This is a genomic window from Psychrobacter cibarius, assembly GCF_016107535.1.
Taxonomy (GTDB): domain Bacteria; phylum Pseudomonadota; class Gammaproteobacteria; order Pseudomonadales; family Moraxellaceae; genus Psychrobacter; species Psychrobacter cibarius.
In genome coordinates this window covers 1-57,671 of sequence record NZ_JABASQ010000017.1, presented here as the reverse complement: position 1 = coordinate 57,671, position 57,671 = coordinate 1, and the positions used below count along the sequence as shown (strand labels likewise).

The 57,671-nt window shown below is 42.5% G+C and carries 47 protein-coding genes and 1 tRNA gene (1 of these 48 running past the window's edge); 24 read left to right on the top strand and 24 right to left on the bottom strand.

The window, feature by feature from the left end:
- The 3 genes in view from JFC08_RS10175 to JFC08_RS10165 are tightly spaced (each overlapping or abutting the next) and all read right to left on the bottom strand, a layout consistent with a single transcriptional unit that may run on beyond the window.
- A protein-coding gene (locus JFC08_RS10175) for a TRAP transporter permease (protein WP_198330606.1) crosses the window boundary here: on the bottom strand, nt 1-1,929 show its 5' portion. It extends 162 nt beyond the left edge of the window; the window shows 1,929 of its 2,091 coding nt (coding positions 1-1,929); it begins with the start codon at nt 1,927-1,929; its stop codon lies beyond the left edge, outside the window.
- The gene (locus JFC08_RS10170) at nt 1,901-2,461 is read right to left on the bottom strand and encodes a DUF1850 domain-containing protein (RefSeq protein ID WP_227697727.1); all 561 of its coding nucleotides are present in this window, start codon (nt 2,459-2,461) and stop codon (nt 1,901-1,903) included. The genes JFC08_RS10175 and JFC08_RS10170 overlap by 29 nt, the downstream gene beginning before the upstream one ends.
- Nucleotides 2,442-3,461 carry a TAXI family TRAP transporter solute-binding subunit gene (locus JFC08_RS10165; RefSeq protein WP_045445337.1) on the bottom strand — a complete coding sequence of 340 codons (1,020 nt, stop codon included), beginning with the start codon at nt 3,459-3,461 and terminating at the stop codon, nt 2,442-2,444. Before JFC08_RS10165 ends, JFC08_RS10170 begins: the two co-directional genes overlap by 20 nt.
- A 505-nt stretch (nt 3,462-3,966) precedes the next feature.
- On the opposite strand from JFC08_RS10165, the gene mtnP reads away from it, so the two are divergent.
- Complete coding sequence (mtnP, locus tag JFC08_RS10160) at nt 3,967-4,872, top strand: S-methyl-5'-thioadenosine phosphorylase (RefSeq protein ID WP_198330604.1); 906 nt, start codon at nt 3,967-3,969, stop codon at nt 4,870-4,872.
- A 120-nt stretch (nt 4,873-4,992) separates the two neighbouring features.
- Here the strand turns inward: mtnP and JFC08_RS10155 are convergent, their stop codons facing one another.
- From JFC08_RS10155 to arsS, 4 genes are read right to left on the bottom strand one after another with little or no spacing between them, the layout of a single operon-like run.
- Nucleotides 4,993-5,631 carry a TIGR04282 family arsenosugar biosynthesis glycosyltransferase gene (locus tag JFC08_RS10155; protein ID WP_198330603.1) on the bottom strand — a complete coding sequence of 213 codons (639 nt, stop codon included), beginning with the start codon at nt 5,629-5,631 and terminating at the stop codon, nt 4,993-4,995.
- A gap of 17 nt (nt 5,632-5,648) precedes the next feature.
- Nucleotides 5,649-6,359 carry a TIGR04283 family arsenosugar biosynthesis glycosyltransferase gene (locus JFC08_RS10150; protein WP_244656504.1) on the bottom strand — a complete coding sequence of 237 codons (711 nt, stop codon included), beginning with the start codon at nt 6,357-6,359 and terminating at the stop codon, nt 5,649-5,651.
- A 39-nt stretch (nt 6,360-6,398) separates the two neighbouring features.
- Nucleotides 6,399-7,247, bottom strand: a complete 849-nt coding sequence (locus JFC08_RS10145; RefSeq protein ID WP_198330601.1) for a DUF547 domain-containing protein — start codon at nt 7,245-7,247, stop codon at nt 6,399-6,401.
- Between the two features lie 12 nt (nt 7,248-7,259).
- Entirely contained in the window at nt 7,260-8,258 is a 999-nt protein-coding gene (gene arsS, locus JFC08_RS10140) for an arsenosugar biosynthesis radical SAM (seleno)protein ArsS (protein ID WP_198330600.1), read from the bottom strand.
- A 535-nt stretch (nt 8,259-8,793) separates the two neighbouring features.
- On the opposite strand from arsS, the gene JFC08_RS10135 reads away from it, so the two are divergent.
- The 7 genes from JFC08_RS10135 to JFC08_RS10105 all read left to right on the top strand — a co-directional run bounded on the left by JFC08_RS10135 (nt 8,794) and on the right by JFC08_RS10105 (nt 16,476).
- The gene (locus tag JFC08_RS10135; protein WP_198330599.1) at nt 8,794-10,527 is read left to right on the top strand and encodes an amidohydrolase; all 1,734 of its coding nucleotides are present in this window, start codon (nt 8,794-8,796) and stop codon (nt 10,525-10,527) included.
- Nucleotides 10,528-10,662: 135 nt separating this feature from the next.
- Nucleotides 10,663-11,619 carry an alpha/beta fold hydrolase gene (locus tag JFC08_RS10130; RefSeq protein WP_198330598.1) on the top strand — a complete coding sequence of 319 codons (957 nt, stop codon included), beginning with the start codon at nt 10,663-10,665 and terminating at the stop codon, nt 11,617-11,619.
- Nucleotides 11,620-11,762: 143 nt separating this feature from the next.
- Nucleotides 11,763-12,584 (top strand): 2,3,4,5-tetrahydropyridine-2,6-dicarboxylate N-succinyltransferase, encoded by an 822-nt coding sequence (gene dapD, locus JFC08_RS10125; protein ID WP_193007586.1) that lies wholly within the window; start codon nt 11,763-11,765, stop codon nt 12,582-12,584.
- A 241-nt stretch (nt 12,585-12,825) separates the two neighbouring features.
- Nucleotides 12,826-13,557 (top strand): 7-carboxy-7-deazaguanine synthase QueE, encoded by a 732-nt coding sequence (gene queE, locus JFC08_RS10120; RefSeq protein ID WP_109589178.1) that lies wholly within the window; start codon nt 12,826-12,828, stop codon nt 13,555-13,557.
- A gap of 61 nt (nt 13,558-13,618) precedes the next feature.
- On the top strand, nt 13,619-14,773 hold the full coding sequence (locus tag JFC08_RS10115) for a multidrug resistance efflux transporter family protein (protein WP_198330597.1): 1,155 nt from the start codon (nt 13,619-13,621) through the stop codon (nt 14,771-14,773).
- A 141-nt stretch (nt 14,774-14,914) separates the two neighbouring features.
- Nucleotides 14,915-15,550, top strand: coding sequence for a trimeric intracellular cation channel family protein (locus JFC08_RS10110; protein WP_193007591.1), 636 nt, complete (start codon nt 14,915-14,917; stop codon nt 15,548-15,550).
- A gap of 260 nt (nt 15,551-15,810) precedes the next feature.
- The gene (locus JFC08_RS10105; RefSeq protein ID WP_198330596.1) at nt 15,811-16,476 is read left to right on the top strand and encodes a trimeric intracellular cation channel family protein; all 666 of its coding nucleotides are present in this window, start codon (nt 15,811-15,813) and stop codon (nt 16,474-16,476) included.
- Between the two features lie 73 nt (nt 16,477-16,549).
- Here the strand turns inward: JFC08_RS10105 and recJ are convergent, their stop codons facing one another.
- A complete protein-coding gene (recJ, locus tag JFC08_RS10100; RefSeq protein ID WP_198330595.1) occupies nt 16,550-18,379 on the bottom strand; it encodes a single-stranded-DNA-specific exonuclease RecJ in 1,830 nt (609 codons plus the stop codon).
- A 313-nt stretch (nt 18,380-18,692) separates the two neighbouring features.
- Here recJ and JFC08_RS10095 point away from each other — a divergent pair, with 313 nt between their 5' ends.
- The 3 genes from JFC08_RS10095 (at nt 18,693) to JFC08_RS10085 (ending at nt 20,285) form a co-directional block, all read left to right on the top strand.
- Nucleotides 18,693-19,208, top strand: coding sequence for a hypothetical protein (locus JFC08_RS10095; protein WP_055123847.1), 516 nt, complete (start codon nt 18,693-18,695; stop codon nt 19,206-19,208).
- Nucleotides 19,209-19,465: 257 nt separating this feature from the next.
- Complete coding sequence (locus tag JFC08_RS10090) at nt 19,466-19,699, top strand: hypothetical protein (RefSeq protein WP_198330594.1); 234 nt, start codon at nt 19,466-19,468, stop codon at nt 19,697-19,699.
- Between the two features lie 196 nt (nt 19,700-19,895).
- A complete protein-coding gene (locus tag JFC08_RS10085) occupies nt 19,896-20,285 on the top strand; it encodes a hypothetical protein (RefSeq protein ID WP_045451282.1) in 390 nt (129 codons plus the stop codon).
- A gap of 152 nt (nt 20,286-20,437) precedes the next feature.
- Here the strand turns inward: JFC08_RS10085 and JFC08_RS10080 are convergent, their stop codons facing one another.
- From JFC08_RS10080 to JFC08_RS10070, 3 genes are all read right to left on the bottom strand, one after another.
- On the bottom strand, nt 20,438-20,815 hold the full coding sequence (locus JFC08_RS10080; protein ID WP_055123844.1) for a hypothetical protein: 378 nt from the start codon (nt 20,813-20,815) through the stop codon (nt 20,438-20,440).
- Nucleotides 20,816-21,093: 278 nt separating this feature from the next.
- Nucleotides 21,094-22,146: a pyridoxal phosphate-dependent aminotransferase gene (locus JFC08_RS10075; RefSeq protein ID WP_244656503.1), complete on the bottom strand. Its 1,053-nt coding sequence runs from the start codon at nt 22,144-22,146 to the stop codon at nt 21,094-21,096.
- A gap of 547 nt (nt 22,147-22,693) precedes the next feature.
- Nucleotides 22,694-23,746: a pyridoxal phosphate-dependent aminotransferase gene (locus JFC08_RS10070; RefSeq protein WP_198330593.1), complete on the bottom strand. Its 1,053-nt coding sequence runs from the start codon at nt 23,744-23,746 to the stop codon at nt 22,694-22,696.
- A 406-nt stretch (nt 23,747-24,152) separates the two neighbouring features.
- Here JFC08_RS10070 and JFC08_RS10065 point away from each other — a divergent pair, with 406 nt between their 5' ends.
- The gene (locus tag JFC08_RS10065) at nt 24,153-24,707 is read left to right on the top strand and encodes a hypothetical protein (RefSeq protein WP_227697726.1); all 555 of its coding nucleotides are present in this window, start codon (nt 24,153-24,155) and stop codon (nt 24,705-24,707) included.
- Between the two features lie 76 nt (nt 24,708-24,783).
- Here the strand turns inward: JFC08_RS10065 and uvrB are convergent, their stop codons facing one another.
- Entirely contained in the window at nt 24,784-26,895 is a 2,112-nt protein-coding gene (gene uvrB / locus JFC08_RS10060) for an excinuclease ABC subunit UvrB (protein WP_198330592.1), read from the bottom strand.
- A 371-nt stretch (nt 26,896-27,266) separates the two neighbouring features.
- Between uvrB and dps the strand changes: the two genes are divergently transcribed.
- Nucleotides 27,267-27,749, top strand: a complete 483-nt coding sequence (gene dps, locus JFC08_RS10055) for a DNA starvation/stationary phase protection protein Dps (RefSeq protein ID WP_198330591.1) — start codon at nt 27,267-27,269, stop codon at nt 27,747-27,749.
- A 160-nt stretch (nt 27,750-27,909) separates the two neighbouring features.
- Here dps and JFC08_RS10050 read toward each other — a convergent pair whose 3' ends face one another.
- From JFC08_RS10050 to JFC08_RS10015, 8 genes are all read right to left on the bottom strand, one after another.
- Entirely contained in the window at nt 27,910-28,617 is a 708-nt protein-coding gene (locus JFC08_RS10050; RefSeq protein ID WP_198330590.1) for a DUF2059 domain-containing protein, read from the bottom strand.
- A gap of 15 nt (nt 28,618-28,632) precedes the next feature.
- Nucleotides 28,633-29,754 carry a cation diffusion facilitator family transporter gene (locus JFC08_RS10045; protein WP_198330589.1) on the bottom strand — a complete coding sequence of 374 codons (1,122 nt, stop codon included), beginning with the start codon at nt 29,752-29,754 and terminating at the stop codon, nt 28,633-28,635.
- A 106-nt stretch (nt 29,755-29,860) separates the two neighbouring features.
- Entirely contained in the window at nt 29,861-30,406 is a 546-nt protein-coding gene (locus JFC08_RS10040) for an acyl-CoA thioesterase (protein ID WP_198330588.1), read from the bottom strand.
- 126 nt (nt 30,407-30,532) lie between these two features.
- Nucleotides 30,533-30,943 (bottom strand): DUF2177 family protein, encoded by a 411-nt coding sequence (locus JFC08_RS10035; RefSeq protein WP_060491490.1) that lies wholly within the window; start codon nt 30,941-30,943, stop codon nt 30,533-30,535.
- Between the two features lie 102 nt (nt 30,944-31,045).
- On the bottom strand, nt 31,046-32,542 hold the full coding sequence (locus JFC08_RS10030; protein WP_198330587.1) for an SAM-dependent methyltransferase: 1,497 nt from the start codon (nt 32,540-32,542) through the stop codon (nt 31,046-31,048).
- Nucleotides 32,543-32,625: 83 nt separating this feature from the next.
- Nucleotides 32,626-33,606, bottom strand: coding sequence for a DUF1365 domain-containing protein (locus JFC08_RS10025; RefSeq protein WP_198330586.1), 981 nt, complete (start codon nt 33,604-33,606; stop codon nt 32,626-32,628).
- Nucleotides 33,607-33,647: 41 nt separating this feature from the next.
- Nucleotides 33,648-35,408: an NAD(P)/FAD-dependent oxidoreductase gene (locus JFC08_RS10020; protein WP_198330585.1), complete on the bottom strand. Its 1,761-nt coding sequence runs from the start codon at nt 35,406-35,408 to the stop codon at nt 33,648-33,650.
- A gap of 57 nt (nt 35,409-35,465) precedes the next feature.
- A complete protein-coding gene (locus JFC08_RS10015) occupies nt 35,466-36,203 on the bottom strand; it encodes an SDR family NAD(P)-dependent oxidoreductase (RefSeq protein ID WP_198330584.1) in 738 nt (245 codons plus the stop codon).
- Nucleotides 36,204-36,744: 541 nt separating this feature from the next.
- Here JFC08_RS10015 and JFC08_RS10010 point away from each other — a divergent pair.
- Together JFC08_RS10010 and JFC08_RS10005 are read left to right on the top strand one after the other, a co-directional pair.
- Complete coding sequence (locus JFC08_RS10010; RefSeq protein ID WP_198330583.1) at nt 36,745-37,947, top strand: pyridoxal phosphate-dependent aminotransferase; 1,203 nt, start codon at nt 36,745-36,747, stop codon at nt 37,945-37,947.
- 300 nt (nt 37,948-38,247) lie between these two features.
- Nucleotides 38,248-38,323: transfer RNA gene (locus JFC08_RS10005), tRNA-Asn, on the top strand.
- Between the two features lie 254 nt (nt 38,324-38,577).
- Here the strand turns inward: JFC08_RS10005 and icmH are convergent.
- From icmH to JFC08_RS09985, 4 genes are all read right to left on the bottom strand, one after another.
- Complete coding sequence (icmH, locus tag JFC08_RS10000; protein ID WP_060491495.1) at nt 38,578-39,390, bottom strand: type IVB secretion system protein IcmH/DotU; 813 nt, start codon at nt 39,388-39,390, stop codon at nt 38,578-38,580.
- A gap of 127 nt (nt 39,391-39,517) precedes the next feature.
- Nucleotides 39,518-40,864, bottom strand: coding sequence for a type VI secretion system baseplate subunit TssK (gene tssK, locus JFC08_RS09995; protein WP_198330582.1), 1,347 nt, complete (start codon nt 40,862-40,864; stop codon nt 39,518-39,520).
- Between the two features lie 9 nt (nt 40,865-40,873).
- Nucleotides 40,874-41,560: a hypothetical protein gene (locus JFC08_RS09990; RefSeq protein ID WP_198330581.1), complete on the bottom strand. Its 687-nt coding sequence runs from the start codon at nt 41,558-41,560 to the stop codon at nt 40,874-40,876.
- A gap of 31 nt (nt 41,561-41,591) precedes the next feature.
- Entirely contained in the window at nt 41,592-42,641 is a 1,050-nt protein-coding gene (locus JFC08_RS09985) for a M15 family metallopeptidase (protein ID WP_227697725.1), read from the bottom strand.
- A 417-nt stretch (nt 42,642-43,058) separates the two neighbouring features.
- Here JFC08_RS09985 and JFC08_RS09980 point away from each other — a divergent pair, with 417 nt between their 5' ends.
- The 9 genes from JFC08_RS09980 (at nt 43,059) to JFC08_RS09940 (ending at nt 57,387) form a co-directional block, all read left to right on the top strand.
- A complete protein-coding gene (locus tag JFC08_RS09980; protein WP_198330580.1) occupies nt 43,059-44,843 on the top strand; it encodes a hypothetical protein in 1,785 nt (594 codons plus the stop codon).
- Nucleotides 44,844-44,909: 66 nt separating this feature from the next.
- Entirely contained in the window at nt 44,910-48,956 is a 4,047-nt protein-coding gene (gene tssM / locus JFC08_RS09975; protein WP_198330579.1) for a type VI secretion system membrane subunit TssM, read from the top strand.
- On the top strand, nt 48,953-49,933 hold the full coding sequence (gene tagF, locus JFC08_RS09970; RefSeq protein WP_198330578.1) for a type VI secretion system-associated protein TagF: 981 nt from the start codon (nt 48,953-48,955) through the stop codon (nt 49,931-49,933). The genes tssM and tagF overlap by 4 nt, the downstream gene beginning before the upstream one ends.
- Before the next feature lie 233 nt (nt 49,934-50,166).
- Entirely contained in the window at nt 50,167-50,880 is a 714-nt protein-coding gene (locus JFC08_RS09965; RefSeq protein WP_198330577.1) for an OmpA family protein, read from the top strand.
- 172 nt (nt 50,881-51,052) lie between these two features.
- Entirely contained in the window at nt 51,053-53,908 is a 2,856-nt protein-coding gene (locus JFC08_RS09960; RefSeq protein WP_198330576.1) for a DUF2345 domain-containing protein, read from the top strand.
- 2 nt (nt 53,909-53,910) lie between these two features.
- Nucleotides 53,911-54,342, top strand: coding sequence for a hypothetical protein (locus JFC08_RS09955; protein WP_045451239.1), 432 nt, complete (start codon nt 53,911-53,913; stop codon nt 54,340-54,342).
- Nucleotides 54,339-54,863, top strand: coding sequence for a hypothetical protein (locus JFC08_RS09950; protein ID WP_198330575.1), 525 nt, complete (start codon nt 54,339-54,341; stop codon nt 54,861-54,863). Before JFC08_RS09955 ends, JFC08_RS09950 begins: the two co-directional genes overlap by 4 nt.
- A 76-nt stretch (nt 54,864-54,939) precedes the next feature.
- Nucleotides 54,940-56,127 carry a hypothetical protein gene (locus JFC08_RS09945; protein WP_198330574.1) on the top strand — a complete coding sequence of 396 codons (1,188 nt, stop codon included), beginning with the start codon at nt 54,940-54,942 and terminating at the stop codon, nt 56,125-56,127.
- Nucleotides 56,128-56,595: 468 nt separating this feature from the next.
- Nucleotides 56,596-57,387, top strand: coding sequence for a hypothetical protein (locus JFC08_RS09940; RefSeq protein WP_198330573.1), 792 nt, complete (start codon nt 56,596-56,598; stop codon nt 57,385-57,387).
- The last annotated feature ends 284 nt before the right edge of the window (nt 57,388-57,671 follow it).

The window sequence follows — 57,671 nt, the reverse complement described above, 5'->3', positions numbered from 1 at the left end:
TTTAAAATAACCCTCTAATGCCGCACTAAGTGCGAGAACACCCGTAATTGACGTCAATACTACCGTGACAATATCGATAATAGGTGGTAGCGGGAAGTCCTTAGTAGTTACCGCAAGCCCAGTAGGATCAATCATTAACATCGCTGGACTATAGATAAACATAAACGGTACGATAAATCCAGCGAGTGCCAGTTTGAGCGATAAGAACCCTGTCTTCATCGGATCGCCACCAGATATACCCGCACCAGCAAAGGCGGCTAGACACACGGGCGGTGTAATATTGGCAAAAATACCAAAGTAGAAAACAAACATGTGCGCCGACAAAATTGGAATATCAAAACCAGCTAAGGCTGGTGCTGCCATCGTTGCCGTAATAATATAGGCAGGAATAGACGGTAGTCCCATGCCCAATACCATCGAGGCAAGCATGGTCAAAATGAGTGTGAAAAATAACGACCCTGCACCAAGTGTGACAATTGATGAGGTCATCACCGTTCCAAAGCTGGTTAGACTCACGACTCCGATAATAATACCGACGACTGCACAAGCAGCCATTACCGCGAGCGACTGGCGTGCACCATCTTCTAATGCCCCCAAAATGTCAGAGAAACCCATTCTAGTTTCTTTACGCAGCATACTAACTACGACAGTAAAACCAATGGTATAAGCCGCTGCATAACCAACGGGCACGTTTCTGATTAATAAGAAAATCAAAAATACAATCGGTAGCAGCATATGACCGCGGGCTTTTAACACTTCTTTCACGGCTGGCAAGCTTTCTTTAGCGATACCTTTTAGATCGCGACGACCAGCGCGAAAATGCACCTGCGCAATGACGCCCAGATAATACAATATCGCTGGCAATAAGGCCGCCAACGCAATTGTGCTATACGGCAAGCCTGTTGTCTCCGCCATGATAAAGGCACTCGCGCCCATAATCGGCGGTAATATTTGCCCGCCAACAGAGGCACTTGCCTCAACGGCACCCGCAAAATCTTTGTGGTAACCAACCTTTTTCATGAGCGGAATGGTAAAGGCACCAGTACTGACTACGTTTGACAAAGCAGAGCCATTAATACTGCCCATAAAACCACTAGAAATCACCGCTACTTTTGCAGGCCCGCCTTTTTTATGACCCGCAATTGCCAATGCCAAATCATTAAACAGCTGCCCCATTCCCGAGCGCGCTAAGAATGCACCAAAAAGAATGAATAAGAAGATAAAAGTGACCGATGCACCAATCGCAACAGAATATAAACCTTCGGTTTTTAGGAATAATTGACCAAAAATGTCACCCATGTCATAAGGACGAGTCAGTAACCGGTCTGGCATAAAATCCAAATGGCTGACAAACGGATAGGCCAAGAATATGCCTGCCAATATCGGTAGAATCCAACCTGTGATACGGCGACTACCTTCTAATACGCAGACCACTGTAATCAGCGAAAATATTACATCCATCTGATTGGCCATACCGCCACGTGAGGTCACGATATCTTGATATTCATATATCAGATAAGCCATGCCAGACAATGACAGGGCAAACCATATCCAGTCATACCATGCGACGCGCTGACGGCTGCTTTTTTTACTTGCTGGAAAAATTAAGAAAATTAAGGCAAAACCAATGCCCACGTGTACAGAGCGCTGTAGCAGCGCTGGCATGGGATTAAAGGTGATATATAAATGAAACAGTGAATATAAAATGCAAAGTCCAGCGATAAAATACTTCACTGGTCCTTGAGTGATGTGCCTTGTGATGGATTCTCTATCATACTTTTCTAATATGGCTTTATTGTGGGCTTGCGCCTCAAGTTCAGCGTCGACCTGAGTATCAGCATCCGTGTTGGAATGTATAGGCAAGTCGTTATTGATATGGTTATCTGACATCGTTGTCACATTATTGTGATCCATCACTTGGGAGTTCATGACACAAATCCTTGTTAAATCTATCAATGAAACCATACGTTGTCGGCATGATCGTTACTTCAGAATAGTCTGGCACCCAGCGATGAATGAGCATCTGGTAGTTACCATAGTCAATCTCACCTTTGGTAAGCCGTGAGACCACCCAATTGAGATTAGGCAATTTCTCATTGATTTGATAACCCAGATAGCCAGGTTTTTGTATGGGAGCAAGTGCTTCGGTTGAGGGTGTACCTGCCCCAAAAGCTTCAAAATAAGTGGTTGTCAGCAGCAATTCAGCGTCTTCTGTACTGCTGCCGTCTATACGTTGGTATTGCTCTTCCCACCATTGTTTTTCTACAGAGTGTATCCAGCGCAGTTGAAAATTTGGCTCGACAAAGTAGCAAACCTTGTCGTTAGCACCATCAACGCCTGCGACACGCACTTCCACCACAGGCTGACGGACAAAGAGATGCCATAGCATAAAAAAAACCAGCGCGGCAATGCCTGCCACGCCAATCAATAACCCTAAACGCTTATTTAGCTGCTTGCTCATCATAGTACTTTTTAGCGCCAGGATGGATAGGTGCGACCATACCTTCACGAGCGGTTGCTAAGCTAATATCATTGGCCGCTTGGTGCGCTGTTTTTAGACCGTCTAAATTGTCAAATAACGCTTTGGTCAGCTTGTAACCATCTGCTTCAGACAACTCAGAGCTAACCAATAGAGCATTCATGATTGCTGCGGTTGGAATCGCGGCGTCATTGCCATAAGTGCCAGCAGGAATCTCAAAGGTCTTAAAGTAAGGCTTAGTCGCAATGATTTCTTTTAGCTTGTCTTGATTGATGGTGATCAATTGTAAGTCTAGACCCTGCTCTAGCTCCATCAATGAAGAGTTTGGCAGACCACTACTAAAGAAAGCCGCTTCAATTTTACCCGCTTTCATACCGTCCGCTGCTTCCGCAAAGCCTAAATAATCAACGGTAACGTCATCATATGTGATACCAAACCCTTCTAATAGCGTCCGAGCATTTACTTCTGTGCCAGAGCCTTGATCGCCCACAGCGATGCGCTTACCACGTAGGTCTTCAATATTTTTGATGCCAGATTTTTTGGTGGTGACGACTTGCACCACATTAGGGTACAAGACTGCAATCTGTTGGATGTTGGTTATCGGCTTATCAAAGTTGTTTTTGCCTTCGATCGCGTCGGTGACCACATCACTGAGCGCCAATACCATGTCGACTTTACCTTGGGTCAATAGATTGACGTTTTCGACTGAAGCCCCAGTAGTTTGTGTTTTTGAGTTGACCCCAAAGGTTTTGACATAGACCTCTGATAATGAAGTGCCGATGATGTTATAAGGGCCAGATGCTCCGCCAGTGGCGATGGTAAGAAACTTGGTGTCCAGCTTGTCGGCGGCAGTGTCAGTAGCAGCGCTATCTGTTGCCGTACTGTCTGTACTTTCTGAACTTGGTGATGAGCATGCTGTCAGACCTAAAGTGGCGCTTAACATTGCTGATAAAAGTAACGGGGATTTTAGAGAGTTGAGCATTGAATTCATCCTTGAAATAATCGAGTTAATACACTTAACGGCACCAATATATCAATAGTGATGCGTTACAGACCTGTAATAATATAGCAATTCTTGCTATAAATAAACTGCCATCCAGATTCCCTCTACACTCACACTTTGTATGCGAAGCTATTTAAGTAAGGGCGCAGCAGTTCTTGTAATGAATCAATAGCCAAATATAGTTTTGCTATGCGGAACAATGTTTCATTAGAAAATTCATTTAAACAAAGTCTGTGTCTATTGTAAACCTTTATAATCATCTAAATATAAACGAGGTTATTTGACCAAAAAATACTGATATAAAATGACTAGATGGTAGCTCTTAATGCATTTTTATCATACTGTAGGATTTATTTTATATATAAAACCTAAGCGGTTATCTCGTAAGGCAGCTAACTTAAAGTAGATCCCGTCTAAATTTATAAATTCGTCACCACATATATTGGCAACGTTATCTGTTACTCTAAAAATATGGAAAACCTTTATGGCAGTATTTAGTGTAGAAAAGTCAGCGGAAGTATCGGTATCAGTATCTGCTGATATCGCCATCATTGGCGGTAGTGGTCTTTATCAGATGCAAGATTTAACCAATAAACGTAGTGTCAGCATATCGACACCTTACGGCAAACCCTCTGATGATATTGTCTTAGGTGAATTAAATGGCGTGACGGTCGCCTTTCTAACTCGTCATGGTCAAGGTCACAAATTCACCCCTTCCGAAGTGCCTTATCGTGCCAATATTTATGCCCTCAAAACTTTGGGGGTACGCTACGTCATTTCGGTATCGGCAGTGGGCTCATTAAGAGAAGCGCTTAAACCCTTAGATATGGTCATTCCCGATCAAATGATCGATATGACTAAGCATAGAAACAGCAGTTTTTTTGGGGAAGGTGCAGTGGCACACGTCGCGATGGCTGATCCTTTATGTCCTAAAGTCGCGGATATTCTAACGCGTGCTTATGCTCAGGCGCAGATAGCTCAAGGTCAATGTCATGCAAAAGCCACTTATATCTGTATCGAAGGGCCACAGTTCTCCACTCGTGCAGAATCACACTGGTATCGACAGATGCAAGCGGATATCATCGGTATGACCAATATGCCAGAGGCTAAGCTTGCTCGTGAAGCAAGTATGGCTTACGCAACGCTCGCATTGGTCACAGACTTTGATAGTTGGCACCCTACCGAAGAAGCCGTTAGTGCAGACTATGCCATAAGAAACCTAATGAAAAATGCTGAAAACGCTCAAGCAGTGATTAAGCAGGCGGTCGCCCTACTCGCTGTAGAACAGCCTAAATCAATTGCTCATAATGCTTTAGCACAAGCGTTAGTCACGCCTATTGAGGCGATGAGCGAAGAGACTAAAACCAGACTTTCAGCATTACTGCCTTAACGATACCAATTTGTGATTATCGAAAAGCCATCGAACTATAATCAACCTAATAGGGTCAACAAAATAGCTCGATGGCTTTTTCATACCTAAAAACCCTAAATGATAAGGCGTTCTCAGTTATTAGTTCTCAATAAACTTGCAATCATCAAGCCAACCTTCAGGTAAATACGGTAAATCTTCAGGCTCATCAATATCAGGCAAAGGCGCTAACAACGCTACAGACCAGCTCAATTCTGCCAAGCGCTGTTGAGTAATCTTTGCTACGCTCGCCGTACTCCATTCGATAGTGCTAAATAAACGAGCAGCAACTTGCTTAAAACCAAACAGCACATAACCACCATCAAAAGCGGGAATCATGACGCTATCTTGTGTTTCTAACTGCTGGGCAGCCTGTCGAATACGAATGGTTGTAAGATTAGGACAGTCCGTACCTATCAAAATAACGTGCTCGAAACGTGTTAATGCTTGCTGACTGGCGGTTAACATACGCAAACCCAAATCACCATCTGCTTGTGCTGACCATTGCAGCGAGTCAAGTAAATTAAGCGCTTGCCAGCATGGATCTGTCGGCGCAGGACTGACACATAACTCAACCGTGAAGCCAGTGGCGACGGCTTGTTCTATACTATGCAATAGCAGTCTACGTGCCATTTGCGCAGCACCTTCAATGCCAAGCGCGGGTTGCAAGCGCGTTTTTGCCATGCCCTGTGCGGGGAATTTGGCGAAAAGGATAACACAAGTTTGTGGTTTTTGATTCATGGTAAGAGTTTGTACTTTTATTTATAATAACGCGCTTTGATATTATCGGCCGAAACGCCACGCCAATAATCAAAGCGTAGATGCCACATCAAAAGAATCGTCCGCCAAGTGCCATGCTGTTGCCAGCGTCTTGCTGATGTGATGACTTTACTTTTTAAACAAGCAGGTTTAGCAATACCTTTTAACTGTTTGCAAAGCTCAACATCTTCCATTAAGGCTTGGTTAGGATAATTACCGATTCGCTCAAATAAAGACTGGCTAATAAAAATGGCTTGGTCGCCTGTCGCGATTCCGCTCAACCGTGAGCGCCAATTGATCATCTGACTGACCAATTTTAGCATGAGCTGGCGACTGGCTATTTGCACATCAAAACGTCCCCACTCTGCCCGTTTCATCGCTTCAGAAACGCTCTCTATAGCATCCATTGGCAATTGCATATCGGCGTGCAAAAATAGCAATACATCGCTAGTTGCTAACGCTGCGCCTGTATTCATTTGCAGCGCGCGCCCTGCTTTAGACTCAGTCATTTGCCAATCAATTTTACAATCATTATCAGGTATTAATTTATTAATAAAACTTTGGATTATGTCAATAGAATCATCGTTTGAACCACCATCGACCACTATCACTTGCTGTGGGTTTGGATTTAGCCTATTGATATTATCAAACAATAAAGGCAAATTATCTGCCTCATTGAGTACTGGAATAATGATAGAAACCGTCGCCATAGCCGTCATAGTTAGCAGTACTCTTACTTGTTGTTACCATTATTTCTTATTAAGGCTCCAATTATAATCGGTATAACCAATCTTCATTTTTCCTGCTTTTAGCTCAGTGGTTTGCGATTTATTAAGCCCTAAAGATGAGCTGTAACGAGCCAAAAACCCTTCTAAATCATTAGTAACGCGCCAGTTAGTCTCAAAGTCTTCTTTATACCATTTAAAAATTGGTGATATCTCTAACGTATTACCTTTGAGACGGTTGCGACTGCTATCCGCGAGGAATTTACTCGTCACTTGCTCTAATTGTTTATCTAATTTACTCCCTGTAAAAGCATCATTTAATAGCGCAGGACAGCCGATACTCGCACAGTTCACCGCAAAGTGAATACGTGGTTCGTTGTAGCGTTTTGAGCCACGGATTAGATTGTGCTCGATGTCATCAAGCGAGCGCTTCTTGCCTAATAGCGTGACGAAATCCTGTTTCCATGGCGAACCAAATATTCCACCAATATCTTTAATCGACTTGATGTTAGGATATTTGGTCAAAACCAGCTCTACCGTTCCAGCATTATAGACATTGATCAAAAATGCTAATTGCTCATCTTTACTCCAAGCGTTAAATTCCGATTGGCTGATTTTACCAGTCGCCGCCATGTAGCTATCAAGTTTGCTTTGATCTGCTTTCATACCGTTGTAATTAACGACTGAGGCTTTGCCACCATTGGTCATGGTGACGTTTTTATTCAGTAAACTATCCCAAGTGCTGTGATTAAAATCCGCATAACTTGCCATACTGGCTAACATGATAGAAGTGGTCACTGCCGTTTTGATTAATAAACCACTGCTTAAAAAAAGGCTTTTACTATTAAGTCTTGTACTATTAAATACTGACATGATTGACTCCGGTTAAATCGAGGATATTTCTTCTATCGTCCGATCTGTTGTCTCTTCTTCTAGCGCACCACCGCAGCTACTTCCTTGCCCTGCCGTACAGCCATAGCAATGATCTGCAATGGCAATGTCATCGCCAGCAGAATTTTGCGTTAACAAATCGCTTAGATGCCGACGGGACTTGTTGGGCACTGGAATCTTTAATTGCTGGTTAAAGTCACAATCAAACAATTCTCCTAACCAATTAACACTGATGGTCGATCGGCACATGACTTCGGTTAAATTGGCAGCCATGTAATTGGCTTTGAGCAAATCCATATAGGGATGGAATTGGTTTTTAGCCAATAGCACCGCACCAAAACGCTGAATAGGCATATTGGTCAAGGCAAATAACTGATGGAATTCGATATCGAAATGTTCTTTTAACTCGTGCTTATAATCTGCTTCTAGTTGCTGCTGATTGGGCGGTAGCGTAGCACCTTGCGGGTTATAAACGAGGTTCAGCGTGAGCTCCGACCCTTTCTTGCCGTAGCCAAGCGCATTGAGTTTATGCAGTCCCAATATACTGTCATCAAATGCGCCCTTGCCGCGCTGCTTATCGACATTTTCTAATGAATAACATGGCAGAGAAGCCACCACTTCGACCGCATTGTCTGCCAAAAACTGTGCTATGTCCTCAAAGCCTTCTTCCATCAGGATAGTTAGATTACAGCGATCAATCACTTTTACACCCAAGGCGCGCGCGGCTGTGACCAAATACTTAAAGTCTTCGTGCATCTCAGGCGCACCGCCCGTTAAATCAAGCGTCTCTATATTTTTTGCTTGCAAGACTTCTAGAATCAACTCAACCAACTCACGCGACATCATCTCTGTGCGGTAAGGACTGGCAGCCACATGACAATGCACACAAGACATATTGCATAAGTAACCCATATTGACCTGTAGCGTGGTTAACTCACGACGTTTGATCGCTGGGAAATCCGTGTGCTCGAGTAATTCGATAGTTGATTTCATAATGGTATAAAAACCTGTTAGTAGCACCTCTAAAGCAAGAATAATAACGCAAAAATAAAAGGTTAAAAAAGACAAATTCACACGCAAGCAATTGCTTTTTATGACTATTTCATAAAACAATCATCTTATTATTAGCCTTATCACTTTACGTTTTATCTAATTAATCATACCTGATTGTGAAACAATATTGACAACTAATATCGTAATTTTCATCTTTTATGCCAAATGAGCATGACGTCTCGTAGGATGTCATACAGCACTTGTTAATTTGGCTTTTAAGATATTATATTCAGCAGATTTATAGATCGACCTTCTCATTCAATTGGCAATGCCACAGTTGTCAGTACAAAACTCTTAAATAGCATTGACCGCACAAGGCTTTATCGCTAAATTGGTTGCAACATTCATATCTTTTAAAACAACAGTCACTGATAAAATATAAATACTTTTAGAATATAGAAAACTCACCACGTACCAATGCTTATGACACACGGATGTAAGCATCAAATCACCTTTTAAGGATAACGTAATGAATATGAGCACATTACTAAAACCAACTGTACTGAGCATTGGATTAATGAGTGTCATAGGTTGCACTACCATGCAGACCGCGCCCAAGGATATGAGCAACTCAGCAACTGTCTATTACAATGGCAACATCATCACGATGGAGGACGATCAGCCACAAATGGCCGAAGCCTTAGTCACCCAAGCGGGCAAGATTGCCTATGTGGGCAATTTACAAGAGGCGCAATCGAAATATAAAAATGCCGCACAGATTAATCTACAAGATAAAACCTTATTACCCAGCTTTATCGATCCGCACAGTCATTTTGATATGGTGTCGAACACCATGGGTCAGGTCAATCTCAACCCGCCGCCCATCGGTCAAGTCGATAGTATTCCTAAAATGATGCAAACGCTAAAAGATTATAAAGTGGACAATAACATTGCTGATGGCGACTGGATCTTTGGTTGGGGTTATGATGAAACTCAGCTCGCTGAGGGGCATCATCCGACCAAAAGCGAAATTGATAAAGTATTGCCAAACAATCCAGTTTATTTACAACACACGAGTGGTCACATGGGCGTCGCAAACAGCAAGGCGCTGGCCATGATGAATATCACTGCTGACAGTAAAAATCCAGCGGGCGGTAATATTGCTCGAATTAAAGGCTCTAGTGAACCAAACGGTCTCGTACAAGAAACGGCGATGTATCCGTTCGTGCGCAATATGCTAGAAGTGTTAGCGCCGAATCAAGGCAAATTCTTTGAGCAGACGCAAGAATATTATGCAAAGAATGGCATAACGACGGCGCATAACGGTTCGACAGCTCGTAATACCATTCAGTTTTTTCAAAAACAAGCCGATGCAGGCAAACTTAAAATTGACTTGGTCGCACTAGCAGGAGTGAGTGACCTAGATGAGAATTTGGCTGATAAAAAATTCGTATGGAAAACCTATAAAAACGGTTTTAAAGTACAGGGTACCAAAATCGTTGCAGATGGCTCGCCACAAGGCAAGACCGCCTATTTTAGCCAACCTTATCTCACGCCAGTTCCAGATTGTGAAAAGGACTGCCGTGGTTTACCAAGTGTCAGCCAAGATCAGCTGAACGAGATGTTTGTCAAAGCCTATGCTCGTGACAATCAACTCTTTATCCATAATAATGGTGATGGCGCAACCGATATGCTCATCAAGGCACACGAGTATGCGGTCAAAAAGACTGGTCAAGCAGCTGATAAAGATCGCCGTACTGTGCCCATTCATGCTCAATTTGCCCGACCTGATCAGCTAGCCGCATTCAAAAAATACAATATGCTGCCGTCCTTCTTTACCAACCATACTTACTTTTGGGGAGACGTACACGTTAAAAACTTAGGTAAAAAACGTGCCGACTTTTCAAGCCCGATTGCCACTGCTGATAGAATGGGACTTAGATACTCCAATCACTCTGATGACACAGTGACACCTGTTGACCCGCTATTTACAGTCTGGTCAGCAGTCAATCGCACTTCGCGCTCAGGTAAAATCATCGGTAAAAATGAGCGAGCGACGCCGTATCAAGCGTTAAAAGCCATTACCAGCAATGCCGCTTATGAGTATTTTGAAGAAGACAGCAAAGGCACCTTGACGCCCGGAAAACTGGCTGATTTGGTTATCTTAGATGCCAACCCATTAACCATAGAGGCAAGCAAGCTAAAAGACATTAAAGTCATCACAACCATTAAAGAAGGTCAAACGATTTACCAACGTCCAGTACAATAGTTCATGGTAAGCGCCGTATAATAAGCCAAATTTTAGCAGGCGATTTCAAATCATCATGCCTGCTATTCATTAAGATGATGAACCGTTAAAGCTATTTATTAAAAACATTCATTAAAACTGTTTAAGGAACCCTATATGAGTATCAACACCGATACAGGTAACGACCACATTCTCTCCTCAGATAATATTCATTACTTGCATCATAATTTTTTTGTACCAAGCCATGAAAACACAGCGGTAAAAGCCACGTTACTAATTGTCCACGGTATGGCAGAGCATAGCGGACGTTACGCAGACTTCGCTCAGTTTTTAGCGGATAATGGTATCGCAGTGGCAACTTATGACCATTTGGGACATGGAAAGACCGTCAAAACATCAGCAGATTTAGGTTTTTTTGGTGAAGAGCATCCAGTACAGTCCCTGCTAAAAGACGTCATTGTCATGGCAGATAGCTTAAAAAACCGCCATCCTGACGTGCCACACTTTGTAATGGGTCACTCTATGGGCTCGTTTATTGTGCGTAATGTCCTAAAGCACCATGCACACAATTTTACAGGTGCTATTTTGATGGGTACAGCAGATGCCAACCCCTTGACTAAAGTACTACTCCCAGTCAATAAAGTACTGGCAAAAGTAGCACCCAAAAAACCAAATGCAATGTTTGCCAAGGTGATGAATAAAGTCTTGAATAGTAAGCTTGAAGATCGCATCTCTTCATCAGAATTTGCGTGGTTAACTGAAAATCCTGCCGCCATTGAAGCCTATGAAGCAGATCCATTGACGGGCTTTGATTTCACCAATAATGGCTTTATGACATTATTCTTTCTGATGGAAACTGGCTTAAACAAAGGCTGGGCAATGACTATTCCAAAAAACTTCCCGATGCTATTTATCAGCGGCGAAGATGATCCTATCGGAGATATGGGCAACGGCATTCGCAAAATTGTTACGCGCTTAAACAAGCAAAATTTCAGTCAAGTAGATATCCAACTCTACCCAAATATGCGTCATGAGCCTTTGCATGAAAAAGACCACCAAACAGTCTATGAAGATATCTTAGAATGGATAGAAAGCCATAGCTCAGACAATTAACAGCAGCGCTCATCTTGGCGGTTAACTCGTTTGCTAAAAGTCGCCAAATTAGCGACAATACGGTAAGCAAGTTTTTACGCCAAGTCATGCGAGTTATTTAACGATAATATATGCTTTACCTTCCACTAACTTTAGGAACCTTTATGTCATTACAACAAACCATCGAACAAGCCTTTGAAAAACGCAACGAATACAGCCCAAGCACGATGCCACAAGACGTGCGTGATGCTATTAATCAAGTGCTTGAGCAACTAGATAACGGTACATTGCGCGTTGCAGAAAAAAAGGATGGCGAATGGGTCGTCAATCAGTGGGCAAAAAAAGCCGTTTTGCTCTCTTTTCGCTTAAACGACAACTATGTTCAGGCAGCGGGCGAACATGTGCAATTCTATGACAAAGTTCCGACTAAGTTTGCCAACTGGACCGAAGCACAGTTCAAAGAAGCTGGCGTACGCGTTGTACCACCAGCCGTTGCTCGTAAAGGCTCTTTCATCGCAGCAGGCGCGGTATTGATGCCGTCGTATGTCAACATCGGCGCGTATGTCGATCAAGGCGCGATGGTAGATACGTGGGCGACCGTGGGTTCATGTGCCCAAATTGGTAAAAATGTTCATTTATCAGGTGGCGTTGGTATCGGCGGCGTATTAGAGCCATTACAAGCGAATCCAACTATCATCGAAGACAACTGCTTCATCGGTGCGCGTTCTGAAATCGTTGAAGGCGTAATCGTCGAAGAAGGCGCTGTTATTTCGATGGGTGTATTTATTGGTCAATCAACGCGCATTTATGATCGCGAAACGGGTGAGATTCATCGTGGCCGTGTACCAGCAGGCTCTGTTGTCGTACCGGGTAGCTTGCCATCAGAAGATGGTACGCATAGCTTATATGCTGCTATCATCGTCAAAAAAGTCGATGCACAAACCCGCGCTAAAACATCAGTCAATGAGCTATTGCGTTTAGCTTAGTATTTTTAATACTTAGAGTCTCGTACCCAAACCGTACGGACAGCGACAGATCCTCCTTATTAAAGACGCTGAAGAAAACTTCAGCGTCTTTTTTGCAGCTTAATAGAGGGTGGTGCGTTATAATCCCTTTTTTTGGTTTGGCTTTATCCAAACGCAAAACGCCCATACCTGAACCTGCCTTTTTATTACGATTGATAAATGCCTCATCCCATTAGCAATCTTTAACTGTATTTGACATATTATGAGTGAATCACTATTACGCACCGCCGCCATTCCTGTCACTGACCCTGAAGCGGGTCTACGTTTGACAGAAATCTTTTATTCTTTACAAGGTGAAGCGCTGACCTCAGGCTTGCCAACGATATTTGTACGCTTGACCGGCTGTCCACTTCGCTGTGTCTATTGCGATACTGAATACGCCTTTACTGGCGGCGAGCGGCAGTCGCTAGAAACCATTATAGAGACCATCAAAAGCTATCCTTGCAAGCGTATTTGTCTGACTGGCGGCGAGCCTTTAGCTCAGCCGAACGCCATTGAGCTAATGAAGCGCTTACTGAGCGACGGTTATGAAATCTCGCTTGAAACCGCAGGCGCGCTCACGGTAGCAAACGTGCCAAAAGCGGTCAGTAAAGTCATGGATCTCAAAACGCCAAGCTCAGGCGAAGTCGATAAGAATCTATGGTCAAATCTCGACCACCTCACTCAGCATGACCAAATTAAATTTGTCATTATGAATCGTGAAGATTACGACTGGGCGAAAACCAAGCTGTCTGAGCATAAATTAAATGAATTGGTCGATACGGTTTGGTTTTCGCCGATGTTTAATGTCGCAGAGGATATCGACGAGGAAGTCAGCCCCGATGTACCTGTGTTGGCGCGCGAACTTGCAGAATGGATGTTGGCTGACGCGCTGCCCGTACGCTTCCAATTGCAACTGCATAAAATCATCTGGGCAGATGCTAAAGGCAAATAATAGTCCAATCATCTAAATGGATATTCAACATAAATAGCGACCCAAGGATAGGAATATAGGTATGGTCAAACTCATTTTATTGGGCTTACTATCGGGGGCATTTTTTAGCTCGACGTTTGTGTTGAACGAAGTTATGAGTGCGGCTGGTGGGCATTGGTTTTGGTCAGCTAGCCTTCGCTATGCATTTATGTGGCTAATACTCACGGCTATTATAATTATGCAGCATGGTTTTGGGCGTATTACAGAGCTGATGACTATATTCCGTCAACATTGGGGCTTTTGGTGTATTACGGGCAGTATTGGTTTTGGAATTTTTTATACAGGAATATGCTACGCGGCTGATCATGTCGCAGGCTGGGTAGTCGCCGCGACTTTTATGTTTACAGTGGTTGCAAGCCTACTCGTTTTGCTAGCATTCGGACAACGTTTTGATAAAAAATTCATTGCATATGCGTTATTAGTATTTGCTGGCGTGGTACTAGTCAATATCAGTGAAGGACTGGATGCCGCTTCTTTGCTAGATGCTGATGCAGTGCCTATGAAAGATATGCTGCTTTATGGTGCCGTGCCTGCCCTAATAGCCGCCTTTAGCTATCCCATTGGTAACCAGTTGGTTTGGCAGGTATCTTACAATGCACGCAAGCGTAATGCCGAGCCTACTAGCACTCAAAAAAGCGTTATCCAAGCCAACGAGATTAGTAAAAAAACCACCTCACTTATTACAGAAGCACCTGCATTGTCTGCCGATATGAATCGCACGGCAGATGTGGTCAATTCCTTAAACCTTAACCACTCTGCTCAAACCTTGCCGAGCTCTGTGCTGCAAACTTTAATCGCACGTATACCTGCTATCAAAACCACCCTCCTACAAAATGCCTTTAACAAAGTATGGTTAATGACCTTGGGCAGTCTGCCATTTTGGTTGGTTTTGGGTCTTGTCGTTCATCCGGATTTTCCTGATACTAAGCAGGTATTCAATACCTTACTTGTGGCTCTATTGGCAGGCGTGGCGGCAACCAGTATCTTTTTATATGCCCGTGAAAAAGCGGAAACTTCAAGCGAAGTGGCTGGGGTTGATGCCACTCAGGCAAGTGAAGTGATATTTGCCTTAATTGGCGGTATGCTATTGCTCAATAATACCCTGCCATCAGCGATGGGTTTAATAGGTATTGCTCTGATTATCATTGGGCTTATTCTATTTGCAAAAGATGGCTAAACTACTACCTAAAGTTAGGTTAACTCTATTTAAATTATTGATATAAGCAACTTCAAAACTAACCTAATCTAACCCAGCCCAGCCCAGCCCAGCCCAGCCCAGCCAATCTATTTTGATGGCCATTATATTGGTAATATAATCATGGTTAATGATTTAATTTTTCCTGATATTTTATTATATTTATTAGATATGGTTGGTGTGATTGCTTGTGCGATCGCAGGTACACTGCTGGCACAGCACAAAGGCTTTGATATTGCTGGCTGTATCTTGGTTGCGATGGTCAATGCTATCGGCGGCGGTACACTACGTGATATGGCGCTAGACCGTCATCCATTATTTTGGATGACTGACCTCAATTATGTGATCGTCATCACAGTGACATCGCTTATTTTACAAATATTCTTTCATCTGTATCATAAGATTGATAAGGCATTGAAGCTGTTTGATGCCATTGGGTTGGCGGCTTTTAGCGTGATTGGTTTTAAGATAGCATTGACACAAGATATGTCAGCTATTATCGCTATTATGATGGGGGTTTGGACGGCTATTATTGGTGGTCTGCTACGCGATATCATCTGTAATGAGATACCACTGTTACTTCAACGCGAGATTTATATCTCTGCTAGTATTGTAGGTTCGATCACTTATCTGCTGCTTGATCGTTTGGGTGTAAATGCTGGATTGAATGAATTTGTTATGCTGGGCGTTATCTTTGCTGTACGGATGCTAGCATTACGTTTTGATTGGCACCTGCCTTCTATACGTTTGGTGAAATAAGACCGATATATATGGTTTAAACACTAGGGCGTGTCCTCAATTCAATCGTTTACTTTCTAAATGGGCTAAAAATGGCTAAATTTTGCCAAACATCGTCAAATAGCTTCTTAATATCTCGATATTATGTGCGCTACTTTCCTTGTTTGACGGTAATTTATCTCATTTTTATCACCATTTTTAAAATGAGGACACGCCATAACTCTACTGCATTGGCTTATAATAATCAGACAATCATCATACAAACTTAGTGAGACTTGCTCATGCTGGCTATCGCATTGAACCCTTCAGCACTAATCACTACGTTTGACCCACGCTCTCTCATTTACCTTTTTGATATGATTGGTATTATCGCTTGTAGCATTTCAGGCACGATACTGGCAAAACACAAAAATTTCGATGTTTTTGGTTGTTTACTGGTGTCTATTGTCACCGCTATCGGTGGCGGCACTGTGCGTGATGTCATTTTAGATCGCCATCCACTATTTTGGATGGTGGATATGAGCTACCTGACTGTTATCACCATCTCTTCATTAGTGATGCAAATATTCTTTCATCCCAACTCTAAACGCGTTAATAAGTTCCTCAAACTCTCAGATACTATTGGACTGTCAGTTTTTACCTTAATCGGTATCAAGGTTGCCGATAGTATGGGTGCAAATGTGCCCGTGGCGTTATTACTTGGGGTAATCACCATTATTGTCGGCGGTATCATCCGCGATATGATCTGCAATGAGATTCCGCTGGTGTTGCAGCAAGAGATTTATATTTCGGCAGCCTTGGCTGGCGGCATTCTCTATTTCGCCCTACACAATCTGGGTGTGACATCTTGGATTGCTGACATCGCTACTATGGGTACGATTTTTACCTTACGCATGCTCGCCATTCGTTATGACTGGCAGTTTCCAACCATCGAATGGAAATACTAAAAAAGCGTCAACCTTAAACAAAGTCGACGCTATATTTGCTACTTATTAAGTATCTTATAATAAGATAATGCCATCATTCCTGTATGACTGCTAAATCCCTTACCATCAACTGTAGACTTTGTTTGCCGTTCCACTCGTTGATGTCTAGCTGAAATAATACATGCACTTTTTCTGCACGATAATCCCATATCTCGCTATCAAAGTTAAAATGAATTGCTTCAATCGGATATTGCACATCAGGGTAACGCAGCGACAGTTTAAGGTGCTTGTCTTTTAATATCTTAAAGCTTAACACTTCAAAAACACCATCAAATATTGGCGGTGCAAAGCCATGACCCCAAATATTGGCATCGGCTAAATGTTCAGCAAACCACAAGCTAAAGTCACTCGGCTGCAACGCGCCATCAGTGAATTTTTGCTCAGCAAACACCTCATTATTCATCTGTGCCATGACGTCATTAAAAGCCATAACAAACCCATCAAAGTTACGACGTTTGATCGTTAAGCCTGCTGCCATCGCATGACCACCAAAATGACTGATTAAATCAGGATGGCGCTCGGCAACCTGCTCAATCGCATCACGAATGTGCACGCCAGCGATAGAACGCGCCGATCCTTTGATAGGGTCATCGTCACCGGTACGCTCTGTATCCGCGGGCGCAAAGACGATACTTGGCAAATAATGACTTTCTTTTAACCGTCCAGCGACAATGCCGATGACGCCTTGATGCCAATCATCTTGATATAAAACGATACTGCGTTTATGATTATTATTCGTCTTTTTCTCAGATCTATTTTGAACAATAACATCGCCGCTTTCACGGTTATCCGCCGTAGCCTCATCGTCCATGTCTGTATCCGCAGCGGCTAATGTCTGTACGATGTTATCCGCTTGCGCGCGCATCTCACCTTCTACCTGTCGACGCGCCCGGTTTAACTGCTCAAGCTCTTGCGCCAAACGCTGCGCCGTACTCCAGTCATCCGTCAACAAACACTCAATACCGATGCGCATATTGTCCATACGACCAGCGGCATTGATACGAGGTCCTAAGACAAACCCAAAATCTTGTGCCTGCAACTGTTTAGGATCTCGCCCTGCTTGTTCAAGGAGTGCCAAGATACCGAGCGAGCAGCGCCCTTGGCGGATAGCCGCCAGTCCATGATGCACTAAAATGCGATTGTTTTTATCAAGCACCCCAACGTCGGCAATCGTTCCTAATGCCACCAAATCCAAATATTGACTCACTTGCACGGTAGATTTACCAGCTTCGCGGCGCAGCTTAGCCAAGCGTCCAAGCACATAAAATGCCACACCCACTCCTACGAGCGCTTTACTGCTGAAGTGGCAATCGAGCTGATTGGGATTAACCACAGCCTCCGCAGGCGGTGTTTCTTTAGTCGTCAAATGATGATCAGTAATAATCACGGTGATACCATCGGCTTGCGCACGAGCCACGCCTTCATGGCTTGAGATACCATTATCGACGGTCACTATCACCTCAGGATGATACTTCTCAATACCCAATTCGACAATTTCTGGTGTCAAACCATAGCCGTACTTAAAACGGTCGGGCACTAAAAAGTCAACGAATGCCCCCATTTTTGTAAGCGCACGCATCATTAATGCGGTACTGGTCGCACCATCACAGTCAAAATCGCCCACGATAAGGATACGCTGACCGTCATCGATGGCGACGTCTAACAGACGCACTGCTTCGGTGACACCATGTAGCATTTCGGCTGGCAATAGCGCAGAGAGTTGCGTCTCTAGCTCATCAGGCTGAGTAATGCCGCGACCTGCATACAGGCGGGCAAGCGTCAATGATTGGGCGGCAAGTGGTTGCAGCGCGGCGGGCAACTCGTCGATGCGAGTGCTGGTATAACGGGGGGTTAAATTTAGCATGTGCATATTCTACTGGCTTTGGCAGAGGGTCACAATGACAATTTTTGGCGGCTTGGTTTATCGTTTTTTGTTGCAGTACATTGTGATAAACCATATTTTAATACTAGCATGGAGCAAATAATTCATACTCTATGCATATAATATGCATAATATTTCATTTACAAAAACGGTGCATATCGACTGCATTTTTCTGCATTTTGCTACAAAGCAATGATTGTATGCCGCTCAGAAATCCATAAAATGGTAAGCAACTGAGATACTTGCTATCTATTGAGATTTGATTTTTTATTTTAACCATTTATAAGGATGCTTTATGAAAACCACACCACTGGCTGAAAAACTACCAAATACCATTGACCCTAGCTTGGATCTTGAACAAGTAAAAAAGGAATGTCAAAAGTTGGTCAAAAAACGTGCCAAATATTCTGCTGGTGTTGCCATCGTTCCTGTACCATTTTTTGATGTCGCAGTAGACGCAGGTATGCTTACTCAACTATTACCTGACATTAGCGAGAGATTTGGCTTACTTGAAGACCGTAAGGCGGCAGTTGATTTAGAATCACGAGCCATTCATTGGGGTGCATTGAAAGATCGTACTGTCGATTTTGCAGGGTTGATGGCGACACGTGGTATTGTTAAAAAGACCGTGCAAGGCTTTGGTGGTCGTATCGCTGCCAAACAAGTAACGAAATTTATCCCACTGGGAGGTCAGATGGTTGCTGCTACAATGGGCTATATGATTTTCAAAAAAATCGCCAATGACCACATCAATGAGTGTTACAAACTCGCAAAAGACATTCAGCAAAAGCAACACGGTAAAAATGTCTAAAGCAGTTAAAAAACTGACATCAACTTTATAAAATAAAACCAGCTAAGAGCCTTTGCCTTAGCTGGTTTTTTTGTGCTGAGTTACGTATATATGGGTTTGAATCGGCTGCTTTGCGCAGAATGCTATTAAGCTAAATAGTATTTACAGTAGAAAATAATAAATACGCTACCCAAATATAGCAATACTTCATGAATATTTCACCTCTCTCAGTTAATGAACTCGTTAAAGGAAGATAAATTTTATTCATGGATTCTTGTATGCTGCACTTTAGCGTAGATAGTTATGAGCTCACCTCAACACTGATATTGCTATTGGATTGCCTCATTCTTTTCATCGCCAGTATTTCTGCGGCGTTTAATCACCGTTTTGATGGTTGTTCGTGGGAACACCTCACCACTTGGTTATTTATCGTCGGTGGTTTATTGATGATTGCTGGTTATATTGTTTATAAAGCCTATGCATATTATCACCCTTATGCGTGGCTGGATTGATAATATCGATCCTCTATAAAAAATGGCTTCATTCTGTGCTAGTAGTGGTTAATAATGTCATGCACTGATTTTGCTGATAATATACGACCTGCTTGGAGAAAATACATGTCAACTAGCAAACATCAACTCGTACCAAATGCCAGTTTCTATTAAGCATAAACCTTAAAACCAATGAAAATCTTAAAGGATCAGACCCATGAAAAAAATCTTAATATCAACGGCTATGCTCGCTACCCTCGCTCTATCTGGATGCACAACGACTGGTGGCATGAATAATAATGCAGGTACTGCTATCGGTACTGCCAATGAGATTGGTATGAATGTCTTTAAATCAGCGATTGATAACCAATGCCGCAGTCAGATTGAAAAGCAAACTGCTTGGCGTGTGGCTAGCGTGGCTATGACCGACACACAACAAGAAGCTGTAAAAAGTAATGTTTGTGGCTGCGTCAGTGAGCAAGCGCCGCAGCAAGTGACACTCGTTGAATTGGGCAATGCTGCTATCGATTCACAATATCGCACACAGCTGGTCACGAAAGTCGTCGCAAAATCTCTACAAAGTTGCTATACCAGTTTTATGAAATAAAATATGATATATCTACTGATGTTTAGTAGATATGGTTGCACAACATTCAAGTTTTAAGACATTAAAATAAGACCATAAAAAGGGTGCGTTATAAATAATCCACCCTTTTTATTGCTAAGTCTTTGTACCATCACTTATCTTATTAACTTGGCTTAGAACTTGTTTTTGTCGACTGGATTCTGTGACAAAGCTGCTGTAAAAGGCAGTATTTTACTGCGGCTAAAATACTTAGAAGAGCCATCAATAATCTTATCTACTTCTTTGATCAAATCATTAATAACGTCATCATAAACGCCATGATATAGTTCGGTTTCGAATGCCGTAAAGGGATGCTTACGTGATGCCGAGCCGACCTCTGTCACGCCTTGCTTACTATAAAAGATATCGACTCGACCATCACTGTTGAGTACACAATTTAATACTCCGCCCTCCAGCTCCATCTCTACTCGCTCAGGCATAAAAATATAATCATCTACATTGATGAGTTTTTTTTCTACTTCTCTCTTAAAAAATGACTTGATATCAAACATGGATATATCCCTGACCTTAAAATTATAATATACGTTAGCACGACTGATTTTATGACTATCACCAAGCATTCAACTGCATGCTTGTTCGTTCGTGCTTTATGAATCAATACTATAAGATGACGTGATATTTTTTAAGACAGGATATGTAAAACTGCGTTTGATGTTGGTAAAAATAGAATGTTAGCTGTGGCTCCTTTATCCTATTGCAATAAAAAAAGGAAGTGGCAAACTAGGACGTGTCCCCTTTTTTAATGATGAAACTACTCTATCTGGCTTAATCACACCCAGCCTTTCTCACGAAACGATTTCAACACCTCAACAAACACTGCCATCTCATCAGCTCTGCCAAGCGTCAAACGATTAAAGCCAGTGATAGGCGCAAACTCGCGACCAACAGCGATGCCATGGTCGCACATTCTATCAATATAGGTTTGTACATCGCCTTTGATTTCGTGAAATATAAAGCTGGCTTGTGATGGTAAGTAGCGTAGTCCAAGCTCATCCAACGTCTGCTCAACCAGCTGACGCGATTGATTGGCAGTATGCAAACTCAACGCCAAAAACGCCTCATCATTCAAGGTTGCTATCGCGGCGACAGCACCAGACAGATTGGTATTATCCACTGAGATAAACGCCTCTAGCTCAGTGATCATTTGCGGACTGGCAACGGCATAGCCGACACGCATACCCGCTAGCGCACACAATTTGGAGAAAGTCCGAACCACGATAATATTGTCTGAGCGCTGCTCTCTTATCCACGCAATTCCACTCTCAAAACTTGGGTCAGTGACGTATTCTGAATAGGCTTCATCTAGCAAGAAATAATGATGGTCTGGTGCCGTTCCTACCCACGCTTTTAACTCATCTGTGTCAGCAATCGTCGCTGTAGGATTGTTGGGATTGCAGAGATAAAACAAGCTTATACCATCAAAATCATCAGCCACTTTTTGCATATTTTGTAAGTCAAAAGAATAGCTTTCAGGCATCAGTGCTACTTTTACCACGGGCACATTGATAGAGGTTGCATATAATTCCGCATAAGCAAAGGTTGGGTGCGGCACAATTACTTGAAAATTTCTGCCTTCTCTTAACGCTTTGTTTTGCAGCATTTGTACGACGGTGCGGATATTTTCACTGGAGCCGCTGCCTAGAGATATTTGACTTTCAGTCACGTCATTAATTTTCGCAACTTTAGTGATTAAGGCTGCACGCTGGTCATCTGGATAACGGAAGCCGATGTCTAAAGCATCGATAACTGCTTTTTTGGCAGAGTTTGCCATGCCCAATGAGTTTTCGTTAGAGTTTAATTCTATTAATGGATTGGTAAGCACAATAGTAATACGCCTAATTGATACCCATACCAAATTTGCGATGAACAATGTCAAACTCGCTCAGCCAGCGGACGTAGCACTTGCGCTCGTCTTTTTTGCTACTCTGATTATTTAGTAGGGTTTATATATGGATGGTGAGATGCATTCGGATAATAATGGTTATGGTAAGTGGCATTTACCCTGATTACAAGCGCTCTGAACGATGAAACTCGTTAGCAGATGTTATGAGTAAGATGCTCACTTATTGATAGTGTCCGTTAAATAAAAAAGAGCCACCCTATAGGCAACTCACTTCGTAAAACTCTTAGCATGTTTGCTAATACTAGGCCATGTCCTCATTTTAAAAATGGTGATAAACATGAGATAAATTGCCGTCAAACAAGGAAAGTAGCGCAAATAATATCAAGATATTAAAAAGCTATTTGACGATGTTTGGCAAAATTTAGCCATTTTTAGCCCATTTAGCAAGTAATCGATTGAATTGAGGACACGCCTTAGTCTTGCTAGTTTATCGATATTTCAAATTAGCAGTTTTTTAATGCACTACTTAGACCCAGCCTTTTTCACGGAACAGCTTTAATACTTTAATAAATGCTGCCATCTCATCAGGCGTGCCAAGCGTCAAGCGATTGAAGCCTGTAATAGGTGGAAACTCGCGACCAACCTTGATGCCATGGTCACGCATTCTATCGATGTATGTTTTTAAGTCACCTTTTATTTCATGAAAAATAAAATTGGTCTGTGAGGGTAAATAACGCAATCTAAGGTCATCTAATACTGTCTCAATCATCTGGCGCGACTGATTGGTATTGCGCAAACTTAGCGCTAAAAACTTGGCATCATTTAGCGTGGCAATAGCAGCAACCGCACCTGACAAGTTGGTGTTGTCCATAGACATAAACGCTTCGACAGCCTCGATTGCTTGCGGGTTAGAAACCGCGTAGCCCACTCGCATACCTGCTAAGGCACATAACTTTGAGAAAGTATGAATAACAATAAGATTGTCTGATAACCCTTGTTTCACCCACTCAATCCCACTTTCAAAGCTTGGGTCTGACACGTACTCCAAATACGCTTGATCTAGCAAGAAGTAATGGTTATCTGGTGCCTTACTTACCCAAGTCTTAAGCTTTGACGTTGATGTAATGATGCCCGTTGGATTATTTGGATTGCAAATATAAAGTAGGCTGATGCCATCAAAATCGTCAGCAGCTTTTTGTAGTTCAGCAAAATCATAATCATAGTTTTCAGCGGTTAATGGTATCTTGACCACAGGCACGCCAATGGAATTTGCATACATCTCTGCACAATCAAACGTTGGCACAGGAATTACCATCTGAAAATGCTTGCCCGCTTTTAGTGCTTTGTTTTGCAGCATTTGCAAGGTAGCTCGAATATTTTCAGTCGAGCCATTGCCTAAGGAGATTTGGTTTTCTGCCACACCATGGATGGTGGCAATTTTGCTAATGAGCGCCGCGCGTGGATTATCTGGATAACGAAAGCCCTCACCTAAAGATTCTATAATGGCTCGTTTGGCAGAATCTGCCATGCCTAGTGAGTTTTCATTCGCATTTAATTCTAAGAATTTATTATTTTTCATGATGAATTATGTGCCTCAACGTCCGTTGTTATAAGTTCATATTGCTCATTGATATCATATTAAGGGGCATTTGGTATAAACACAAGTTTTGATATGACCAATTATTAGTTATTAATTTACACCTATGAAGCCCTTCCTTTTAATCCTAATATTAGTTCAACTCAACTCAACTCAACAGACAGTCATTTGTCGTCACGTATACTGCTATGAGAAATAGGACAAAAATTACCAAAAAATACTTTTAAGCTATGATTATTCAGCCTTTTGATTTTATATATAGAGCAGCTACCTGCCTTAAGTTAGCAAATTTAAAGCTACGTTTAATACTGGCGAGTATATAATAGTTATAATTTGTTATGACCACATGAATTTTTTGAAATATATAAGTATGAAGGGAGCATATGAAATGATGAGCGAAGAAGAGTCTTACTTGCAAAAAATACGCATAGAACATGAAAGAAAATTCTTCTTCTTGAATCATAATTTAGGTGCTGAAGTTCACTGGTTATTTACTCAAGCACTTTCGGCATTGGACTCCGAGCTTTATTTACCAGCTTGCACAAGCTTTATAAATGGCATTGAAGCTTCTCTCAGAATAACTATGTCTCAAATTAAAAAGCCATGTATAGTAACTGAACTTGATAACATACCTACTTTAAGCAATAGCCTGTTACTAGCAGCTCAAAATAATGGGCTGCCTATAGAAGCCCTAGCCTTTCCAGAAGAAAGTCTGTTTTTGGACAATTTAAACTCTAAAAAACCAAATAAAACTGATGTGGAAATAGTGCGGATAAGACACAATCTTTGCCATGGTAATTTTTTGGAATATGCAAATCCTGAATTCTTTACCCCTGAATGTTGTCGTCCATTAGCGCACCAACTTCATGATTTGTGTTGTGAATGGACAGTACAGCTAGGTAAATTCAGAAAAGAACTATTTAGAAAATCAAATCAGATCTAATATATTTATTAAGTAAAAAAAGCGAGCTAACTATCTGTTAACCCGCCTACTGTTTTTATATTCTAAACCTTACCATCTAAATCAAATGCGCCTTTAACTCTAGCACTTTATCACGAGTCTTCGCTGCATCTTCAAACTTCAAGTCACGTGACATTTGCTTCATAAGCTTTTCAAGACGATTGATTTCTTTCGCCAGTAAATCAGGACTGCGTAAGATACTAATATCCACATCAGGCAAATTACTCTTGATAGGAATCACTTGATTGTCATTGGCATTCTGATCGTCACCCGTATCGATTTTATCGGTGATACTGCGACGCGCGCCTTTTGGGGTGATGTTGTGCTCAAGGTTAAATGCTACTTGTTTTTCGCGGCGACGGTCGGTCTCGTCTATCGCCTTTTGCATACTGTTGGTAATGCGATCAGCATAAAGGATAGCCTTACCATTGATGTGACGCGCAGCACGACCAATGGTCTGAATCAAAGCACGCTCAGAACGCAAGAAGCCTTCTTTGTCCGCATCAAATATCGCAACCAATGACACTTCTGGCATGTCTAGCCCTTCACGCAATAGGTTAATACCGACCAATACATCATGCACGCCAGTCCGCAACTCATGAATGATCTGCATACGCTCAACGGTATCGATGTCCGAATGCAGATAAGCAACTTTGACGTCGTACTCTTTTAGATAACTGGTCAAATCCTCTGACATGCGCTTGGTCAACGTGGTAATCAGCACGCGCTCATCTTTTTCTCGGCGCTTGGTAATCTCTGATAACACATCATCGACCTGTGTCAATACAGGACGAATCTCAATCTCAGGATCAATCAAACCCGTTGGACGGACGACTTGCTCAACGACTTGCTCGCTGTGCTCAAGCTCATACAATGCAGGCGTAGCACTCACATAAATGGTCTTAGGCTTGATACGCTCCCACTCTTCAAACTTCATCGGGCGGTTGTTCATGGCGCTTGGCAGACGAAAGCCATAATTGACCAAGTTCTCTTTACGCGATCTATCGCCTTTATACATCGCGCCAATTTGCGAAACAGTGACATGTGACTCATCAAGGAACAGCAGTGCGTCTTCTGGAATATAGTCAAATAAGGTCGGCGGCGCTTCCCCTGATGGACGACCTGACAGATGCTGCGAGTAGTTTTCGATACCATTACAGTAGCCAAGCTGTTGAATCATCTCAAGGTCATACTGAGTACGCTCTTTCAGACGCTGTGCTTCAATCAGTTTATTGTTTTCACGGAAATACTCCAGACGCGGCTCTAGCTCAGCACGAATGGTATGACTGGCAGCTTCTAGTTTATTGCGCGGCGTCACATAATGCGATTTTGGATAGATAGTAATACGTGGCACGCTACGTACCGTCTTACCTGTTAATGGATCAAACCAAGTGATTTTCTCCACTTCATTATCAAATAAATGCACACGAACGGCTAATTGCTCAGACTCAGCAGGATAAATATCTAACAGCTCGCCACGCAGCCGATACGTACCGCGTCCAAAGTCTAGCTCATTGCGCGTATATTGCATTTCAACGAGACGTTTAATGGTAGCAGTGCGATCGATTTTGTCCCCAACGACGACGTGCAGCAGCATTTTTAAATAACTTTCTGGATCACCCAAACCATAAATACACGATACCGAGGCAACGATAATTGCATCACGGCGCTCTAGGAGTGCTCGCGTCGCTGACAGGCGCATCTGATCAATATGGTCATTAATGGCACTGTCTTTTTCGATAAAGGTGTCACTTGCCGCTACATAAGCCTCAGGCTGATAATAGTCGTAATAACTGACAAAATACTCAACGGCGTTATTCGGAAAAAACGACTTAAACTCACCATATAACTGCGCGGCAAGCGTTTTGTTATGCGCCATAATAATGGTTGGACGCTGCGTCTCAGAGATGACCTTTGCCATAGTATAGGTCTTACCAGAGCCCGTTACACCCAGTAGTAACTGCTCATCCATACCAGAATTAATACCGTTGACGAGCTTTTTAATCGCTTGGGGTTGATCTCCTGCTGGCTCAAATTCGGTGACCATCTCAAAAGCACGACTTGATATTTGCGTCCCAGACGCATTAACACCACTAATTTCAGCTTCACCTTGGAGCTGAGTGGCCAATTGATTTAACTGACGCGACGAGCGCGGTTCAGGCATTCGCATAATGGCTTTCTTCTTCTGAAGGTTTATTACAATGTGGGGTCTAAGCTAGGGTTTTTAAAGGTAATTAAGGGTTTTATCTTGTCACCTTCTCTTACAATATTAGCATCTAGACATGACGTCACGCGCCCTATTTATAACGAATAAATAGTACCTTCGTTATAAAAAACGCACACAGCAACTACTAAATTTACAAAGCTTTTCATGATTAACAAACTCATTACACGACCACCTAATAAAGCCTAACGCTTGAGGCTTTCAATCTTCATTTAAGCTGCTATTATTTATAACGAATCAGCAAGTAGTTGGTTACTAAGATACCAATAACAACAAATGAGATTTTCATTAAAATAATACACATAACGGAGTAGAACATGAGAGAACGTTACGCAAGTGGAATAGATGACGCAACCGCAAAGAAAATGATCGACTTATTGAACGCTAATCTAGCGAATCTCATTGATTTGAGTATGGACAGTAAGCAATGTCATTGGAATTTGCAAGGTACTGGCTTTATCGGTGTTCATCAGTTATTAGATGATACTTATGGTCGCTTGACTGAAGCTTATGATACGGTTGCTGAACGCATCGTTATCCTTGGTGGTAAAGCCAATGGTATTTCTAAACGCGTCGTTGAGGACTCTATCTTAAAGACTTACCCTACTGATATCACTGAAGTTGATCAGCATGTTCGTGAGCTTACCAATCGTTATAAGACCATTGCGGCATCATTGCGTGAAGGGATTGATGCTGCTGGTGATGCGGGTGACGAAGATACCGCTGACTTATTAACGGAAATAAGCCGTACTGTCGACAAAGATGCATGGTTCATCGGTGCCAATGCACCAAAGAAATAATATCTTTGTACTCAAACCAGACATATCAATAAGACAGTCTATATCAGCAAAAAAGGTCACTTTTATAGTGACCTTTTTTGTGTGTACTAATGTATGTGTAATAACTTTAAGATTCGCGCTCAGAAACGGGCTTTAAAGTAGCTAAATTGTCAGTTATCAGTTAAAAAACACCTTGGATTATTTGTTGCATCTGCGGTAAAATCTCATCCAGCTGCGCCTCTGTCTCACTGGTATCCTCAGGCAAAGATTGCTTTAGAAATGCCGCTGTAATCTGTGGCTGTTTCGATAAGATACTTTGACCCATCACCGTATCATAAAAATCAATTTGAGCATCAACTTCCGCTTGCGTATAGTAAGTCTTCGCTGCGCTGATATAAGCTTGCGTCAACGTCTGCCTGTCAGTGGTATCGCCGATAGTATTGGTCATTATCTTGGCATATTGACCCAGCACTTTTTGAATCTGCTCTTGTAGCGCCTGTTGGCGTTTATTTAAGTTACCATCACCTACTGACTCAGTACGATTTTGCGTTTGTACATTGATAGCATCGATAGCCGCTTGTTGCCCGTTAACGATAGATTCTATTTGCTCATCAATGTGCATCACTTCCATCAGCTTAACGATAGACGTATCTGTTGGGGAGATATTATTATTCATAAAAGCGGTATTGTTAATAGAAGCGCTATTCGCACTTATTCTATTGATACTTACGCTTTGCTGTTGAGCAGGCTCATTATGAATTACCAGCTCAGCCTGTGCTTGAGTCAGACTGGCTACTGCGCTAATAGTGATAACGGCCATACTTAATGAGCGAACCATGATTGAACGCCCAACAGGGCTCTCTATAGCAGACTGAAGACTTAGTTTCATATTAGTTTCTCTTTATCAGGCATCTTGATTATAACTATTGGGTAAGCTCAAAGTTTCAGCATTAGGTACAGATAATGTCAGGATAGCTTCCTGAAATAAAGGATTGGCACGGAACTGACTTTCAATAATTTCGAATTTTTGGGCAATCTCCTTTTCTTTTTGATTGCCAGCGATATCGACTGCCGCCACCATAAATATCTTTTTGGGTCCCACCCACTCCAAATGCAAGTACGACACACTATCGATATCTGGATGATTGAGTAACTCGGTCAATGCATAGCCATGTATCCTCTCTGATACTTTATAACCGACCAAAAAGTCACGGTTACGGCTAATTAAAAAGATGGCTACCGCACCCAATAATATTCCGACAATGATAGAGCCGAGCGCATCCCAAAACGGCTGTCCCGTATAAGCATGCATACCCATGGCAGCAGCAGCGACAACCAAGCCAATGACAGCTGCCAAGTCTTCAAAGAATACACCACGTAAAGTTGGGTTTGACGTATCGACCACATAGCCAATGGCGCTGACATTTATCGCTTCACCATGCTTTTTACTTTGTAAGTAAGCTTGCCCTAATGAAAACCCTTCGAGCACAAACGCAATCGCCAATACAATGAAACCGATGGTATAGTTGGTCTCGCTTTCCGCAGCATTCCACTCGGTGATACCAGTATAAATGGAGACAATGGAACCTGCCATAAAGACACCAAAAGCGGCTATCATCGACCAGACATAAGCTTCTTTGCCATAGCCAAGGGGATGGCTTTCATCAGCAGGTTTGATCGCCTTTTTCTCAGCGACAATTAATAAAGTACCGTTACCTGCATCTGCCCACGAATGCGCTGACTCTGCGATCATAGAAGCAGAGCCCGTCATAAATGCTGCTACCGTTTTGGCAATCGCAATGATAATGTTGGCTCCAACGGCAATTAATACCGTTACCAATGAAGCGGAATGTTGCTGGTCTTGATTGGTTGCTGACTGAGCAGAATCGTCTAATACAGAATGAGAATTACCATCAGAAGTGGCGGCTGTAATGAGCTTACCAGCGCCTCGAGCACGACTATTATGCGGCGCTGGCTGATGAGAAATAGGAGCGTGTGACTCGGCTTCCGATGGTTTTAAGCTCATAATAATCTCGATATAGGCTTTTTGAACGCAGATATGTATATATTTAACCAGATCAATAGACCGTATATTGAAAGCATTTTAACTGACTATACAGGGTCTATTCCTCTTAACGATCATGAAGATTAGCCAGCTCACCAACCATATCCCCGATATCACAACTGGGTCGATGTGAACTTTCCAGACGCAGGTTTTTACGCTCTAGTGCGGCATCAGCGCGGCATTGCTGCATGGGATTTTTGATATCAAGTGGCGGCGCAGGTGTGGGCTTGCCATTATCATCGATAGCGACCATCGTAAAATAGCAGCTGTTGGTATGGCGTACAGTGCGGGCTCGAACGTCTTCTGATTCGACACGAATGCCAATCTCCATCGAAGTATTCCCTACATAGTTGACACTTGCCGCAAAGGTAACCAATTCGCCAACATATATAGGCTCACGAAACATCACTTGGTCGACAGACAGCGTCACCACATAATTGCCGCTATAGCGACTGGCGCAAGCGTAAGCGACTTGATCTAGCATCTTAAGCAAATCACCACCATGCACATTGCCAATAAAATTCGCCATATCAGGCGTCATGAGTATCGACATATATAGCTCATGATTTAATGGGGCTTTTTTGGCAGTCGAGCTGGTATTGTATTGCGGCATAAAAATCCTTGAATGATTTAGGGCGTGTTGATAGTAAGTATCATTTATACAGCAGCTCACAAGAGAGCACAAACGGCACTCTGTCATTGAATGGTCTAGGTTATGTAAATCTTAAGCTATTTAACTTTAGCTCAACCAATGAAAACGATAAGCAAGCCAAGCAACAATGGCGCTCACTGAACCTGTCAAGATACCACCCCAAGCAAAATCAACCAACGCTGTATCCAGTGTAAAACCTTTGTACAACGCTAAACTGGTAAAGTCATAAGTACCGTAGGCCATCAGCCCTATTAAGCCACCAAGCAAGAATATATGACCAATCGAAGCGCCTGCTTTGATTTGTGGATATAAAATCAAGACACAGAGAGCCAGTAGATAAAACATATAGAACACGCCAGCAGCAATCATGTTTGGCTCATCGGCAAGCAGATGCCCGATACGCTTTTCATAAAATAAGCCAGTCATAGTCTTGAGCCAAACTGCGTCAATACCCAAAAATATAAGCACAGCAGCCAGATATATAAATACATAACCCATAACCACATCCTTTTAATTAGCGTTTTTTAATCCCAGCTTGTTTCCATAACTGCTTGTATCCAGCATCGCTTGTTAAGACACTACCTGTTGAAACGCAACTTGTTAAGACGCTATGTTTCGTTTGGAGGCGTCTTGGCCATCACCGTTGTTGGCATTACCGCTTTCATCAAAATTCATAATATCGTGAATCAGGCGGCTGCTTTGCTCATCGGTGAGAGTATCATGAGAAGACAAATCAGAGAAATGCATCACATCAATATTGTCTGGCTTCACTGCGGTCAACTGTACCACGCCGATGGTGCGCTCTAAAAACCCACCTTCACAATAGCAAAAGTAAAAATCCCACAAGCGAATAAAGGCATCATCATAACCAAGCCCCTTAATTTCTTCACGCTGTGCCATGAACGCCGCACGCCAATCACGCAAGGTATGAGCATAGTCAAAACCGTAATCATGTAGCTGCTTGATGACCATGTCGGTTTGTTCCGTAAACTGTGTATTTAGCTCTTGATTGGAGAGCAAACAACCACCAGGGAAAATGTGCGTCTGGATAAAATCGACTGAATTAACATAATCTTGGTAGTTTTGATCGTTAAAGGTGATCGCTTGCAGCACCATCAGCCCTGTGGGTTTGAGTAAGCTATTACATTTGGCAAAAAACGTCGGTAAGTACTCGTGCCCAACGGCTTCAATCATCTCGATACTGACTAGCTTGTCGTACTGCCCTGTCAGCTCACGATAGTCTTGCTTCAGCAGGGTAATGTTATCAGACAGTCCTGCCGCATCGACTCGGCGCTGCGCCTCATCATACTGGGCATCAGAGATGGTCGTCGTCGTTATGTGACAGCCATAATGTGTGGCGGCATAAATAGCAAAACCGCCCCACCCTGTGCCAATTTCTATCACATGATCATCAGGCGTCAATTGTAATCGCTGGCAAATGAGCGCCAGTTTATGCTGCTGCGCTGCGCTCAGTGATACATCAGGCGTACAATAGACTGCTGCTGAATACATCATCGTATCGTCCAAAAAACGCTGATACATATCATTGCCCAAATCATAATGCGCTAAAATATTGGACTTGGCACCAGACTGATCATTACTGCGTAGCCGATGCTTCGCTTTTTCAAACGCCTTACTCACACCTGCAAAACGATTTTCTAACTTATTCAATACCACCAAGTTACGCGCTGCCAACCGAATCAGCCCAGTCAAATCGTCCGTATCCCACTCACCATTGATATAGCTGTCTGCTAGCGCAATAGAGCCGCCAAGCAACAACTGCCGATAGACAGTAGGATCATGAATCATCAAGGTGACGTGTAGTGAATGGCGACCCACTGCCGAACTGCTCGCGACACTATCGGATACTTTACCGAAGCTGACGGTATTAGGTGCTTGCTCATCGAATGCTTCGACTATAGTCAGGCTGCCAAACTGGATATGCGCTAATGCGCGGAAGATGAGTTTTCTTGCCAATTGATTCATTCCAGCACTGACGGGCTGAAAAATGGCGCGCTCATTGACGACCTTACTCATCTGTGCGGTCAATTTTCCTAATGTCGAAACGGGTGCTCGGTCGGTTGGTCGTGCTGACATCGTATATTCATCCTTGTTTAAATGCTCTATGCTTAAGCGTTAAGCTGATAAATTTCTTTGGCTGATCGTTAGCCCTTCAACTATCAAAGAATATCTTTTGGAGTCGGTGCTTTGTTCTGTTGGCTATCGGCCAGTTTTTCATCATAATGAATATAAGGCACTTTTTTAATCGCATAAAGCTTGAAAGCATGCCAATAAATACGGGTTACAGAGGTCATGTTCATTAGCGGACTTTTTCGCAAACTGTTGCGAATCGTTGTGGCGGTCATTGGAACGCCAGCCATTTTTATACCCGTTTTTAATACCTCACCGCGCTCATCGCTGATATCGATAGCAATACGAACTTGCAAGCAATTATCCGGCTGCTTTTTTACCTTAACTTGCCAACGATATAGCTGATCGATCGGGTTAAAAGGTGAGACATGAAAATCTTTATTATGACAAAATTCAGTATTCCCGCCATTGAGTGTAAACCCATAATAATGGCGCTTATCCCACGGTGTATTAGAGACTTCAGCCAATAAATGGGATGGTATCTGCTGCTCATCGAAACCTAAATAAAAATTGACTGGACTAAAATATATGCCTGCATTGCGGCAAACGAGCATCCCAATAATATCGCCTGTTGGCGCACTACCCGTTTGCTCAGTAAACGCTTGGTTTAAGCGATGATTAAGTGTCTGAACAGAATTTGAACGGCAATTATCATGCTTATCACTTATTGATAAATTACTTAGGCTATTTGACTTTTGTAAAGGTAGACTTTGTAAGTAATCATCAGGACAAAACTGCTGCAAGGCTTTTTTCTTTGCTGAAAATAATGGCAATCCTTTGACCAGCCGTCCTTTTGAAAGCAACTTTTTTAAAAGCTTATTTCTGCTACTAATACCTGTACTTATTTCAGGAAGCTCCAGCCCTTTAGTCAATGCGCTGATATTGATGCCCCAATAACGATATGGATACGCAAATTTATGTACACTTGGCAGTAACCGACTGTGCCAAGTCGTCCCATGAAACAACTGATGGGGTAACAGCTTATTAGGCGTGTCGGTTTCAATAGACATAGCATTCTCTTCAATAGTGTTCGTTGATCTCACGGCCAAAATCACTGCACGTTATGACGACCGAATAAGCGACGCTTTCGCTTTGGTTCATCACTTTTAACAGGCGATTGTAAACGTTCAATGTACTCAATCAGCTCTTGATTGGTGAGCGCCGTGACCACCTCACGCTTATTAAGTGTGCGCAATTTGGTATCTGCCTTTACCGGTAGGTCCTTATAACGAAACGGCGTATGTGCGCTCTCGGCATCAGGCAGATGAGTCGGATCAACCTCGTCTTTTATGGCAATATCATGGCCAAGTGCCTGGCAGACACGTAGACCGCTACGTACACCATCTTCATGAAAACCATTAAACCAATAGGCACCGCAAAAATGTGTGTGCATGCCGTTACCAGAGATACTCGACCATTTGCTTTGCGCCTTAATCATCGCTTTATCAAACACAGGATGGCTATAGTCGATGCGCTTGATGACGTGCTTATCATCAACATTTTCATGAGCGGTTTCTGGATTCAGCGTAACCAAATAATTGTGCTTTTTGGTCAGGCGTTGCAGAATATTCATGTGATAAGTCAGCACTGGTTTTGCTGATGTTTGTGCTTTTTTAGTATGGTTTTCAGCAGCTGATTGTCCTGATTGTCGCGCAGTTTTATTTACGAGATTCTCATCTATCAGATAATTCCAGCTGGCCCATGCCAATGGCTTGTTCGGTAGGACACTGATATCGGTATGCAATACGGCGGTATTTTTGGTAAAGCGAAAATGACTGAGTACCTCATATTCATCCTTACTGGCGTCTGTTAAAATTTTGAGCGCGGTGTCTGCATGACAAGCAAAGATAACTTCGTCAAATACCAATTTTTCGTTCAAGCTTTCGATATTATTATCAGTAACACCTTTATTTTGAACCGTCAATAATACTTGCTCACCATCGCGAACCACAGACTGTACGGGACTGTTTACTCTCACCTTACCGCCCGCTTTGATGAAGCGTGGAATCAACTTATTGACGTACTGTTTTGAGCCACCTTTGATCGTAAACCACTGCGGACGATTAACCACATCGAGCAAGCCATGATTGTCAAAGAACTGTGCAAAAAACACCAGTGGGAAGTCTTGTACTTCATGCAGACTGGTTGACCAAATGGCAGAAACCATTGGCAGCAGATAGTTGTCTATAAACAGCTTGCCATAGCTTTTTTCTGTGAGATAGTTGCCCAGCGTTTGCTCAGTAAAAATACTAACATCTTGCCCGTTAGCACGTGCCATTTCGTAGTCTTGGCGTAGCTGCTTGATATGTTTATTGAATTGTAAAATATCTTTGATAAATTGCCAAAACTTTGGATTGAAGGCATTCTTACGCTGCGATAATAAAGTATTGAGCGTGTGACCATTGTATTCAAAATGGCGCGCTGTATTCTTTACCGAAAAGCTCATGTCAGTTGATTGAAACGGCACTTGCAGCTCATGCAGTAGACGAAAGAAATTGGGATAAGTACGCTCATTGAAGACGATAAAGCCAGTATCTATGGCACTGTTTTCCACATTGCTGCTCTTTGCTTTTTTGCCGTCTTGTAGCGACACATCGATGGTATTTACATGGCCGCCAATATAATCATTAGCCTCGAACACTGTCACTTCATGTTGCGCCACCAGATAATGAGCGCAAGTCAATCCTGATACACCTGAGCCAATGATAGCAATACGTTTTTTAGCTTGAGCGTTAGTCGTCTGCTTTGAGAGGCTGCTGGCTTCATGAGAGACTGTCTCTAGGTTCTTACGTTTACGGTGGTTAAACAGCATTGATGCGTTCCTTTCCATATTTTTAGTAATTTATTTTTTGCAATTTTTCAATATAAACTATTTTTTATTAATTTTTTCACTGACTTGCTGCCACACCAAATCTGGCAACGTACCCAACACCTTTAACGGTAAAGTGAGCTTTTTGGGAAATTCAATCACATCGTGGCCACTCGCGATACCATCACGAATAGCTTTGCTTGCCTGCGCTGTTGTTTGGATAAAGGGCATGGGAAAATCGTTTTGCTTAGTCATTGGCGTCTCGACAAAACCAGGCACGACCAAACTTACCGACACATCATGCGGTGCAAGGCTAATCTGCAAAGTTTTCATTAGGTAATGGATGGCAGCCTTTGAGCTTCCATAAGCTTCGGCACGAGCAAATGGCACATAAGCAGATGCTGAACCAATGCCCACCAAGCGACCTTTTGAGGCGATTAGTTTTGGCAATATCCCTTCGATAGCATGTGACAACGTACCCATATTTACCGACATCACTTTCATAAAAGAGGCGCTATCGAAGTTTGGCATGTCCAAATATTCGCACATGCCAGCGCCACAAATCGCCAAATCAACCTCTTCAATTTTTTCAAAAGCATCGATAACTTTATCCCGATCCATGAGATCTAAGTCAACCGTTTCTGCGCCTAATGACTCAAGCGCAGCCAATGCCCTATCGTCTCGACCAACGGCATAGACATGATGACCGTCTAGTAGATAGTCTTTTGCCAATTGATTGCCAATACCAGACGTCGCGCCAGTAATAAGTATATGTAATTTCTTAGTAGAGTCAGTCATCGTAAACGTCCTTTTATGTGTGCTGATAGCACAAAACTTACCATGCATTCAGGTGTCAAATACTTGCTTACCACCTTTAGTCAGCTGACGGCATTAACCTTTTTTTATTAAGGTATCATCCATTTTATTTATTAAATCTAAACAATCATAGCGCAAGGCTATCGATTTATTGTTGTGGTTTCGCAATCAATGCGTCTCTTAATTGACTGAACCTGTCTACTCTCACGCACTGGAAAAATTGCTCTTAGGTCTGTCGTTTTATGTTACTAGCCCTATAAGACAGCGTAATTGCGGCATGCTACAATACTAAAAATCAAAAATAGCTTTACATTAAATGGCTGATTAGTCAGCGTATTTATCATGAAAATATCCAACCTGTTAAAAGCGCTTGTCTTTATTAACGGTTATTTATTTTCAAAAATCAACTTCCCTTGCGACAGTTTTTGAAACTGCCTGATATCGTGTCCTAATGACATCTCAAACGTTATACAATTAATGATAGTGCTTCACCAATCCCACTCCACTATAAAAAGGATCTCTCATGAGCGAATTGCAACTCTCTGACCGCGTCAACAACATCAAGCCATCGCCTACGCTAGCGATTACCAATAAAGCCAAAGAGCTAAAAGCAGCTGGTAAAGACATTATCGGGCTGGGTGCAGGTGAACCTGATTTTGATACGCCAGAGCACATCAAAAAAGCAGCAATCGATGCCATTAATGACGGTTTTACCAAATACACCGCTGTCGATGGTACGCCAGAGCTCAAAAAAGCCATCATTGAGAAGTTCAAACGTGATAATAACATCAGCTATGAGCCCAATGAAATCCTAGTATCGGTCGGTGGTAAACAGTCATTTTTTAACCTTGCGCAAGCCTTTATCAATCCAGGTGATGAAGTCATCATTCCAGCACCTTACTGGGTCAGCTATCCCGACATGGTCATCATTGCAGAAGGTGTGCCAATCATCGTCAAATGCCCTGCTGAGCAAGATTTCAAAATCACCGCTGAGCAATTAGAAGACGCCATCACTGACAAAACTAAAATGCTGGTACTAAACAGCCCCTCTAACCCAACCGGTATGATTTACACGTTGGATGAGCTAAAAGCCATCGCTGACGTGCTGAAAAAGCACCCACAAATTTATGTTGTGTCAGATGACATGTATGAGCACATCCGCTGGACGGGCGATAAGTTCTACAATATTCTGAATGCAGCACCTGAGCTAAAAGAGCGGGCGATTATTTTAAATGGCGTGTCAAAAGCATATGCGATGACTGGCTGGCGTATTGGTTACGCTGGTGGCCCTGCCAAGCTGATTGGAGCGATGAAAAAAGTACAATCACAGTCAACCTCATGCCCAACATCGATCAGCCAAGTTGCTGCCGAAGCCGCTATCAGTGGTGATCAAAATGTACTTACGCCGATGGTAGAAGCCTTTGAAAAGCGTTGTGATCTAGTCGTTGATGGTTTGAACGCGATTAAAGGTATTACTTGCCTGCGTCCTGATGGCGCTTTCTACGTATATCCTGACATCAAACCACTCATCAAAGCCGCTGGTCTGTCATCATGTACTGAATTTTCAGCATGGTTGTTAGAGAAAGTTGGCGTCGCAGTGGTGCCTGGTGACGCCTTTGGACTTGGTGGCTATATGCGCATCTCTTACGCAACTGATGAAGCAACGCTAAAAGATGCCTTATCACGTATCGAAAAAGCGGTGGCTGAGTTAGACATTGCTGAATAAAGACTAAACAGCCACTGTCTTAAAATTACTACGCTTAAGTATGTGCTTAAACATGCGCTTATAAACGAAGACGCCACCTATCCTCTATGTGGCGTCTTTCTTATTTATCTCACAATTGGGAGTTTTTTTGGCAAAAAACCTCGAAAAACGCCTTATCCCCTTATTAAAATAATTATCTTTGATAATTATGCAAAAAAGGCTTGACGTATTTTTTATTTTTGCTAGAATACGCCCCACTTAGCAAGAACTCATTAGAGACTTCTAAGGCTCGTTGTAAGGTTTTAAACACTTGCAGCTTATTCTCCAATAGCTCAGTTGGTAGAGCAACGGACTGTTAATCCGTGTGTCCCTGGTTCGAGCCCAGGTTGGAGAGCCACATTTTAGTTGTAAATTTCTTGAATTATCTTTAATTCAATTATGGCATTTGCCAAAACCCTCATCTATTTGATGAGGGTTTTTTTATAGCTGCTATTTTTATTGGCATGAAGAAATTTATATAAAACTCAGTAGAAAAATAAGTAGCCAACAATATAACAATCGGGGCTGTCCTAACGGTTTCTATTTCAGCACAACATACGCAGCTGAAATAAAAACTGTTAAAAAAGTTAGCATTTAAAGTAAGGAAAATAATTAAGGTAGGAAAATTGAGATATGAGCTTGCTCTTTGTTTTCTTGAATCACATTGTCGTATGCTGACAGCTGCTCATTAGAGAAACTATTGGTAAACTGCCACATGGTCGCAAATATCGCGGTTAACAACACTGCCATGACTGTGAGTATGACCCATAGTGGCGTTTCGCTCGTGAGCGTGTGTTTGATTTGGTCGGGTATCGCCCAAAAAGGCGAAAACTCGTTCTTATTACCCCGTAGATGCTCAATTTCATCCCCTAAGCGTGAGATAAGATAACGAATTTTCTCTGGCGCTTCTAAACGATACTTCCCTTGAAAGCCAAGTAGCATCGCATAGTGATAGACCTCCAGAGCAGGCAGACGCCTCTCTCCTTGCTCGCGTAGCCCATCTAAACGCTCGAAGAACTCATTACCAGCAATTTGTGAGCCAAATAAATCCAACTGCAAAGGATTTAGCTCCCAAGCATCTTTGAGAGTTTGAAACTCGGGCTCTTGCGAGGTCATGATGGTCTCATCAATCAATGCACAATACGCATACTTAGCTTCATGGATATCTTCTGAAAGAAATCCTTTTTTGCGCGCATTCATCTCGAACTTGTCTAAAAAATCATATATTTTTTGACGAAATTGTCGCGGCTCTGTACTGAAATAATGATTACGCAATAAAAACACTAAGTAAAAGCCGTCATACATGATGTCTACCAGCGACTGACTACTGATACGCTTATCTAGACCAGTTGCTGAGACCTTTGAAGCCACCTCGCCTGAATCTAACAACGAAGGTGCAGAACCCATTGAATTATTCCCTGACATGATTATTCCTAATGCTTATTATTTCAAATACTATTGAGGGCGTGTCCTCAAAATGAGCACGCGCCCTAGTGCATACTCATCTTGCATACTCATCTTGCAACCTCAGCACCTCTAGAGACAAAAAGAACTACTGTACGATAGCCATCAGCTCTATTTTTAAATCATCAAAGCCATTTGGCACATAAATACAGATAGATTCAGATTTGAGCATTTCGTCATATAGCTCGCCTACCGGTTCGATGGTGAAATAGCTAAAGCCTGGTCTCACTGGTATCGCACTGGGTACTTGGCTGACATGTGAAATAGAAGAGCCTGGCAGCGCTGATAAGACACGTTTCTCTACTGAGTCAGGCGTCGCAATTTTAAATCGGCGTGGTACGATATCGATGAGCTCGTGCATCGGCAATGATGAGCTAACAGACAGATACAGCTGTGAGCCACGCGTGATCTTGTCACTACTTAGCTCGCCTGTATAATAAGATGGCTTATTCTGACGCAATGGAATCGAGATAAAGTTACTGGCAATGACGGTATTGAGTAGCTCACGAATGATTAAAATGATACTGACAAATGAGTCATTGGCATTATCGTGATGATAAGAAGGTAAGTCGCCCACCTTATATAATGAGCTAAAAGTAGCCAATTGGCTGGCGACATTTAATAATGCTTCATAAAGGCGTTCTGGATGTAGTTTGGCATTATTATATAGATGACTGAGCTGAGAGTATGCGGTATTTAGCGTATGCAATAGCCAAAAAGAGGCAATATCTGAGGAGCGAAATTCCAGTAAGTCATTGTTTGACTGACGATGATGGTCATACAGTGACGTAGACTTGGTATTAATCATCGTCATCAAACGATATACGTGACCAATAAGCGCAGGGTTACTCGTAATATGCACACTTGGGACGATATAATCATCATCGACTTGATAGACGCCTTGAGTGGTACGCACGAGCTTGGCTACCAATAATGACACGGTATCTTGGCTAGGCGCTTGCGCAGAATGGCTTAATTGTAAACTTGGCGACAGTTTAATCACATCAATGACTGCTTCAGCCGCTTGGCTATATAGATCTTGTGCCTCAATAGCGCCCCTTACATAGCGTGTTGGGTTGTCACTACGATCCGTCTGTATATTGCTGCCGCCACTATGGACAATCTCTAAACTCAAAAATACGAAAACTTCATCGCCATTGTCTTGGGTATCTAAGGTAATGGCTTTCGGTAAGGTGTCGGTACGAGGCGCATGATATATCGTGCCATCTGGCAATACCGCATAAATACTTTGAAAGCTTAGTAAATTGCTTTCCAAAAGTTGCTTATCAATCTGAACATCAGATACGCCATAAGCATAAGGATGCACCAGCATCATACTCAAAGCTCGTTGCGAGTCATGATAAGTGTCTTGAATCTGAAAATGTTGGGGTCGCAAAAACAACCCTTCTCCCCATAATACCCTGTGTTTACTCAAGACAATCTCCTAAGAACAGCTGACTAGTGGCTGCTGATAATATTTAAGTTTGGTGGTAAATGTAGGTGCCAGTGCTGGGTCAACACCCTCAGTAATGCTGACATCGCATCCACCAATATTGATCGCCAGTGGCGTATCAAAATTGAGACTGGCAAGTGGGATAAGAAACTGTGAGCGCTTTTTGGTATATCTCAGCCCCACTTTAATAGCGATAAAGCGTGCGTCTTGTGGAATGTTCACGGTCAGACTGCTCTCACGATTTGGGATAATACTGATCTCTTTGGCAGCCAGCGCTTCAATATCCGTAAACTGACTCTCCTCCTCCAAAAATGCGATATAGGCAGTACTTGCTGTGCCTACTTTGGTACGACCTGCATTGGCATTAGTGGTGGGTTTGATATTTAGGGTAATCTGCTGACGCTTCATTTTTTCTTGCAATGCTTGCTGCTCAGCACTCATGGTCGCTAGCTGCTGTTGCTGCAGTTCTAGCTGTGCTTTTAAGCTTTGCAAATCAGCACTATTTTTGCCATTATTAACGATATGGCTCATGGCATCTATAGTAGGAGGCTCGCCTGCCAATGCTGATACCTTGTCATTTGACTTGCTCAATTTATCAGTGCTGCATCCTGCGATCGCACCACTTAGCAAGCAAGTAGCGGCGATTAATGATACTGGCAATGTCATACATTTATTCATACTTTCGGTTTACCTTAGCTTTTTATTATCATTATTGACTGGTCAAAATCTCAGCCATTTCTGGGCGACCGAGTACGCCTTTTTTGCGCAGCTCGACATGCCCAAGATCCATCATACGCCAATCACCACCCCACACAAGTCCGGCAGATTTGGCTACTTTACCATATAATTTATAGCCTCGCATTGCCCAAGGATCCTTTTCGCTTATGACAATTTTACCATTTCTGATAAAGGCGCTATCGCCCGCCAAACCAAACTGATGATAGCTCTTGTATGATCCTGCCTTCGTTACATGAGTGCCTTTTTTCAATAGTCTTGCTTGCCTTGCAGGGCTACGATAGCCTTCTAACAGCACCATGTCATAGCCATATTGGTCACTCATTACTTTATACACAGTCAACAGCCGTTGAACAAAATTTGAGTTCATTTTTTGCCAATTACGGTCAGCATTTTTGATATTGATATGACCATTGCTTAGATGTGCAGCCAACATGTCACCTGAATAGCCAGTGCTATGATCTTGCGTGTTTAAGTCAGACAAATCAGGCTCAGGGAGCATTAGCGGTCTATCAATCTGAGGTATATTTGTCTGATTATTTGGCCAATACCCTTCCTCTGTCTTGTCAGCTTGGTAGCTTGCAATCTCAGCTTCTAGTTCAGCAAACAGCTCCTCTGGCGGAGGCGACGGCGGACGCAGACGCTCTCCTATAAGTAGTTGACTGATTTGCAAATTTGTCGTGCTAGCCACGGTATCGTTGGCATGATAAACCTCCAGAGAATGATTGGTAATCAGGGCATAACACAATCCAACCGTTGCCATGACAATCAAAAAAGACAATGCCGATATCACTGGAATACGAGAAACATCTATATCTGAAATAAAACGAATAAACTGCTTGATACGATAATGAAATGCCTTTTTTGGTGTCTTTATCGATGGACGCTTGAATTTTAGGCTAGACAATCGATGAAAAAACACCATTACTTTATCTAATAGTCGCCCACATAGCTGCCGATCAAAAAGCATGACCATCATGAGGATAGAGAGCAATGTAAAGACCGATACAGTCAAGTAAATCATAGGCAAGAGTCAGCGACAGTTGAGACGATAAAAACAAAATAACAATAAACAGGCGTTGATAATTACGATTTCGTCAGTATTATATAGACAAATCATCTCCTTTTAAAACAAAGCTAACTTAATTACACTAATTTTTATTTATTGCTATCCATTAGCTTATTTATAGACAGCTTAAAAATACCATTTCATTATAAAAATTTACTTAATAATTCCTAAAACCCTCACTGGTTATCGATTTTATAGTTTAACAACGTTTTCAAAGCGATTCCTATCATTACAATCGAATCATAAAAAAGACAAATAAAGTTAACTAGTATAGTAAAAATAAGCTTATAGATATCATAAAATTTGAATCGCAAAGCTTGTCTACATGGTAATAATCATAAGAACAACCCAACAAATAGGGAGTTTAAATAAGTGGGCGCAAAAAAAATACTGTCATACGGACGATCTATTTTAGTCATGATTTTGGTGTTGTATCTCATTTTGGTCTGGATGTACTTTAAAGACAATGCGCGACAGCTGACCTCATCTGGCTTATTGCTATGGTTTGTTACCATCCCTTTATTGTTTCTTGGCTCTATCATGGCGCTCTCATGGTGGCAAAAAAAACTGGATAAACAAACAACCGATTCACCAGAGATACTTGATGGAACAGCAGATAAAACAGACGCTATTAAGCCGCCCAATACTTATCCGTTATTTATCTATAGCCGTGTCTGCCTACCAGAAGGAGACTGTTGGTCTGAAGTGGTGGACAATGATGCAGACCTAACCGTATTGAGCGAGGATTTGACAGATATTGATGGTATGCCAATGTTGGTCAAACCGATTGCAAGACTCCCTGATGCAGCCGCCCTACCATATCCTAATATCTCTGATGCCTATTCAGCAGATTCAGAGTTTGACGACAGCTATTCAGACCATTATTTAGATTCGAACAGTGATTTAGACAATAGTTTAGACAGCCATCTCGATGATGAGAGATTTACCGAACGTAAAGCCGCGTTAAATGATACTACCTTGCGTTTACAGGCATTAATTTATGAGCAGCTAGTCTTGAGCGAGGAGATGCTGTCTAGCCTTGCCGAATACTTTTACCAACATCACCAACAAGATACGACTCAGTCCAACGCAGCCATTCATATTCATCCCGAATGGCAGCAACATTATTTGGTGAGTGCCAACGAAGTAAGTAGTGAAAATAACAGCAGTAAAAATAACAGTGATGACAAAATGACAGCAGCCTCTGCTGGTCATTTAACCAATCTTCCTATCTATTTATGCTTACCTGCCAGCGCCGATTCAGCATTTTTGATCGCGACCATAAAAGAACAGTTAGCAACTTACGGTATTCTTGATACACGTCTTGCTATTACGACCATCATAACTGACAGCACTGACGCCTCAAACACCGTAGCAGATAATAGCGCTAACAATACCGCCATTGCCACACCTACAGATTTCATCAATAGACATCTACTGCCTTTATCTAAATCAACTGCGCCGGATCTTTGCTTAATTCTCATTGCAGATTCACAGATAAGTGAAGAATGGTTGGACACTCATTTGTATGCTAAGCAAATGACCAATGTCATTCCAACTGAGGCGGGTGCGCTGTTGCTATTCTCGAATCAAGCGACTCAAGAGCTACTCAATATTGACGCTAGTACCCGTATTTTATTAACGGAGATAGGTACAGCTCATCGCACTGAGCTTTTGAGTGATAATCGTCGCTATTTGAATCATTTAACGACTATCAAAAACCTATTAATAGACAATATGCTTTCACTGTCGCCGACCGATACGACCACGCTAAAAACCACCGATAAACAGATAGTAAAGCCCGCAAAAAAATCGTCTGACATCAACAGCAAAGAAAAAAACAAGACTAATGTTTCTATAACAGATATATCCATTACCGCCATGTCTGACATTAATCCATTAAATCAGCCTTATGACTTATCAACGTATATGAGCTTTCTTGAAGCATTTATAGCACAAGGCGCTCTAGTAAATGAGCATAATTTAGGGCATTATATGCCATTGAATAATTGGTTGAAGCCATTCATCAGCTTATCGTTATTCATTGACTTAGCCAAAGAAGACCAACAAGAGTCAGACAGATCATTTCTAATTACTCAACATAAGCACTGCAATATGCTTTGGTTGCTAGACTCGTCTCAAAAATCTGAGTCGTAGTTTTAATGGTGTTTTGTCGTGGTAAATACTCGTTTTATTATCTTAAGTTCACACTAGGTAGCACGCATGTTTTCAAGGTTTTTTCATCTTATCTATAACCCAAGAGTATTATTGGCGCTGGGGCTCATAGTCGCTCTAGTCTTACTTTATGATTATGTGACTATTAAAACCTTTGTCATACTCATTGGCGTCCTAATCACATGTACGGTGCTGGGGACGCTTGGCTATTACCTGTGGAAAAAACGTAAGCTTGCCTCAGATGAGCTGGCAAACTTAGTGGAGGATAATGGCAACGAGAGCCAAGGTGACGATAGCCTTCATGTGGCTAAAGATGAAAACGCTCAAGAAGTGCAAGCGCTACGTCAGCAAATGCAAGATGCCATTAAAACCATTCGCAAATCAAAAATAGGCGATCAAACAGGCAAAGCGGCGTTATATGAGCTACCGTGGTATATGGTCATTGGTAATCCCGCGGCAGGCAAAAGCTCTGCAGTGCTACACTCTGGCTTAAAATTCCCCTTTATGGAACAAGGTAACAAGCTATCCGTTAAAGGCGTCGGCGGTACACGTAACTGCGATTGGTTTTTTTCGACTGAAGGTATTTTGCTCGACACCGCTGGACGTTACTCCGTTTATGAAGAAGATCGCTCAGAATGGCTGTCATTTTTAAGCCTTCTCAAAAAGAATCGACCTAAAGCACCGATCAATGGCATCATCATCGCGGTTAGTATCGCCGAACTCACCAAAAACGATCCAAACTATGCCTTGGATTTGGCCAAGAATCTGCGCAGCCGTGTGCAAGACTTAACTGAACAGTTAGAAGTTTATGCGCCTGTCTATGTGGTCTTTACTAAAATGGATTTGATTTCAGGCTTCCGTGACTTCTTTAATGACTATGAGCAAGAAGAGCGCAGCCAAGTATGGGGCGCGACCATTCCCTATCCTGAAGACCCAGAAAACATCAATATCACTGACGTATTCGAAGAGCATTTTGGTGTCTTGGTCAATGGTCTAAAAGACTTGAGCACCACTAAGCTATCCTTACGTCATCAGCGCACGGTATCTCCCAGTCTAATGACTTTCCCAATGGAATTTCAGTCATTACGTCCCATGATACGGACGCTGATGCATGCTTTGTTTGAGGACAACCCTTTCCAATTTAAGCCCATATTGCGTGGCTTTTACTTTACCAGCGCCTTGCAGGACGGGCAAGTTAGCAGCCAAATGACGTTGCAAATGGTACAAAATTACGATTTGCACCCACCTGCGATACCGCTCAATGCGCAGCAAGAAGCCGCAGACAAGCCCTATTTTTTACAAGATCTATTTTCTAAAGTCATTTTAAAAGACAAGCATTTGGTCAAGCAGCATAAAAACCGACACAAGCGCAGCCATCGTGCGCTTGCGACGCTAGCTGCTGTCGTGACTTTGTGTGCGGCTGTCGGTCTGTGGACATGGTCTTATGCCAATAATAAACAGCTCACTGAGCGTGTCGTGGCTGACTTACAGCAAGTCGCAGCGCTACAAAAAAATTCTAACGGTGATTTACAATCGCAGCTTGAATCGCTCAATATTCTACAAAGTCGAATCGAGCAGCTTGAAGGCTATGAAGACGACAAGCCGCTGTCTTTGAGTTTTGGCCTCTATCAAGGCGATAAGCTTAAGCAAAAATTGCTAGCAGAATATTACAACGGCATCAGCATCATCGTCTTAGCGCCAACCAAACAAAATATCGAAACGTTTTTAACCGAAGTAAATACCAATGCCGATCAATTAGAAGTCCGTACAGAAGACTCAGGCACTGATGACACCTCTGATGCTGCCGTTAATGATGCTTATATCCAGTCGGACCCCACAGACGTTGAAGATGCTTATAACGCGCTTAAAGCTTATCTCATGCTTGGCAATCATGACAATTTAGAGGCCAGTCATTTGAGTGATCAGATGACCCGTTTTTGGCGCAACTGGCTCGAAGCCAATCGCGCTGACATGCCGCGTGACAAGATGATTCGCCAAGCTGAGCGTATCTTGAGTTTTACCTTGGCTCATGTCGACGACCCCGCCTTTCCATTGATCCAAAATGACTTAGGGCTGATAGACAAAACCCGTAGCAATTTATCCAAGGTTAGCAAAGGTCAACCTGCTCGTGAGCGTGTTTACTCTGAGATTAAAATGCGTGCATCTGCCCGCTTCCCATCGGTCACGGTTGCACAGATCACGCAAAACAATGCTAATGAAGCACTGCTTGGTAGCTATGTAATTTCAGGCACTTTTACTAAAGAGGCATGGGAGGCTTTCGTCAGTGATGAGATTGATAAAGCGGCCACTACGAGAGTGGTCGCCGATGATTGGGTGTTGGCCACCAGCAGCCAAGATGACCTTACCTTGACGGGCAGTCCTGAACAGATACGACAATATCTGGTCAATCGCTATAAGCAAGAATATATCAGTGAATGGAAACGTTTTTTAACTCAAGTATATGTTCGGGATAGCACAGGCTTCGATGATCATGCGGTCTTATTAAATCAGCTGTCCAATGCCGCAGAGTCACCGTTAAAAACCCTGTTTGAGACAGTAGATCGCCAAACTCAATGGGACAATAAAGCGGCTAATCAAGCAGCTGGCAATGGTGGCGAATCTCGTCGCTCATTCGTCAACTGGTTTAAGCAAACTATCCTGCGTCAAAGCCCTGCTGAGCTACGACAAGCAGAAGCTGCGATGAATAATGGTGGTAGCTCTAGTAACGCCGCGCCTGTAGCACAAGCAAGCTCAGGTGTGATTGCTCAAGAATTCTCTTCTATACATGCGCTAGTAACGCCAAGAGAAGAAAATCAGGATCTGTCATTATTAGACAGCTATTTAGTCAGTTTAGGTGATATCAGAACCCGCTTTAACAATATCGCTCGTAGTGACGACATCGGCCCTGATGCCTTGTTGTTTGCCTCACAAACCCTCAGCCCCGAAGGCTCAGAGTTAACCAAATCTCTACAGATATTAGATGAGCAGATCCTAAGTCAAGCCAACTCTGAAATAAAACAACTGGTTCGTCCGTTGTTGAGTGAGCCACTGACTCGTTCATTTAATATGCTGCTGACGCCCACCAAGGCAGAGATTAATAAAGTTTGGAAAGCGCAAGTCTATAAGCCTTTCCTCGATAACCTAGGCAGTAAGTACCCCTTTACGGCGAATGCAAACTTAGAAGCGACGCCTGCAGAGATCGGTCAATTCTTCGGCGAAGATGGCTATGTGGCGCGATTCGTCAACGAAACGTTATCGCCCTTTATCATTCGCCGCGGCGATCAAATCTCCAGTAAAATCTGGAATGGTGCAGGTTTGGGTCTCAACCCGCAGTTTGTCGCTGATTTTGGCCGTTACTTTACCAATTATACGGGTAGTAATAGTCCAGGTGCTGCTGGTGCGAATAATACTGGTGGCGCTGCCAATCAAACCACTTTTCAAATCATGCCATTACCCGTCAGCGGTTTGACTGAATATACCATTGTGGTCGATGGTCAGCAGTTGCGTTATCGCATGGGGACCCAAGCGTGGACAACGTTTGTATGGCCGAACCCAAGTAGCCAACCTGGTGCCAGTATTCGAGCCAAAGACTATGATGGCAGAGACTTTACTGTCTTTGAAGAAGCAGGTAGCTTTGGGGTAGAAAAGCTGATTAACAGTGCACGCCGTACTGAACTGGGCAATGATGTCTTTGAGATGGCATGGTCTGGTGACGGTATCACTATCTCTGTACGCTTTAGAATCATCAGCGGCAGTGGCAGTAGTACCACTACCGGTCAAGGTCGCTCTACCAATCCCTTTACTGGCATGAAACTACCAGAGGAGATTATTGCCCTTGGTGTCACACGTACAGCAAGGCCAATTTCTGATAATAATACTGTTGATGGCGATACTCCTAATGCGGGTTCTGGCACCAATCAGCCAGTACCGACTGGCGAGCAAAATACAAGCAATGTCACGCCGCCAGCCCGCACATCTACTGTAACCCCTAATACTAATAGTGAAAACAGTCCACCAGTGCAACCGCCTACTGATAGCACGACGGCTACTGATGATCGTTCAGCCGTGACTGAACAGCAGGAGCAAACGCCATGACTCCAGACTCCTTGCCTTTAGTATATTTTGGAAAATTGCCTGCTCGCGGGGACTTTGTCCGGGCGCGCGCTCATATCTCTGAGACCAATGCCATTGATGAGTGGGTCAGCGAAGCGTTAGCCGTGTCGGAAAGTGTATTTAGCGGAATTCCGATAGACAATGTCAGTAATCATAACTTTGCCTTTTTAAATTTCAGTCATATCGATACTAGAGCTAATGAGATTATCACCGGTGTTTTGATCCCTAGTCACGATAGTAGCTATAGAAATTACCCATTGATAGGTTTTGGCGTGCTTCATCTCGATAAACCGAAAAACTGGATGAACTATCTGCCCGTCAAGTCATCAGCGCTTTGGAATGACACTTATGAAGTTTTAAGCATGGCCAAATCCAAAACTGACAATACCGATCTTATGGAGCATCTCAACCATAGCCAACTCAGCATCGATAATAATGCCAGTACTTACTACTATGATTTTATCAATACCACTACGTTGCATGATATAGCGATCTTAATGAACATTGATAAAGCGCAGCTGATACAGCAAATCATTGCCACTGGCCTGTTATTTTTACCTACTTTTACTAAGGGTTTCCATGGCTTAAATAAAGCCATCTGCTGGTCACTTACCTCTGATAGAGAAAACTCGATACACATGGCCACTTTTTGGCACGATCTCATCAATGGTTTTTATCAGCCACACCAGCTCTACTTGAATACCTACTTATATCGTGTCGCTAATTGCTATCGCCTGCTCATGAGTTTTACTAAACCAGATGGACGTATACTCAAGCAAATATCAGAAAGTGAAAAAACTTATCCTGAAGGTTGGGTGGTCATCGCTCATAGCGACTGGACTCAAGGCTATATCGATGAAGACATTGGGTTGACACGGTTTAATAAAGTATTGTTACAAGACAATTTATATCTGTATGATACTAGGCAATTGTTTAAAAAAACTTTTTTAGCACAATAAATAATGGCTCACGATAACTGCTGATTTGTAACAGCTGATAGTAGCCGCCATGCATCATACCCCTGCAATTAGTCACTGCTCAATAATAGACAGATTAAAAAGGTACTTGAATGAAAGTCCTCTCTAGAATAACAAAATCTAAGCGAACAAATCACACGAAAAACCTGCTATTAGCCGCCGCTATCACCCTGCCTATGAGCGCCGTTGTATTTGCAGAACATAACGACACTCATGTGACAAATAATTCACAAAATGTGCCAGTGGTCATCAAGGGTGTGGTCGCTACCAGCTCAGACAAACAGCAACTGCTCGACAAGCTAAAAGCACAGTATCCTGATAAACCTGTCAGAGATGAAATCGAAGTACGTTCGAACATCAGTATACCAACCAACTGGCAACAGATAGCCACGACTATCATTGATAGCGATATCTCTAACATTCGTCAAGGGCGTATCGACATTCATGGGACGACCATTAGCTTACATGGCAAGGTAAGCAGCCTTGAACAAAAGCAAGCCATCCAAAATCGTATTCACTCGCGCCTAACAGATCTCTATCAATTAGAAAACCAGCTGGTCGTGGTAGAAGGTGAACAACGCCTCATAGACGAGACTTTAGGCAACCGTATTGTCGAGTTCGAGTCTGGTAGCACCAATCTAACGCCGATGGGCCTTGGTATCTTAGACGATATGGCAGGGGTGTTACAGCGGGTCGGTGATAAGCCTGTTCTTATCACCGGTCATACCGATAATGTCGGCAATTCTACTGCCAATCTTGCCCTATCAAATAAGCGTGCAGAAGCCGTCAAACAATACTTGATCGGTCGAAATATCAATGCGTCTCGCCTTAGTACTACTGGTAAAGGGGACTTAGACCCTATCGCTAGTAACGACAACGAAGAAGGTCGCACTCGCAATCGCCGTATCGAATTTACCCTTAATGAATAACATCGCTATGTAGAACGTATGACGATAACGGCAACTAAGCAATGACGGTTAAGTGCTGATAGCTGGTTTGATAATGCTGAAAAATATGCTGTCATTGCTACTAGAGATATCGATGCTACAAAAAACACCAATGCTAAAAGAGAGCCACTGCTAAAAAAATAGGGACATAACTATGCTACGCTTGACCAATACCGTGCTGCCTATGCACCCTGATCGGCTCTATGCCAGTGAAGGCAGCACTCAAGCGCCCTATCCGAGCGCTCGCCAAGACATCAATGCTCATCGTGCCTGGCAAGATAAGCTCATGCATAGCGCTGATGAAGCCGATATCATTGCTCAACTAAACCCCAATGGTAATTACCAATACCAGCAGCATAGTATCGACACTTATGTGCTACACGTTTATATCCATGAGCGGCATCACCCTCCCTTTACGCCATTAACCAATCTTATCGGTAGCCCTCTGACCTTGAGCTTTGATATTCCAAGTGGCCTAAGCTTTCGTCATCTGTATATAACAGCGGTGCATCAGCTAGATCATGATGGCAGCTACGGCTATTATCGCTTGCTCGCCCAGCCCATCACTTATCGTCTGCATCAGCATATACGCGGTCATATTGATACTCATTTGACCGTACAAGCGATGGTAGCAGAGCGCACGGCTACGCTGGATATAGAAATCATCGATGACAGTAACAATGGTGAGGATGCTAACTGGTCACCAGCACGCATGACCCAGTGGCAAATAAGCGACTGGACACATATTTGCGAGCGGCTCGCGCGTCAAGGGCTGACCGCCTATCTGCGCCATAAGCAAACGGATGAGCACAGTCCACCAAAGCTCATCATTACCACCGCAGATCCAAGTGATAGCAATGTCATCAGCTTGAATATTGGCGCGCTGCGTTACCAGCAAGTGTTACATGACCGTGTCCATGCACCAGTATTGGCATTGAGTGAGCAGGTCATCACCCAGCCAAACTCAGTAACGATGCAGCGTTTTAATAGCAGCAGTGTTGCACACCCAACGCAGTCCGCTGACGTTGCGATGAGCCGTAACCCTAATGACGTAAGCCATTCAAATAACCACACTCTCACATTAGACACGCCAGCTGCTTTTGCGCCAGTAACCAATACTGAAACCATAGACGAAGCAACCATCGTGGCAAACAGTCATCAAAGTCAATATAGCGTCTATCATGCCCTAGCCCATGCTACGAATTTGAGTGTTGCTGATACCTTTATGCTTGTCGATCACAGTGCGCTCAATCAGCACTACCGTGCTACCCATATCGTGCATCTGGCTCGCAATAGTCTAGCGCATGTCACAGGGCTGACCCAAAGCTCACGCCACCAACAGCGTCATGCGTCAACATTAACAGCTGGCATTCATTTGACTCAGCTGCGCCTCATTACCGCTGATACCCCGTGGGTCGGTCATCTATATAGCAGACATGCCCTACCGCCGATGACGGGGATCACTGAAATGCAAAATGAGATGGATAGCCGTAACCATATGACGCCCACGCGCAACTATTTACTGGATAGTCCAGCTCAGCCTATCAACCGATTGGAGGCGCAAGCTGGCGCGAACTACGGCACCCACTTCACCCATAGAGCGGACGACCAAACCCTCATGCAGTCTATCGGCGATAGCGAGCATCTAATTAACACGGGTAGCTTATTATCATTGACTCGCCCTAGCTTATTTGCCACGGACAACGAACAAGCGGTCGAAAGCGGTTATCGCAACACGGGCAACGGCCTGTCTGAATGGGTGACTGACCACCGTACAGAAAAAGCTTACTCTCAGATAAAAATAGACAGTGCTGGGATATCTGCCAGTCTAAAGATGGGGGCCATCAATCCATCAGACACCGCCAAACGCGAAGGCATCAATGCAGCTACCAATGCCCAAATCAATATCAAATCAGGCGAAGCCCTCGTTCTCTCCACTCAACCGCAAACTCATACGCAATCTGGACAGCATAACTACCAGCAGCACACCCCGACTCTCACCCAAACTGGTCTTGGCGGTCAGCACTTAGCCGAACGTTTAACACAATTGGCGACAGGGCTTGGACGTCATATCAATGACCACAAAGCGATTAAGACGCAACTTGAAACTATCGCAGAGGAACAGCAAACCAAAACTCATCAAACAATGCCATTCGCGCTGATCGATAGCGCAGCAGACATAAGCTATGTGAGCGACGATACACTGATTCACAGAAGCATGGGTGAGCTGATTAGCACTACTCAGCAAGATATGAGTATTAGTAGTGGCGATAGTCATAATCAAGTCAGTAGCGAGTCTCTAAATATCATAGCCGATGGTCAATTTAGCATGACCAATGCCAAAGAGAATATCACCCTCTCCACCCATACGGGTAAGCTTGAGGCCACGGCTAAGCAAGATGTCAATATCGCCTCCTCGACCAAAGAGGTTGAGATAGTAGCGACGAATAAGATTACGCTAACGGCTGGTGGTGCGAGTATCACTTTGGATGGCGCAAATATTACGATAGCGGCAAAGCAGTTTACGGAGAAGGCTGGTAAGCATAGTAAGGCTGGGGGTGGAAGGGATGGGATGGGTTTGGCGGGGTTGCCGAGTTTGATAGCTGGTGCGATGTTTAAAGCGCAATTTAAGTTCGCTGACGATGATGATATCGCCTACACCAATACACCATATATTGCTATTAATGAGAATACAAAAGAAACATTCGAGGGTGTAACTGATGCTGAGGGAAATACTGAGACTTTTTATAGTTCTGACTCCAATAAGATTAAAGTACATCTAAGAAATGAAGACCCTTGGGGATCTATTAAGCTTTATAAAACTAAATTTAAGTTTACTGATGATGATGGTAACCCCTATAGTCATGTTCATTATCGTGCAATATCTGAGGTAAAAGAGTTAATTTATTTTGGAATCACTAATGCTGAGGGTGAAACTGAAAACCTTGTATCATCACTTAAAGAAAACTTTAATGTTCACCTCTATCTATCAACGAATGGAGATTATTAGTTATGCAAAAACCGCCTCAATATTCTACAGATAAAACTACTTTAGATGGTAAAACTAAACAGGTGAAGATTACAAAGGGGAACAAAAATTTAAAATCTTGTCCTGTATTTGAGAATTTAGTGCTCAGTGCAAAGGGATCTGAATATTTAGATGATATTAACTCTCGTCTTAAACTTGGTAGCTGGCTAACAAGATTTTTAGGTATAGGAGGAGTAGCTACTGTCTTTATAGGCGGAACAACTTTAAATGCAGAAGTTGCAGTAAAATCAACAGACTGGATAATGCTTGCAGAAGGTATGAGAGACGTGAGTAAGATAACTCGACGAAAAGTTGAAGACATAGCAGGTATGGCTGTCATTGACCTTCAAAGTGATGGAGCAAGTAACGATGAAATTAAATTCTTTAGATCTATTTACGATGGATGTATACCATGAAAAAAACTATATTCTTTTCATTAATATTAATCATATTTTCAGTACCGGCTTGTGCTAAAACAGAGACACAATTAGAAGATAAACTTACTCTAGAATCAGCAATAGAACAGTACGAGAACACTATAGATCTATGCACTGCTGAAGAAAAAAACAGAACTTTACCTGATGAAAGTACTTTAAAGAAGATAAGTAAAATTGACATAAAAAAAGTTAAAGATTACATATTATATCGTTCAGATATCAACTATAAGATATGTATGCTTAAAAATGGTGCAGCTCCACTTGAATATTTTGTAGCTTTATCAACAGATAAGGCAAAAAGCTCCGCAGTACGAAAGAGAGCACGTTTAATTTCTGAAGAAATAGTCAGCAGTCATATAATAGACAAAGTAAATAATATTTCAAATTTAACATCAGAAGAAATGTTACAACTAAAGTCAATCGGTTATTTAAACACAAGCTTTGATGCGGTTAAAACATATGATGCTTTAAAATCTTATAACAGCCAAAAAATCGATTGACTTAATGATAGAAATTAGAGTAGCAATAAGTAAGAAGCAGTGCACTTTGATGTTTGATCTGAATGAGTAGATAGATATGTTGAAGCGATTAAGGTTCATTACTTCTTTTTTTATCATATTAATAGCTACTTCTTGCCAAGCTAAAACAAAGGTTAATATGCCTGATAAACCTTTAGAAATTTCATTAAACATGACTGCTAAAGAGTTATACGATGCCAACCCTGAGTATAAAGCTTTTCAAGAAGCGGACGCTCAACCTATGGGCGTTACTTTTCAAGGTTATGATTTTCCAAGATATAAAGAACCTACTGTAATTATTAAATATCCTAATGGTGAGTTAAGTATTGACGGTGTTATGTCAGTCTTGGCTTACGACGATAACAAACAAGCAAATTACAAACTCTCGAAAGTCAATCTTGGCTTTTTATTCAACCATAAAGTAAGCGGTATATCAGACGAAGATGCCTATCAGAAAATGATGTCTTTCTTTAAAGAACTACAAGATAAAGGTTGGACTTATGCTAAAAGTTTAAGTGAACCTCGTTTAAGCCCTAAAGACAGCTTTACATTTGCCACAAAAGAAGGTGGAAGTGACTTTAATCTTGATTACACCTACCCTTTGAACTTTGAGCAATGGATGCAGCTCAGTGATTTGCAAATATGGCAACTGCGACATGGTACAGATGTATTTATGAATATTAGAATAAATAGGCAAAGTGACCCTGAAACAGGCAACCGTCATTACCTGATTAGCTTAGATATTTTCGATGAGTTAGAGTTAATAAGACAAATCATTCCTAATAACTATGATGAATCTTTGACCAAAGAATATAGTAAGCTTTATGGCGGATTACCTGAAGCTAGACTTTTTTTCGAGACTAAAGCCATTAAAATGGGATTGAAGATTCAGCAAAATCAACCTGATTATACGCTACCACTCGTACTTAAAGAGACAGGTATCGACACCAGTAAATTTATCTCTATTGACCCTTATAAAATTACTTATGAAGAGTTTATGCAGCGTTCTGAGGCGGGTGAAGATATGACGCCTTATTATGAGAACCAGCCTACCACTAAACCTGAAATTACTAGTCAAGCCAAAGGGCGTTGCCCAGCAAATCAGCCTTGCCCTGAGTCAGGCTACTGGTTCACTCAAGCAAAAGCGAACAGTCGTGCCTACTTTAAGCAAGGTGACATCATGCCTGATTACCCTAACAACCAATGGGGCGAAGTTATTTGGCAGTTTGATGGTGAACAAGGGTAAGGCTATAAAATCCCATTATTCAAGCAACTAAGGCATGTTTAATATTATTTTTAAACAAATTTTCATTACTCTGATTTGCTTTAGCTTTCTTTTTTTAGCTACTGCCTGCCAAGCAGAAAAAGAGGTTGTTATCCCCCTCATGCTTATGTTTCAGTAGAAGAAAGCCCTGACGCGTTTAAAAAGAACAACGAAGGCATTAAACAGTATTGGAGTTTTGATGATAATCCTCTCAATATTGGTAGCTTAGGCGTTACTTTTTATAAATTACGTTTTCCTAGCGATAATTATGCCACTGTTACGTTTACTTACCCTGATGTTCCATCGTTTACTATCCAAAATGTTAGTAGTACTTCAGGATTCTACAGTCACGATAGACCAGAACGAGGTATAGAGTCTTCTGCAGTTCGTTTCTTTATCGAAAATGCGCAAGGTAGTTATGGTGTTACGAAAAAAGATGCCTATGTCGCCATGCAAAATTTGTTTAAACAGCTAGAAAAGCAAGGTTGGTTAGATGATCACCGCATTGACGACCCTCGTATATCTATTCAAGATAGCTATACTTACGGTACTAGCGAAAACGTTGCAGATGATTTTGTAAATTATCAATACCCTTTAACTTTTAATCAATTCAAAAAACTACCGAGCTTACAAACATGGAGTTTGCGACATGGTACTGATGTTTTTTTAACGGTTGACATGCAATACAACTTTGAAGAAGAGATTAACAATTACGTCTATATGATCAGTTTAGATTTTAGCTCCGAAGAGATTCGTATCAACAGCTATCTCAGTTATGACAATCCAGACGATACTATGGAATCAGTTTTTATAGAAGCTTATCCAGACTTACCGCAAGCTAGACTATACGCTGAAACTCAAGCTTTAGAGATAGGCTTAGACGTTCAACAAGATCAACCTGACTACACCTTACCCCTTGTATTAGAGAGAACTGGCATTGATACCAGCAAATTCATCTCAATAGACCCCTACAAAATCACTTACGAGGAATTTATCGAACGTAAAGAAGCTGGCGAAGACATGACTCCTTATTATGAAAATCAGCCAAAGGCTAAGCCTGCAATAACCAGTCAAGTCCAAAGACGTTGCCCAGCAGGACAACCTTGCTCAAAATCAGGCTACTGGTTTACTTTAGCCAAAGCAGACAGCCGTAGTTACTTTAGACAAGGCGAAACCATGCCAGACTATCCAAACAACAACTGGGGTGAAGTGATTTGGCAGTTTGACGGTGAAGAAGGATAGTTTGTTATTATTTTACTTAAGCCACCTTCGGGTGGTTTTTATATTTATGACTCTCAAATCAAGCTCGAACTCCAATAGCAAACAGGACAACTACCAGTATCATCCTGCTACTTTGATGCAACTAGGGCTTGATAGAGAAGTAAACGACCACAGGGCAATTAATAAGGTATTAGAAAACAGTAATAATAAATAGCAAGCCAACACCTACCAACAAATATCATTGACACTGATTAGGGCGTGTTGAACATTGGGAATAAAACGATGGCAAAAAAATAGCAAACGGT

Coding starts and splice junctions, on each gene's coding strand:
- JFC08_RS10170 (WP_227697727.1), bottom strand. CDS start 2,461: ATGAGCAAGCAGCTAAATAAGCGTTTAGGGTTATTGATTGGCGTGGCA.
- JFC08_RS10165 (WP_045445337.1), bottom strand. CDS start 3,461: ATGCTCAACTCTCTAAAATCCCCGTTACTTTTATCAGCAATGTTAAGC.
- mtnP (WP_198330604.1), top strand. CDS start 3,967: ATGGCAGTATTTAGTGTAGAAAAGTCAGCGGAAGTATCGGTATCAGTA.
- JFC08_RS10155 (WP_198330603.1), bottom strand. CDS start 5,631: ATGAATCAAAAACCACAAACTTGTGTTATCCTTTTCGCCAAATTCCCC.
- JFC08_RS10150 (WP_244656504.1), bottom strand. CDS start 6,359: ATGGCGACGGTTTCTATCATTATTCCAGTACTCAATGAGGCAGATAAT.
- JFC08_RS10145 (WP_198330601.1), bottom strand. CDS start 7,247: ATGTCAGTATTTAATAGTACAAGACTTAATAGTAAAAGCCTTTTTTTA.
- arsS (WP_198330600.1), bottom strand. CDS start 8,258: ATGAAATCAACTATCGAATTACTCGAGCACACGGATTTCCCAGCGATC.
- JFC08_RS10135 (WP_198330599.1), top strand. CDS start 8,794: ATGAGCACATTACTAAAACCAACTGTACTGAGCATTGGATTAATGAGT.
- JFC08_RS10130 (WP_198330598.1), top strand. CDS start 10,663: ATGAGTATCAACACCGATACAGGTAACGACCACATTCTCTCCTCAGAT.
- dapD (WP_193007586.1), top strand. CDS start 11,763: ATGTCATTACAACAAACCATCGAACAAGCCTTTGAAAAACGCAACGAA.
- queE (WP_109589178.1), top strand. CDS start 12,826: ATGAGTGAATCACTATTACGCACCGCCGCCATTCCTGTCACTGACCCT.
- JFC08_RS10115 (WP_198330597.1), top strand. CDS start 13,619: ATGGTCAAACTCATTTTATTGGGCTTACTATCGGGGGCATTTTTTAGC.
- JFC08_RS10110 (WP_193007591.1), top strand. CDS start 14,915: ATGGTTAATGATTTAATTTTTCCTGATATTTTATTATATTTATTAGAT.
- JFC08_RS10105 (WP_198330596.1), top strand. CDS start 15,811: ATGCTGGCTATCGCATTGAACCCTTCAGCACTAATCACTACGTTTGAC.
- recJ (WP_198330595.1), bottom strand. CDS start 18,379: ATGCTAAATTTAACCCCCCGTTATACCAGCACTCGCATCGACGAGTTG.
- JFC08_RS10095 (WP_055123847.1), top strand. CDS start 18,693: ATGAAAACCACACCACTGGCTGAAAAACTACCAAATACCATTGACCCT.
- JFC08_RS10090 (WP_198330594.1), top strand. CDS start 19,466: ATGCTGCACTTTAGCGTAGATAGTTATGAGCTCACCTCAACACTGATA.
- JFC08_RS10085 (WP_045451282.1), top strand. CDS start 19,896: ATGAAAAAAATCTTAATATCAACGGCTATGCTCGCTACCCTCGCTCTA.
- JFC08_RS10080 (WP_055123844.1), bottom strand. CDS start 20,815: ATGTTTGATATCAAGTCATTTTTTAAGAGAGAAGTAGAAAAAAAACTC.
- JFC08_RS10070 (WP_198330593.1), bottom strand. CDS start 23,746: ATGAAAAATAATAAATTCTTAGAATTAAATGCGAATGAAAACTCACTA.
- JFC08_RS10065 (WP_227697726.1), top strand. CDS start 24,153: ATGATGAGCGAAGAAGAGTCTTACTTGCAAAAAATACGCATAGAACAT.
- uvrB (WP_198330592.1), bottom strand. CDS start 26,895: ATGCGAATGCCTGAACCGCGCTCGTCGCGTCAGTTAAATCAATTGGCC.
- dps (WP_198330591.1), top strand. CDS start 27,267: ATGAGAGAACGTTACGCAAGTGGAATAGATGACGCAACCGCAAAGAAA.
- JFC08_RS10050 (WP_198330590.1), bottom strand. CDS start 28,617: ATGAAACTAAGTCTTCAGTCTGCTATAGAGAGCCCTGTTGGGCGTTCA.
- JFC08_RS10045 (WP_198330589.1), bottom strand. CDS start 29,754: ATGAGCTTAAAACCATCGGAAGCCGAGTCACACGCTCCTATTTCTCAT.
- JFC08_RS10040 (WP_198330588.1), bottom strand. CDS start 30,406: ATGCCGCAATACAATACCAGCTCGACTGCCAAAAAAGCCCCATTAAAT.
- JFC08_RS10035 (WP_060491490.1), bottom strand. CDS start 30,943: ATGGGTTATGTATTTATATATCTGGCTGCTGTGCTTATATTTTTGGGT.
- JFC08_RS10030 (WP_198330587.1), bottom strand. CDS start 32,542: ATGTCAGCACGACCAACCGACCGAGCACCCGTTTCGACATTAGGAAAA.
- JFC08_RS10025 (WP_198330586.1), bottom strand. CDS start 33,606: ATGTCTATTGAAACCGACACGCCTAATAAGCTGTTACCCCATCAGTTG.
- JFC08_RS10020 (WP_198330585.1), bottom strand. CDS start 35,408: ATGCTGTTTAACCACCGTAAACGTAAGAACCTAGAGACAGTCTCTCAT.
- JFC08_RS10015 (WP_198330584.1), bottom strand. CDS start 36,203: ATGACTGACTCTACTAAGAAATTACATATACTTATTACTGGCGCGACG.
- JFC08_RS10010 (WP_198330583.1), top strand. CDS start 36,745: ATGAGCGAATTGCAACTCTCTGACCGCGTCAACAACATCAAGCCATCG.
- icmH (WP_060491495.1), bottom strand. CDS start 39,390: ATGTCAGGGAATAATTCAATGGGTTCTGCACCTTCGTTGTTAGATTCA.
- JFC08_RS09990 (WP_198330581.1), bottom strand. CDS start 41,560: ATGAATAAATGTATGACATTGCCAGTATCATTAATCGCCGCTACTTGC.
- JFC08_RS09985 (WP_227697725.1), bottom strand. CDS start 42,641: ATGATTTACTTGACTGTATCGGTCTTTACATTGCTCTCTATCCTCATG.
- tssM (WP_198330579.1), top strand. CDS start 44,910: ATGTTTTCAAGGTTTTTTCATCTTATCTATAACCCAAGAGTATTATTG.
- tagF (WP_198330578.1), top strand. CDS start 48,953: ATGACTCCAGACTCCTTGCCTTTAGTATATTTTGGAAAATTGCCTGCT.
- JFC08_RS09960 (WP_198330576.1), top strand. CDS start 51,053: ATGCTACGCTTGACCAATACCGTGCTGCCTATGCACCCTGATCGGCTC.
- JFC08_RS09955 (WP_045451239.1), top strand. CDS start 53,911: ATGCAAAAACCGCCTCAATATTCTACAGATAAAACTACTTTAGATGGT.
- JFC08_RS09950 (WP_198330575.1), top strand. CDS start 54,339: ATGAAAAAAACTATATTCTTTTCATTAATATTAATCATATTTTCAGTA.
- JFC08_RS09945 (WP_198330574.1), top strand. CDS start 54,940: ATGTTGAAGCGATTAAGGTTCATTACTTCTTTTTTTATCATATTAATA.
- JFC08_RS09940 (WP_198330573.1), top strand. CDS start 56,596: ATGCAAAATTTGTTTAAACAGCTAGAAAAGCAAGGTTGGTTAGATGAT.